This is a genomic window from Nocardia sp. NPDC060259 (assembly GCF_042728775.1).
Classification (GTDB): Bacteria; Actinomycetota; Actinomycetes; order Mycobacteriales; family Mycobacteriaceae; genus Nocardia.
In genome coordinates this window covers 1-55,531 of record NZ_JBHXAY010000036.1, presented here as the reverse complement: position 1 = coordinate 55,531, position 55,531 = coordinate 1, and the positions used below count along the sequence as shown (strand labels likewise).

43 protein-coding genes and 1 pseudogene are annotated in these 55,531 nt (G+C 67.6%); 27 read left to right on the top strand and 17 right to left on the bottom strand.

Annotation, left to right across the window (positions count from 1 at the left end):
• From rpsN to rplN, 4 genes and pseudogenes are all read right to left on the bottom strand, one after another.
• Positions 1 to 75, bottom strand: a pseudogene (rpsN, locus tag ACFWF2_RS15965) (30S ribosomal protein S14); the annotation flags it as partial.
• Between the two features lie 4 nt (positions 76 to 79).
• Positions 80 to 643, bottom strand: a complete 564-nt coding sequence (rplE, locus tag ACFWF2_RS15960; RefSeq protein ID WP_019045062.1) for a 50S ribosomal protein L5 — start codon at positions 641 to 643, stop codon at positions 80 to 82.
• Position 644: 1 nt separating this feature from the next.
• Positions 645 to 962: a 50S ribosomal protein L24 gene (gene rplX, locus ACFWF2_RS15955; RefSeq protein WP_019045061.1), complete on the bottom strand. Its 318-nt coding sequence runs from the start codon at positions 960 to 962 to the stop codon at positions 645 to 647.
• A gap of 2 nt (positions 963 to 964) precedes the next feature.
• Positions 965 to 1,333: a 50S ribosomal protein L14 gene (gene rplN, locus ACFWF2_RS15950; RefSeq protein ID WP_043647623.1), complete on the bottom strand. Its 369-nt coding sequence runs from the start codon at positions 1,331 to 1,333 to the stop codon at positions 965 to 967.
• Between the two features lie 269 nt (positions 1,334 to 1,602).
• On the opposite strand from rplN, the gene ACFWF2_RS15945 reads away from it, so the two are divergent.
• The 4 genes from ACFWF2_RS15945 (at position 1,603) to ACFWF2_RS15930 (ending at position 6,642) form a co-directional block, all read left to right on the top strand.
• On the top strand, positions 1,603 to 2,049 hold the full coding sequence (locus tag ACFWF2_RS15945) for a hypothetical protein (RefSeq protein WP_379308183.1): 447 nt from the start codon (positions 1,603 to 1,605) through the stop codon (positions 2,047 to 2,049).
• Between the two features lie 165 nt (positions 2,050 to 2,214).
• Positions 2,215 to 4,197, top strand: a complete 1,983-nt coding sequence (locus ACFWF2_RS15940; RefSeq protein WP_379308185.1) for a M13 family metallopeptidase — start codon at positions 2,215 to 2,217, stop codon at positions 4,195 to 4,197.
• A 76-nt stretch (positions 4,198 to 4,273) separates the two neighbouring features.
• Entirely contained in the window at positions 4,274 to 5,251 is a 978-nt protein-coding gene (locus ACFWF2_RS15935; protein WP_379308182.1) for an ABC transporter substrate-binding protein, read from the top strand.
• A 41-nt stretch (positions 5,252 to 5,292) separates the two neighbouring features.
• Positions 5,293 to 6,642 (top strand): SagB family peptide dehydrogenase, encoded by a 1,350-nt coding sequence (locus tag ACFWF2_RS15930; RefSeq protein WP_379308181.1) that lies wholly within the window; start codon positions 5,293 to 5,295, stop codon positions 6,640 to 6,642.
• Between the two features lie 9 nt (positions 6,643 to 6,651).
• On the opposite strand, the gene ACFWF2_RS15925 is transcribed toward ACFWF2_RS15930, so the two are convergent.
• The 3 genes from ACFWF2_RS15925 to ACFWF2_RS15915 all read right to left on the bottom strand — a co-directional run bounded on the left by ACFWF2_RS15925 (position 6,652) and on the right by ACFWF2_RS15915 (position 8,727).
• Positions 6,652 to 7,077, bottom strand: coding sequence for a DUF4351 domain-containing protein (locus ACFWF2_RS15925; RefSeq protein WP_379308180.1), 426 nt, complete (start codon positions 7,075 to 7,077; stop codon positions 6,652 to 6,654).
• The gene (locus tag ACFWF2_RS15920) at positions 7,062 to 7,334 is read right to left on the bottom strand and encodes an Rpn family recombination-promoting nuclease/putative transposase (protein ID WP_379308179.1); all 273 of its coding nucleotides are present in this window, start codon (positions 7,332 to 7,334) and stop codon (positions 7,062 to 7,064) included. The genes ACFWF2_RS15925 and ACFWF2_RS15920 overlap by 16 nt, the downstream gene beginning before the upstream one ends.
• A gap of 286 nt (positions 7,335 to 7,620) precedes the next feature.
• Positions 7,621 to 8,727 (bottom strand): RNA-guided endonuclease InsQ/TnpB family protein, encoded by a 1,107-nt coding sequence (locus ACFWF2_RS15915; protein ID WP_379308178.1) that lies wholly within the window; start codon positions 8,725 to 8,727, stop codon positions 7,621 to 7,623.
• 90 nt (positions 8,728 to 8,817) lie between these two features.
• Here ACFWF2_RS15915 and ACFWF2_RS15910 point away from each other — a divergent pair, with 90 nt between their 5' ends.
• From ACFWF2_RS15910 to ACFWF2_RS15845, 14 genes are all read left to right on the top strand, one after another.
• Positions 8,818 to 9,318: a YbaB/EbfC family nucleoid-associated protein gene (locus ACFWF2_RS15910; RefSeq protein ID WP_379308177.1), complete on the top strand. Its 501-nt coding sequence runs from the start codon at positions 8,818 to 8,820 to the stop codon at positions 9,316 to 9,318.
• On the top strand, positions 9,315 to 9,635 hold the full coding sequence (locus tag ACFWF2_RS15905) for a WXG100 family type VII secretion target (protein WP_379308176.1): 321 nt from the start codon (positions 9,315 to 9,317) through the stop codon (positions 9,633 to 9,635). Before ACFWF2_RS15910 ends, ACFWF2_RS15905 begins: the two co-directional genes overlap by 4 nt.
• On the top strand, positions 9,636 to 16,085 hold the full coding sequence (locus ACFWF2_RS15900) for a toxin glutamine deamidase domain-containing protein (RefSeq protein ID WP_379308175.1): 6,450 nt from the start codon (positions 9,636 to 9,638) through the stop codon (positions 16,083 to 16,085).
• Positions 16,086 to 16,115: 30 nt separating this feature from the next.
• Positions 16,116 to 16,604, top strand: coding sequence for an SMI1/KNR4 family protein (locus tag ACFWF2_RS15895; RefSeq protein ID WP_379308184.1), 489 nt, complete (start codon positions 16,116 to 16,118; stop codon positions 16,602 to 16,604).
• A 201-nt stretch (positions 16,605 to 16,805) separates the two neighbouring features.
• Positions 16,806 to 17,198 carry a hypothetical protein gene (locus ACFWF2_RS15890; RefSeq protein ID WP_379308174.1) on the top strand — a complete coding sequence of 131 codons (393 nt, stop codon included), beginning with the start codon at positions 16,806 to 16,808 and terminating at the stop codon, positions 17,196 to 17,198.
• A 199-nt stretch (positions 17,199 to 17,397) separates the two neighbouring features.
• Positions 17,398 to 18,489, top strand: a complete 1,092-nt coding sequence (locus tag ACFWF2_RS15885) for a hypothetical protein (RefSeq protein WP_379308173.1) — start codon at positions 17,398 to 17,400, stop codon at positions 18,487 to 18,489.
• A gap of 58 nt (positions 18,490 to 18,547) precedes the next feature.
• Positions 18,548 to 19,705 (top strand): hypothetical protein, encoded by a 1,158-nt coding sequence (locus tag ACFWF2_RS15880; protein WP_379308172.1) that lies wholly within the window; start codon positions 18,548 to 18,550, stop codon positions 19,703 to 19,705.
• 189 nt (positions 19,706 to 19,894) lie between these two features.
• A complete protein-coding gene (locus ACFWF2_RS15875; RefSeq protein WP_379308171.1) occupies positions 19,895 to 20,452 on the top strand; it encodes a DUF3558 domain-containing protein in 558 nt (185 codons plus the stop codon).
• A gap of 17 nt (positions 20,453 to 20,469) precedes the next feature.
• Positions 20,470 to 20,844: a hypothetical protein gene (locus tag ACFWF2_RS15870; RefSeq protein ID WP_379308170.1), complete on the top strand. Its 375-nt coding sequence runs from the start codon at positions 20,470 to 20,472 to the stop codon at positions 20,842 to 20,844.
• Positions 20,844 to 22,205, top strand: a complete 1,362-nt coding sequence (locus tag ACFWF2_RS15865; protein WP_379308169.1) for a hypothetical protein — start codon at positions 20,844 to 20,846, stop codon at positions 22,203 to 22,205. Before ACFWF2_RS15870 ends, ACFWF2_RS15865 begins: the two co-directional genes overlap by 1 nt.
• Before the next feature lie 32 nt (positions 22,206 to 22,237).
• The gene (locus ACFWF2_RS15860; RefSeq protein WP_379308168.1) at positions 22,238 to 23,017 is read left to right on the top strand and encodes an ESX secretion-associated protein EspG; all 780 of its coding nucleotides are present in this window, start codon (positions 22,238 to 22,240) and stop codon (positions 23,015 to 23,017) included.
• Positions 23,017 to 23,250, top strand: coding sequence for a hypothetical protein (locus ACFWF2_RS15855; protein ID WP_379308167.1), 234 nt, complete (start codon positions 23,017 to 23,019; stop codon positions 23,248 to 23,250). The genes ACFWF2_RS15860 and ACFWF2_RS15855 overlap by 1 nt, the downstream gene beginning before the upstream one ends.
• Positions 23,251 to 23,311: 61 nt before the next feature.
• Positions 23,312 to 23,575 carry a hypothetical protein gene (locus ACFWF2_RS15850; RefSeq protein ID WP_379036365.1) on the top strand — a complete coding sequence of 88 codons (264 nt, stop codon included), beginning with the start codon at positions 23,312 to 23,314 and terminating at the stop codon, positions 23,573 to 23,575.
• Positions 23,572 to 23,964, top strand: coding sequence for a type II toxin-antitoxin system VapC family toxin (locus tag ACFWF2_RS15845; protein WP_379308166.1), 393 nt, complete (start codon positions 23,572 to 23,574; stop codon positions 23,962 to 23,964). The genes ACFWF2_RS15850 and ACFWF2_RS15845 overlap by 4 nt, the downstream gene beginning before the upstream one ends.
• Positions 23,965 to 23,984: 20 nt before the next feature.
• On the opposite strand, the gene ACFWF2_RS15840 is transcribed toward ACFWF2_RS15845, so the two are convergent.
• The 6 genes from ACFWF2_RS15840 to ACFWF2_RS15815 all read right to left on the bottom strand — a co-directional run bounded on the left by ACFWF2_RS15840 (position 23,985) and on the right by ACFWF2_RS15815 (position 39,793).
• A complete protein-coding gene (locus tag ACFWF2_RS15840) occupies positions 23,985 to 24,317 on the bottom strand; it encodes a VOC family protein (RefSeq protein WP_379308165.1) in 333 nt (110 codons plus the stop codon).
• A gap of 128 nt (positions 24,318 to 24,445) precedes the next feature.
• Positions 24,446 to 29,182 (bottom strand): amino acid adenylation domain-containing protein, encoded by a 4,737-nt coding sequence (locus tag ACFWF2_RS15835; RefSeq protein WP_379308164.1) that lies wholly within the window; start codon positions 29,180 to 29,182, stop codon positions 24,446 to 24,448.
• 160 nt (positions 29,183 to 29,342) lie between these two features.
• Entirely contained in the window at positions 29,343 to 34,463 is a 5,121-nt protein-coding gene (locus ACFWF2_RS15830) for an amino acid adenylation domain-containing protein (RefSeq protein ID WP_379308163.1), read from the bottom strand.
• A 14-nt stretch (positions 34,464 to 34,477) separates the two neighbouring features.
• Positions 34,478 to 37,729: a nocobactin polyketide synthase NbtC gene (nbtC, locus tag ACFWF2_RS15825; protein WP_379308162.1), complete on the bottom strand. Its 3,252-nt coding sequence runs from the start codon at positions 37,727 to 37,729 to the stop codon at positions 34,478 to 34,480.
• Positions 37,722 to 39,044: a polyketide synthase gene (locus ACFWF2_RS15820; protein ID WP_379308161.1), complete on the bottom strand. Its 1,323-nt coding sequence runs from the start codon at positions 39,042 to 39,044 to the stop codon at positions 37,722 to 37,724. The genes nbtC and ACFWF2_RS15820 overlap by 8 nt, the downstream gene beginning before the upstream one ends.
• Positions 39,041 to 39,793 (bottom strand): thioesterase II family protein, encoded by a 753-nt coding sequence (locus tag ACFWF2_RS15815; RefSeq protein WP_379308160.1) that lies wholly within the window; start codon positions 39,791 to 39,793, stop codon positions 39,041 to 39,043. The genes ACFWF2_RS15820 and ACFWF2_RS15815 overlap by 4 nt, the downstream gene beginning before the upstream one ends.
• A 256-nt stretch (positions 39,794 to 40,049) precedes the next feature.
• Here ACFWF2_RS15815 and ACFWF2_RS15810 point away from each other — a divergent pair, with 256 nt between their 5' ends.
• Positions 40,050 to 40,715: a GNAT family N-acetyltransferase gene (locus ACFWF2_RS15810; RefSeq protein WP_379308159.1), complete on the top strand. Its 666-nt coding sequence runs from the start codon at positions 40,050 to 40,052 to the stop codon at positions 40,713 to 40,715.
• Positions 40,716 to 40,773: 58 nt separating this feature from the next.
• On the opposite strand, the gene ACFWF2_RS15805 is transcribed toward ACFWF2_RS15810, so the two are convergent.
• Entirely contained in the window at positions 40,774 to 42,090 is a 1,317-nt protein-coding gene (locus ACFWF2_RS15805) for a SidA/IucD/PvdA family monooxygenase (RefSeq protein ID WP_379308158.1), read from the bottom strand.
• A 132-nt stretch (positions 42,091 to 42,222) separates the two neighbouring features.
• Between ACFWF2_RS15805 and ACFWF2_RS15800 the strand changes: the two genes are divergently transcribed.
• From ACFWF2_RS15800 to ACFWF2_RS15790, 3 genes are all read left to right on the top strand, one after another.
• A complete protein-coding gene (locus tag ACFWF2_RS15800; RefSeq protein WP_379308157.1) occupies positions 42,223 to 42,930 on the top strand; it encodes a siderophore-interacting protein in 708 nt (235 codons plus the stop codon).
• 127 nt (positions 42,931 to 43,057) lie between these two features.
• Positions 43,058 to 44,416, top strand: coding sequence for an alpha/beta hydrolase family protein (locus ACFWF2_RS15795; protein ID WP_379308156.1), 1,359 nt, complete (start codon positions 43,058 to 43,060; stop codon positions 44,414 to 44,416).
• A gap of 86 nt (positions 44,417 to 44,502) precedes the next feature.
• Positions 44,503 to 44,922, top strand: coding sequence for a TIGR03667 family PPOX class F420-dependent oxidoreductase (locus ACFWF2_RS15790; RefSeq protein ID WP_379308155.1), 420 nt, complete (start codon positions 44,503 to 44,505; stop codon positions 44,920 to 44,922).
• Between the two features lie 52 nt (positions 44,923 to 44,974).
• On the opposite strand, the gene ACFWF2_RS15785 is transcribed toward ACFWF2_RS15790, so the two are convergent.
• The gene (locus ACFWF2_RS15785; RefSeq protein WP_379308154.1) at positions 44,975 to 46,711 is read right to left on the bottom strand and encodes an ABC transporter ATP-binding protein; all 1,737 of its coding nucleotides are present in this window, start codon (positions 46,709 to 46,711) and stop codon (positions 44,975 to 44,977) included.
• Positions 46,708 to 48,549 carry an ABC transporter ATP-binding protein gene (locus tag ACFWF2_RS15780; protein WP_379308153.1) on the bottom strand — a complete coding sequence of 614 codons (1,842 nt, stop codon included), beginning with the start codon at positions 48,547 to 48,549 and terminating at the stop codon, positions 46,708 to 46,710. The genes ACFWF2_RS15785 and ACFWF2_RS15780 overlap by 4 nt, the downstream gene beginning before the upstream one ends.
• A 383-nt stretch (positions 48,550 to 48,932) precedes the next feature.
• On the opposite strand from ACFWF2_RS15780, the gene ACFWF2_RS15775 reads away from it, so the two are divergent.
• From ACFWF2_RS15775 to ACFWF2_RS15765, 3 genes are all read left to right on the top strand, one after another.
• On the top strand, positions 48,933 to 49,508 hold the full coding sequence (locus tag ACFWF2_RS15775; protein WP_379308152.1) for a putative glycolipid-binding domain-containing protein: 576 nt from the start codon (positions 48,933 to 48,935) through the stop codon (positions 49,506 to 49,508).
• A gap of 50 nt (positions 49,509 to 49,558) precedes the next feature.
• Positions 49,559 to 50,500, top strand: a complete 942-nt coding sequence (locus tag ACFWF2_RS15770; RefSeq protein WP_379308151.1) for an RluA family pseudouridine synthase — start codon at positions 49,559 to 49,561, stop codon at positions 50,498 to 50,500.
• A gap of 128 nt (positions 50,501 to 50,628) precedes the next feature.
• Entirely contained in the window at positions 50,629 to 51,366 is a 738-nt protein-coding gene (locus tag ACFWF2_RS15765; protein ID WP_379308150.1) for a type II CAAX prenyl endopeptidase Rce1 family protein, read from the top strand.
• Position 51,367: 1 nt separating this feature from the next.
• Here the strand turns inward: ACFWF2_RS15765 and ACFWF2_RS15760 are convergent, their stop codons facing one another.
• Positions 51,368 to 52,024 carry a TetR/AcrR family transcriptional regulator gene (locus ACFWF2_RS15760; protein ID WP_379308149.1) on the bottom strand — a complete coding sequence of 219 codons (657 nt, stop codon included), beginning with the start codon at positions 52,022 to 52,024 and terminating at the stop codon, positions 51,368 to 51,370.
• Positions 52,025 to 52,127: 103 nt separating this feature from the next.
• Between ACFWF2_RS15760 and ACFWF2_RS15755 the strand changes: the two genes are divergently transcribed.
• A complete protein-coding gene (locus ACFWF2_RS15755) occupies positions 52,128 to 52,949 on the top strand; it encodes an SDR family oxidoreductase (RefSeq protein WP_379308148.1) in 822 nt (273 codons plus the stop codon).
• A 113-nt stretch (positions 52,950 to 53,062) separates the two neighbouring features.
• Positions 53,063 to 55,372 carry a hypothetical protein gene (locus ACFWF2_RS15750; protein ID WP_379308147.1) on the top strand — a complete coding sequence of 770 codons (2,310 nt, stop codon included), beginning with the start codon at positions 53,063 to 53,065 and terminating at the stop codon, positions 55,370 to 55,372.
• Positions 55,373 to 55,531 lie beyond the last annotated feature (159 nt).

Genomic DNA, 55,531 nt, shown 5'->3' with positions numbered 1-55,531 from the left:
CTGGCAGCGGGTGTAGGCGCGGACCGCGAACTTCGGCTTGGCGTTGGCCTTGTTGACCAGTGCTTTCTTGGCCATGTGCTCAGTTCTCCTTGAACGGGAAGCCGAGGTGCTTGAGCAGCGCACGGCCTTCTTCGTTGTTGGTCGCAGTGGTCACCACGGTGATGTCCATACCGCGCGGGCGGTCGATGGAATCCACGTCGATCTCGTGGAACATCGACTGCTCGCTCAGGCCGAACGTGTAGTTGCCGTTGCCGTCGAACTGCTTCGGCGACAGACCGCGGAAGTCGCGGATACGCGGCAGCGCGATGGAGACCAGGCGGTCGAGGAACTCCCACATGCGGTCGCCACGGAGGGTGACCTTGGCGCCGATCGGCATGCCCTCACGGAGCTTGAACTGCGCGATCGACTTGGTGGCCTTGCGGACCTCCGGCTTCTGACCGGTGATCAGCTCGAGGTCCTTGATGGCACCGTTGATCAGCTTCGCGTCACGGGCGGCGTCACCGACACCCATGTTCACGACGACCTTGACGACGCCCGGGATCTGCATCACGTTGGCGTACTCGAACTCGCTGTTCAGCGCGTCCTTGATCTCGGCGCGGTAGCGCGCCTTCAGCCGGGGCTGAGTCTGCTCAGAGGTGGTCATGTCAGATGTCCTTCCCGTTCTTACGGGAGATCCGAACCCGCTTGCCGGTCTCTTCGTCGGTGCGGTAGCCGACGCGGGTCGGGTTACCGTCGGAGTCGACGACCATCACGTTGGAAACCTGGATGGGGGCTTCCTGGGTCACGATGCCACCCGAGGAGGCGCCACGCTGGTTCGCGGAATCCGCGACGTGCTTCTTGATCCGGTTCACGCCTTCGACGAGAACCTTGCCGGTCGCCGGGTAGGCCTGGATGACCTTGCCCTTGGCGCCCTTGTCCTTGCCCGAGATGACGAGGACGGTGTCACCCTTGTGCACCTTCATGGTCAGAGCACCTCCGGGGCCAGCGAAACGATCTTCATGAAGCGCTTGTCACGCAGCTCACGGCCGACCGGGCCGAAGATGCGGGTGCCGCGAGGATCGTTGTCCGGCTTGATCAGCACGGCAGCGTTCTCGTCGAACTTGATGTAGGAACCGTCCGGACGGCGGCGCTCCTTGACGGTGCGCACGACAACAGCCTTGACGACGTCGCCCTTCTTGACGTTCGCGCCGGGGATGGCGTCCTTCACGGTGGCGACGATGATGTCACCGATACCGGCATAGCGACGCGACGAGCCACCGAGCACGCGGATGCAAAGGATTTCCTTCGCCCCGGTGTTGTCGGCGACGCGCAGTCGCGACTCCTGCTGAATCACTTCAGCACCTCCTGGACCTGGATGTATACGTACGCCGGATTGCCGACCCGACGCACATGGTCAGTCACCCACCGGACGCGCGCCTGCCAGCGGAAATACCTACCACTGGGGGTTCACTGCCGGATTGCGGGCGCAGAGCTCCCGCAGGCAACCGGTCTAGTGTAGGCGAATCCCCAGGTCGACCCAAATCGGGGTCGCTCACACAAATCTGAATCAGATATGTTTCAAACCCCTGTGGGCGCGGTCACGCCGTTGCTACGGTCCCGCGCATGAAGCTCTCCCTGCCGACCACCCGCCGCCTCGCGACCACCGCGAGCGCCTTCGCCGCCGTGTTGACGATCGCCGCGCCGCACGCCACCGCGGGCCCGATCATCGACATGCTCACCGACACCCTCACCGTCGGCTGCACCTCCAAGATCGATGTCGTCGGCCTCGACGACTACGTCGGCGCGCAAGTGGACTTCCTCGCCAACGGCAAGTTCTTCGCCAGCGACACCGTCGACCTGGAGGTGACCGTCGGCGGCGTCACCGTGGCCAAGGCTACCGCCTACTACCACGTCGAGACCGAGGTCGAGGTGCAGCTCTCGCTGCTGCTGCACGCCACCGGCACCCCGCTGGTCACCAAGCGGGTCCCGACCGTCATGAAGATCGTGAACGCCGGCAGCGGACTCGCCTGCGACCTGGCGACCGGCAGCTCCGGAATCTCCGCCGACTGACCGGCCCCGATCGGCCGGTAGCCCACCGACTCCGCGTCGCGCCGGTAGCCTGTGCGAGCTGGTTCGCAACGAACAGGGTGCGGCTGCCGCATCGGGGAAGGAAAACCTGTGACATCGTCCGGTCGTCGTCCGTCGGTCGTGGATCGCCGCGCATTCCTGATCGCCATGGGCCTGGTGCCCGTGGCGGCCGCGCTGGCCTCGTGCACGTCCGACACCCCCGAAGTGCAGCTCACCGGCGTCGACCTGGGCGGCGGCGACCCGGCGATCCGTCCGCAGGACGACCTGTACCGCCACGTCAACGGCGCCTGGCTGCGTGACTACCAGCTGCCGCCGGACAAGGCCTCGGTCGGCGCGATCACCGACGCCAACGACCGCACGCTCGCGCAGCTGCGCGCGATCATCGAGGGCATCGAGAACCCGAAGCAGGGGTCGGAGGCCCAGCAGATCAAGGATCTCTACGACGCCAGGATGGACCTCGACGAGATCGAACGCCTCGGCATCACCCCGCTGACCGGCCTGTTCACCGCGATCGACAAGGCCGCGGGCAAGCCGGAACTGGCGAAGGTCATGGCCGAGGCGCCCATCGCCGGGCTGATCGGCATGGGCATCGGCATCGACCGCAAGAACTCCACGGCCTATATCCCCAGCGTCAGCCAGGCCGGGCTCACCCTGGGCGAGCAGTACTACCGCAAGCCCGAGTTCGCGGCGCAGCTCGCCGGCTACCAGACCTACCTCGAACAACTGTCCAAGGGAATCGAGCTCCCCGACCCCGCCGGGGTCGCGCAGCGGACCCTCGACCTGGAGAAGCGGATCGCCGCCGCGCACTGGGACAGCGTGCGCCTGCGCAATACCGACGCCACCTACAACCTGATGAGCTGGCAGGAGCTGACCGCGCTCGGCCCGCAGTTCGACTGGGATCCGTGGCTGGCCGGCATGACCGACCGGCCCAAGTCGCTGTTCGACAAGATGGTGGTCGGTCAGCCGTCGTTCATCACCGCGGCCGCGCAGCTGTGGAGCGAGGTCGACATCGCCCAGTGGCGCGACTACCTCAAGCTGCACATCGCCAACACCTACGCGCGCTTCCTGCCCAAGGCGATCGCCGACGCGCGCTTCGACTTCGTCGGCCGGGTGCTCAGCGGCCTGGAGGAGAAGCCGGAGATGTGGCGCTCCGCGGTGGGTGTGGTCGACGACAATCTCGGCGAACCGCTGGGAAAGCTGTACGTGGACAAGCACTTCCCGCCCGCGGCCAAGGAACGCGCGCTCGAGATGGTCGACGACCTGCGCGCCGCCTACCGCGACAACTTCACCAATTCCACCTGGATGTCGCAGCCGACCCGCGAGGCCTCGATCGCCAAGCTGGACAAGATCGTCGCCCAGATCGGTTACCCCGACAAGTGGGTCGACTACTCCTCGGTGCAGGTCACCCGCGGCCGGTTGATCGAATCCCTGCTCACCATCAACACCTTCGAGTCCAAGCGCGCGTTCGCCCGCCTCGGCACCGAGGTGGACAAGACCGAGTGGGGCATGTCGCCGCAGACGGTGAACGCCTACTACAGCGCGACCACCAACCAGATCGTCTTCCCCGCCGCCTACCTGCAGCCGCCGTTCTTCGACAAGGACGCCCAGGACGCCGTCAACTACGGCGCGGTCGGTTCGACCATCGGCCACGAGATCGGGCACGGTTTCGACGACCAGGGCTCCAAGTACGACGGTGACGGCAACCGCCGCGACTGGTGGACCCCCGAGGATCGCGCCGCCTTCGACGCCAAGACCCAGCAGATCATCGACCAGTACGACGTACTGGTCCCCGAGGGCGCACCCGAGGGTCAGCATGTGAACGGCGCGCTCACCGTCGGCGAGAACCTGGCCGACCTGCGCGGCTTGCAGATCGCGCTGGCGGCGTATCTGAAGGTCGCGCAGCGCACCGGCGTGCAGCCCGACTTCCGCTCCATGTTCTTCTCCTGGGCGCGGCAGTGGCGCGACAAGCAGACCGAGGAGGCGACCCTGCAGGGTTTGCAGGACACGCACTCCCCCAACGAGTTCCGCTGCAATCAGGTCGTCCGCAATATCGCCGAGTTCTACTCGACCTTCGACGTGAAGGACACCGACAAGCTGTTCATGCCGCAGGATCAGCGGGTCACTCTTTAGGGATGATTCCCCCTCCGAAACCGATGTAGGTTAGCCTAGGCTGACTTACGCTGAACTGGTGCAGGAGGATGCAACGATGACGTCTGTTCGGACTTCGCGCGGCTGGCGGCGCGTGGCGGTGGCCGCGCTCGCCGGCGCGCTCGCCTTCGGCGTCGCCGCCTGCGGTTCCAGCGACGATGCCGCGGGCTCGGGCGAGCCGGTGTCCATCACCCACGCGCGCGGCGAGACCACGGTGACCGGGACGCCGACGAAGATCGTCACCCTGGGCAACCAGTGGCTCGATACCTCGCTCGCGCTGGGCGTCGTCCCCGTCGGCTACATCGACAACGTGTCCGCGGTGTCCAAGAGCACCCCGCCGTGGGAGCCGGAGAGCCTGAAGTCGGGCAAGGCGCTCAACACCACCGGCAATATCGCCGAGCAGGTCGCCGCGCTGGAACCGGATCTGATCCTGGCCGACCCGTTCATCGCCGACCAGAAGACCTACGACGAGCTGTCCAAGATCGCGCCGACACTGCCCGCGCTGACCAAGGACGCCGTCACCCCGTGGCAGGACCAGGTCACCGCGCTGGGCAAGGTGCTGCACAAGGAATCCGACGCGACCGCGGTGATCAAGAAGGTCGACGACAAGGTCGCGGCGATTGTCGCCGCCAACCCCGGCCTGAAGGGCAAGACCTTCGCCAGCACCTGGCTGGCCAGCCCCGCGCAGCTGATGGTGCTGACCGACCCCAACGACGGTTCGGCCAAGGTCTTCACCCAGCTCGGCATGGGCATTCCGGCCAACCTCACCGCGCAGCCCGCCAACCAGGGCCGGCTCGCGCTGTCGCCGGAGCGCGTCGACGAGCTGTCCGCCGACCTGCTGCTGGCCGGCTACTCCCCCGGTCTGGACGAGAAGTACCGCCAGCTGCCCGGCTACAGCGAGCTGCCGTCGGTCCGCAAGGGTTCGGTCGTGTTCCTGACCACCCAGGAGATCAGCGCCATCAACCAGCCCACCGCCCTGTCGGTGCCCTACATCCTGGACAAGCTGGAGCCCGCCTTCGCCGCAGCGGCGAAATAGCCCCCGCATCACCGACGTTCGACCCCGGCAAGGAACCCGCTGTGCTCGCCTCCCCGTACCCCGCCCAGACCCGATTCGCCCTGCGCGCCGGCGTCACCTGCCTCACCACCCCGGCGGGGGCGGTGCTGCTGAACCCGCCGCGCAATGTCAAGCTGACGGGCCTCGGTGCCGGTGCGCTGCAGGCGCTCAAGACGCTCAACCAGGGCCCGGCGACGGCGGCCGAGATGTCGACCGCCGCCGCCGGTGACGACATCACCGGGCTGATGCGCAAGCTCACCGACGGCGGCTGGCTGGCGGTGACGGTGCGCGACGGCGGCCGAGATCTCTACAGCATCCGCCCCTTCGCCGAGCCGGCGCCGCGTCCCGAGGTGGCCCTGCCGACCTGGTCGGCGACACTGTCGAAGTTCGCCGTACTGCACCGCGACGCCCAGGGTTTCGTGCTCGAGCATCCGCGGGCGTGGTGCGATCTGCGCATCCACGACCCGCGCCTGCTCGCCCTGCTCGACGGCCCGATGGCCGCCGATTCGCCGGTGCCCGCCGCGGTGAAGTCGCAGTTCATGGCGGATCTGCAGTGGTGCGGATTCCTCGTCGACGGTGACGAGGAGGAGCACGAGTTCGCCACCCGCTCCTGGAACGCCCCCGACCTCTGGTTCCACCGCCGCAGCACCCTCGGCGCCCGCACGGTGACCTGGGACGACTTCGGCCCGACCCGCTGGGCCGATGGCCGCTTCCCCGAATTGCCCGCCCGCCGTACGCCGTTCGCGGCCGAGCCGATCGCCCTGGCCCGCCCCGACCTCGCCGGTCTGCGCGACGCCGACCCCACCCTCACCGCCGCGCTGGAGGACCGCGTCTCGACCCGCGCGTTCGACGACGCGGCACCGATCACCGCCGCCCAGCTGGGCGAGCTGCTGTTCCGCAGCGCCCGCACCCGCGCGGACGGCTCCCGCCCCTACCCCTCGGGCGGCGGCGCCTACGAACTCGAGGTCTACCCGGTCATCCGCAATGTCGCGGGCCTCGACAACGGCATGTACCACTACGACTCGACCGACCACGCCCTGCGCCTGGTCGCCGCGGCCGACGCCCCCGCCGTCCAGAAACTGCTCAAATCCACCTCGGCCACCTTGGCCGGTGGCGCGGAACCCCAAGTCCTGCTGCTGGTCTCGGCCCGCGCGGGCCGCGTCATGTGGAGCTACGAACAGGTCGCCTACGCCAACATCCTCAAGCACGTCGGCGTCTTCATGCAGACCGTCTACCTGACCGCCACCGCCATGCGCCTCGGCGTAGTCGCCCAGGGCTTCAGCGACACCACCGCCTTCGCCACCGCCACCGGCATCGACGAACTCGAGGAATGCAACGTCGGCAGCATCATCGTGGGCTCCCCCGCCCACTGAGCTCGAAAGCTAGGGTGCGAAGACCTCGTCGAGGGTCGTGGCCGTCAGGATCCGATCAGTCCACAACTCCAGCTGCGCAATACTCGCCGACCGGACAGTATCGGCCACCTCCGCGGAAGGGATGCCGAACTTCCTGGTGAGCTGACGAATCAACACCTTCGCCTCACCTTCGACGCGCCCTTCGACCCGACCTTCGGCACGCAGTCGATCAGCACCCGTCATCAAAGCCTCCTTCCCTCGCGGCCCCAAACGCTCAGCCAATGGTTGCAGATCCGCAACGCAAGTATCCCCCACGGCCAACGCATACGCCATGACCAGGTACAACACCCCCGCACCACCCGGCTGATCCGCCACCGCTTTCAATTGCGGTTCCAACTGCGACATGACCGTGTCGAGCTTCTTATGGGTCGGTGCCGCTTTCAACAACACCAACATGATCTCTGGTGCTCGATCAACACGAACACGTATGCGGGGCTACCAGCCAGGTCGACCCGGTACAGGATGTCGGTGAAGCGGGACTGCAGCTCCGCCGAGACCAGACTGCCCGATTGAGCTCGCAGGGTGGCCCAGTCCAATTCGTCGACCAGCGCTGCGGGCACGACAGTGCGCAGCTCGCTGACCGCGTTCGCCCGGTCTGACATGACCTCACGAAAGTATTTGTCGTGCGGGGTATTCGGAGCGCCATCCGCCATGGCGAGCAAGATACGCCCACCCCGCGGAGGAGTTGCCGGGCGGTCGCTGTGGCCGGAGCCGTTTCGGCATGTGAGGTTTCGAGGTGGCGATGATCTACATCACACCGTGCAACCTGGGCCCGGGTTGGCGCGTCCAATCTTGAGAGACGTGCTTCCCCCTTACTTCTTCTGATCGGATCGAGGGTTCTTGACTCCTCCCCGCCCTGAAGGGCGGGGATACCTGCTTCACCATCAGCTGCCAGAAAGGAGAACTCCTTTGCGGACTTACACCGACTCCACAGGCGTTTCACCTCTCTGCCAGCCCGGCAGCGAGGATATTGCGGGCCGCGTTCACATCCCGGTCATGGACCGCCCCACAGCGGCATGTCCACTCCCGAATGTTCAGCGACAGCTTGTCGTGCAGGGCACCGCAATGCGAACACACCCTGGTCGACGGATACCAGCGATCCACCACCAGCACCTCGCGGCCGTACCAGTCGGCCTTGTACTCGAGCATGGCGCGCAACTGCCGCCAGCTCGCGTCCGAGATCGCTCGGGCGAGAGCGTGGTTCGCGACCATGTTGCGCACCGTCAAGTCCTCGATCGCGACCGCTTGGTTCTCGCGGATCAGCCTCGTGGACAGTTTGTGCAAGAAATCGGTACGCCGGTCGAAGATCCGCGCATGGATGCGGGACACCTTCCGCCGGGCCTTCTCCCGGTTGTTCGACCCCTTCACTTTGCGGGCCAAGTCGCGTTGCGCCTTCGCCAACTTGCACCGGTCGGCGCGCTCGTGGCGCGGATTGGTGATCTTCTCCCCAGTGGACAGCGCGGCCAGCGAGTTGAGGCCGACATCCACGCCCACGGTATTCGTCGTGGACGGCAGCGCGATGATCATTTCTTCGACGAGCAGGGACACGAACCACCGACCGGCACTGTCGCGCGACACCGTCACGGTCGATGGCACCACGCCGTCGGGCAGCGCCCGCGACCAGCGAATGTCGAGTGGCTCGGTCATCTTCGCCAGGGTGAGTTGCCCGTCGCGCCATCGGAATCCGGACCGGGTGTACTCGGCCGAGGCGCGCGAGCGCTTGCGGGACTTGAACCGAGGGTAACGAGCACGCTTGGCGAAGAACGCCGCGAACGCCGCTTGCTGATGCCGCAACGTCTGCTGCAACGGCACCGACGACACTTCGTTGAGGAACCCGAGATCCTCGGATTTCTTCCACCCGGTCAGTTCGGCGGAAGCCAGCACATACGTCGTGGACTTCGACTCCGTGGCATACCGCCGCTGGCGGGCGTCGAGGGCTTTGTTCCAGACCAGGCGCACGCACCCGAACGTGCGCGACAGCTCCGCCGCTTGCTCGGGCGAGGGGTAGCAGCGGAACTTGTACGCTCGCTTCACCACCTTTGCCATGTCTCACACAATACCCAATCGATATGTGAGGAAGGAGGATGGCGCTTCCTCCCGGCCCTGAAAGACCTGGGTTTCCGCGCCAACCACCCGATGAACGACTGGTCGGCGCCGACGCGGGCTGCCAACGACACTTTGCGGGCGCAGGTCGACTCGCTGCTGGACTCGTTCACGGCCGAGAAGTCGGCACTGCTCGACGCGCAGTCGCGGGCAACCGAGCCGGTGAGCGTGTGGTCGGCGGACAATCTGGTGCGTGTTTCCGGCACGATCGCCGGGGTCTCGGAGGTGCACATCGCGCCGGAGGCCTTCAAACGCGCCACCCCGGAGTCGCTGGGCCGATCGGTCACCGAGGCCATCGCGAGCATGGCGGCCGAGGCCGCGCGCGTGCAGGAGCAGGCACTGGCGCCGCTGACCTCGGGTATGCCCGACCTGCCCGACCTTATTCCGGGCGCTCCCAGCATGAAAGACCTGATCGCCCAGCTCTCCCCGCCTCCGCCTCCTGAGCCGGAACCGGTCGCAGAACCGCGCCGCCTCGTCGAGGACACCGACGACGAAGAAGGCGAATACTTCCGCAACCGCGGATACCTGCGATGAGCTCGCTGAACGTCGACCCCGCCGCGCTGCGCGGGACCCAGCCGTCGTTCACCACGGTCGCGGACACGATCACCACCGGCGTTCAGGCGCTGGCAGCGGTGATCGCGGCCGAGGGAGAGTGCTGGGGCAACGACGAGATCGGCCAGGCCTTCGCCAAGAACTACACGCCCGGTGTGGAATCGGGTCAGAAGGCCGTCACCGGATTGGCCACCGCGATGACCCAGACCGGCCAGAACATGGTCACCATCGCCGACGCGCTGCAGAACCAGGACACCACGGGCGCAGGTGGCATCAACGCGGCGGCGAGCACGCTGTAAATGGGCATCGAGATCCCCGACGAGCTGCAGTGGGTCGCGAAATACATTCTCGGCGCGGGCGATTGGCCAGAGGGTGACGAAACGGCGATGCGCCGGGTCGCCGACGGCTGGACCGCCATGGCCCAGACCCTCAACACCGTCGACGACAACGCCACTGTCGCGTTCAACGCCGCGCTGACCGCACTGTCGGAAGGCGAAACCCACACCACGATCACCGTCTTGCGCGACAAACTCCTCGCAGGCGACGCGGCAGCCTTCACCGCCGTGCGCAAGTGGTGCGAGAAGCAGGCAGAGCTCCTCGACGACGGCGCCAACGACATCGAGCACACCAAGCTCGTGATCATCGGGACGATGATCATCACGGCGGTGGAACTACTCGCCGCAGGTCTGACCGCGTGGACTGGCATCGGCGCCGCCGCCGGTGTCGCCGCCCGAGTTGCCGCGCAGGTGGCGGTGCGGGTCGCGATCAGACAGCTGATCGCCCGCATGCTAACCCGTGGCGCGGCGAAGGCTGCCGCCCGGCTGGCCCTGCGCGGCGCCGCCTTCGAAGCACTCGAAGAGGGCGGCACCGACCTGTCCGCCCGCCTGATCCAGGTCTCCAACGGCGACCGCTCATGGCAGAAGTTCGGCCTGACCGACCTGGGCCTGGCCACCTTCGGCGGCGCCGTCGGCGGCGCGGTCGGCGGCGTCCTCGGCGGCGGCACCAATGTCCTCGCCGATGGACTGTCCTCCACGGCAGGCAAACTCGCGGGCAAAGTGGTCGGCGGATCCGTCACCGAACTAGGCGCGGACGTGTCCGCCCAGGTCGCCGCCGCAGGAGTCGGCGCGGCCTTCCTCGGCCAGGAATTCAACCTCGACATCGGCCTCGACACCTTCACCAGTGCGGGCGCCGGCGGTATCCAGAGCACGCTCGAATCCGGTGCCAACGGTGGAAACGCCACGGCTCCAACAGTTCCCGAGTTAGGGACGGAGGCCCCCGCCCCCACCACACCCGCATCGACCGACGCACCGTCCGGCGACCAGCCGCCGACCGGAACCGACAACGGCACCCCCGACACTCCCGCCGCCCCGAGCAACGGCGAACCGACCACCCCCGCGTCAACGGGCGACCCGAGTTCACCCACCGACGGAGCAACCTCGCCCCAGAACACCGCGACCGGAGATCCCGCCCCCGCGAGCCCGAATGACAACGGCGCGAACGGAACTCCCTCGCCTACCGATGCTCCGCCTGCGAGCCCGAACAGCGACAGCGCTCCGGATGACGGGAACCCCTCGCCGACGCCGAACCCGGACACCAACGGGTCACTGGCTACCCCGAACACCGGCGACGCCACCCCATCCAGCCCGAACGGCAACCCCGACACCGGGAATTCCACGCCATCCAGCCCGGAAAACAACGGGCCGACCCAAACCCCGGCGCCCGCAGATACTTCCTCGCCAAGCCCGACCACTCCCGTCACACCATCGCCTGTCGACACCACCCCGACCAACGGCACTCCGCCCGTCGGCGACACCACCCCCACCAACCCCACTCCCTCCACCGGCGACACCACACCGCCGTCCAACCCGACGAATGGCGCGACACCCGATACGCCCACCCCAGGCGACACCACACCGTCACCCACCAACAACCCACTGGACCTGCCCGCACAGAGCCCGGCGACCAACCCTGATCCAGCGAATACCCCTCCCGCGCAACAGACTCCGACCTCAACCACACCGAACGGCGTCACCCAACCAGAGTCGGCCCCCACCACGACCCCGGCGACACCACAGACACCGTCCGTCACTCCCACGACACCGGCAACGCCACCTGTCACCACGACACCGGACACCCAACCGGCCACATCAACCACACCCGGCCTCAGCCCCACCACAACTCCGTCGAACCCCGCGACCACCCAAACCGCGCCCCCAGACACCACCAGGCCGACTTCCCCCGAAACGTCGACCGCTGCCGCCACCACCGCAACGCCGACATCGCAAACCGGAACTCCCACGCCCGCAACCACTCCAACGACGCCACCCACCACGCCGACCCCACCGATCACCCAGAGTCCGACCGCCACCTCCGCACCGTCGTCACCCAGGTCGAACACGCTTACACCGACCTCCAGCGCCCCGATACCTCCCCGGTCCACCCCGACGACGCCCGCGTCCCAGCCGAACACCCCCGCAACCGCACCGAACCCGCCCGGCACACCGACATCGACGCCGACCAACCAGCAGGATCTCGGCACCAGCCCCACACCGCCACACTCCCAGAACCCCAACCAGACATTCGGCCCCAACCCCACACCCACGGCCGGTCCCAACACGCACAACCCCACAAACCCGCCACCCCACAACCAGGCCCGCGCACTCCGCGAATCCCTGCGCGACCTGCCATCCCAAGACGGCCGCACCACCGCGGTAGACGCCAACCGAAGCCCCTTCACCCAGCGCCCACCCGCCTACCGGATCCGCCGCTTCCACCTCGGCGGCAACCAGTGGGTCGCCGTAGCCACCATCCGCGCCCACATCCCCAACGCGCACCTGCTGTCACCCGCCGAGCTGCAACAGGCGATGGAGAGCATTCAGGCGACCGTCGACGCCACCTTCAACAACGGCAGCCGCCTGCTCAGCAGTGGTGACCGCTTCCTGGTCGACGTCGAATTCGCCACCGACCCCGCGGCGGCCGACACGACCTTGAATCCCAACCAGCCGCAGAACACGATCGCGAACACGCTGCGCGATCACATCGGCTTGTTCCCCGCCCCGCCGGGACAGTCGCTGAGCCCGAACGACATGCGCGAGATCAGCAATGACATCGCCCGCGCGAATACCCCGACCCGACTCAGCGATCCAGCGGACAGCAGAGTGGTCGACCACCGTCGACTCGCGGATATCGAGAACGCCGCCTTCCAGCAGAGAGTCGAAGATTCGCTCCGCTCGGGAAACGGTTTCGTCCGCGGCGCGGATCCACGGACCCACCCATACGGGCAATCGGTCAACGACGGTGGACGCAACGTCCCGGGCCGCGGCAACAACTGCCTGGACTGCTCGCTCGCCGCCTTGTCGTCGTTCTTCGGGCTTCCCAGAGTTTCCGCACCCCGGTGGCCCGATCTGCAGCCGAACGGTCAGCCGGACAACATGTCAGGCGAGTGGGGCGGGCGGGAACGTGCCGCAGCCTGGTTGGGCTCGAACTTCGGGTCATACGCTGGGATGCCGCTGCCTGACCAGTACCAGGCTCTGCACAACTACATAGCAAGCTTGGGCCCTGGCTCGGCAGCCATCGTCGGAACCATGTGGCACGCCCGCGACGCGAACGGCAACAAGCTCTACAACCAGGACGGCTCACCGGTTCTCCGCGGCGGCCATGCCACAGTGATCGTGTTCCCACCGGGAGCCGCGGGCCCGGTGTGGTGGGACCCGCAATCCGGCGAAACCTTCAATGCACCACCAGCTTCGCTGACCGACAACGCGGCGACCATGGAATGCATACCCCTCGACGCGAACGGAGAACCGCCCCATGCCGGAACCAGTACCCACCAGGGAACAGGCCAGACATTTGCTGGCCCAAGTTTTCGGACCGAACCAGGAGTACAGCATCCTGGAGGGCAAACACGGCTGGGTATGCCAGCAGATGGTGACCCCGGAGGAACAGGCCCAGTGGGGAATGGGCCTGGGCAACTACGTGATCAACAAACATACGGGAGTGATCACGGCACACTCGAGCATGGCGATGCCGGTGATCGCGGCGGAATTCGACCAGACAACGGAAGCGGGCCTGCCACCACAGGGCTACCAGGTGTTTCCGAAACAGCGACGGATACACCTGACCAGGATCTCCGAGGACCCGAACACGATCGTGTACCGGGTACACCTGACCTTCCTGGAAACACCGAACGACCCGGGGATCACCCAGGAAGTCGAGATCACCAAGAATCCGATCCGGCACCGTCCGACGGACCGGGTCTCGGCGGTCGCGACGTCATGGGCGTCGATGCAGAGCCGGACAACGGGGATTTGGCCCGAGGAGGGGACGATCGAGGAGTAGCCGACTCGTCGCTTCTGCCCCCGAGTGACCAGACTGTTACCAACAGTATTGACCACTCGGCAGATTCGTCGCCGATCACACCGGTCTCGTCACCGGCCACCGGAATACCCACCTCCCAGTTCGCCGCTCCGGTCAACGAACCACAAACTGAACTGGCTGCGAACGGAAAACAACCGTCGCCCGGATCATCTCGAGATCTAGGTGCCATACCAACTACACATCCGGATGGTCCAAGCTCGTCGCCTACCCAGTCGACGACTGCGCCGTCGGCGCCTGTTTCCTCGCCGCAGACCTCGATGTTGGGCAGTCCGCAACCGGCTATCACCGATCCAGACGTCACCAGGCAGTTCGCCCCTGGGCACCTCGCACCATTGGAGAACGAGTCTTACCAGCAGTTTCTGGAAAACGCGCTGCGAGACGGCGAGTCCTTCACTGTCGGAGCCGATCCCCGCACCCACCCCTACGGCCAGTACGTGAACGACGGCGGCACCGACGTGACGGGTCGCGACAACAACTGCCTCGACTGTGCATTGTCCGCTATCTCCTCGTTCTTCGGAATTCCTCGCATTTCCGTCCCCCGCTGGCTGGACACCCTCCCTGACGGCACCCCCGACCCCGATGGCGAGGTGGACGGCGACCTACGTGCCTCCGAGTGGCTCGGCCGCGACTGGGAGGAGTTCTCCGGTCTTCCGATCAGCCACCAGTACAGCTCGCTGCATGACCTGATCAACAATCTCGGGCCGGGCTCGGCCGCGTTGGTCGGCACGTTCTGGCATGCCCGCGACGAAGCTGGCAATCTACGCTACGAGGACGACGGTTCTCCCGTTATCGAATCCGGCCATGCGACAGTCATCGTCTACCCACCCGGCGCGGACGGACCGGTGTGGTGGGACCCGCAAACTGGCGAAACATCGGACACCCCGCCCAGCTACCTGGTCGACGGGGCGGCCGAGATGATATTCATCCCGATCGACGCGAACGGAGGGCCGACGAATGCCGGAGCCGGTACGAACGCTGGAACAGGCCAAACAATTGCTGGCCCAGCTCCTCGGCCAGGACAAGACGTTGTCGATGATGGAGAGCCTGCACGGCTGGGTGGGTCGACCGATAGCTCCCCCGGGCACGAGAATGATGGGCACCGCAGCGCACGTGGTCGACAAGAGGACGGGCGTGATCACACGTCACCCGAGTCTGCCGCTACAAACGATCGCGAACCGATACGATCAAGCGATTTCGAACGGAGCCGCGCCTCCGGGACAGAAAGTCTTCCCGCCGGAACACCGAATCAAGCTCCGGCGGATCAGCGAGGACCCGGCAACGGTCCGGTACGAGATCAGAGTAACGTCCCTCGACCAGCCGAGCAGCCCCGAAGCAATGCACCAACTCCGAATAGCCAAGAATCCGACCAGCTTCCAACCCACCGACAGCCTGTCGGCGACAGCAGTCGGCTGGCTGCTGAGCCAGGTCCGGACGACGGGAGCCTGGCCGATGGAGGGGACGTTCGACCGGTAGACCACAGTCACGCCACAGCGGCGACTCACGCGGGCGCCACGCAGGCAGAGGCCGGCCCGACGCGTGCCGAGGCTACTGCAAGCCAACGCACTCGCGAGGTCGAGCAGATCCGAAACGAAGGTCACCCAGCTACCGCCGAACCTGCCTCCCACAGCAGTAATGATCGTGTCGAAGCAACTCAGGCTCCCGCTGGCGAGGTGGACGACCGATATGACAGGGATCCGAGGTTCTCGCACCACCCAGGCGACATCCCCGAAACGCCGACGAGCAGCATTCCATCGCACGGACGCGAACGCTCTGACAATCATGTGCCAGGTGAAGGTGAAGTCCCCGGCAAACCCGCCGGCACCAGCTCAGAAAGCGCTTCGGATGACCTTGCACGTGAGCCCAGTTTCAATCTGGTCGATCCTACTGCAGCCGAAGTATCCGATCTCGTCGAACTGCAGCGGCAGGCAAGACGTGCCGCCAACGTCGGATGGAGGACTATGGGCGGTGCGCTAGATTTCACTATCGGAGACCAAGCTGGAACTTTCACCGGATTCAGCGGAACCTCCGACGTGTCCAGAAATGCACCCGCTGGCACGCCACTCCCGCCGATTGCTCCGCCATCACAACGGAATTCGATCGTTCCCGACCTCAGTGAAGATGAAATCCGAAGGAACGACGCAGAAAATAACATGCTCGAACACCTCTATTCGCAGATCAGGGAGCAGTACCCTCTGGACGAAAATAATCAGAATCACACCCCAGGTCGAGTAAGACTCTTCTCCGAACAAGAACCCTGTCAGTCGTGCAATCCTACGATCCGCGAATTTCAGCGAATGTATCCAAATATCGAAATAGAGGTATACTACGCCCTGCCATATCCACCGGTACGCCGCGACCGATTGACTCTGTAGCGCACACGAAGGGAGTACTAATTGAACTACATGCAGGATATTGTGAAACCGTTGACGGAAGCCGGAATTGTCGACCCGAAAACCATCAAGGGATGCACCCAGCAAGAGGTTGCCACCCTAATGGATGCCCAGCACGTATCCCGCCTACCGGAGCGGTATCGTGAATTTCTACTGTTCGGCGGGCGTGATCCCTACTGGCTCAATCGAGGCGGTGAGTGGGATTACGATTGGCTGCTCGAAGCAAAGGAAATCGCCCGTGAGATCGTGGTCGACGATTACCACGAAGACTTCACCCCATTTGCGAATACCTTTATATTTCAAACCCACCAGGGATACATGTTTCACTTCTTCCGCAGCGAGGATCTCGAAGAACCTAATCCGCACTTTTGGATTTATACGGCAAATAGACCACTGAGGCAAAGCACTAGGGACTTCACCGGGTGGATAAATACCCTCGCCCAAGAACTCCCCGAAGCCATCGAATTGAGAAAACGAATGCATGGCCGGGCCAACGGATGATGAACTGCGGATCTTGACGTCAGTTCGATCCAAAGCTGACGATCCGCAAGGCCGGGCTATTCGGCCACTGTCGCGGACGGGACGAAAGACCTGATGCAGCGCGGGCAGCCGGTGACAACTCCTCCTGGATGGTGGACTATTCGCTTTCGTTGAGCTTCACCCATGAAGAGGAATTTGATCGTTCATCACCAGGAGTCAGCAATGACACTGATCGCTCAACTCTTCGACGGTATCGACGGCAATGGCATACCGATCACAACATCTAGGCAGACGATAACCGACCCTACGACGAAAGAGAGCATTCTCTCGTTCCTTCGCGGAGGGGCACTCATCCGAGCCTCCAACGGTAAATCAATTGATCAGATCGACCCAAGCAGCGGAAATAAGGTTCCTCGAGTCTTCAGAACAGATAGCGTGTGGATTTGGACCGCAGCAGCACGCTATTATCTGGAGGAGTATGGGATAGCGCCGGAGCAGAGATTCTTGGACCACATCGTGGCGTGCAACTATCAGGCGGCGACACCCGGTCCTGAGGCTCGGGAGCGTGCCGTGCAGACACCTGCCGACCGTCGCCCTAGCCGCTCCGAGGACTGAGCCCCCTTCATCTTGCTTGATGTGGGTTCACGAGACCTGTTGCTACACAGAGCACTCCAGCTGCTCACCTCCAGTGGTCACTACCGGCCTGAGCGCGGACACACTTTGCAGGCGGTCGAACATCTACGTAGGCTTGGGATCCCCGCTCAGCGCGACCCAGGTTGAGTTAGAAGCGCCGCGATGAGGAGGGGTTAGGGACATGGACTACTGGACCGGGATCGTTCAACGGATCTTCTACCGCATCCAGTTCGAACCGCAATTGGACCAGGCTCTCGTTGCCCGGATTACCACGGCGCTGTTGGTCGAACCCATCGAGCACCTGACCGCGGCCGACGAATACAGCTCGCTCGCCGACGGCCTCCGCAACCAGGCACCGCTGCCGACCCTCGTTCGGATGCGCCACCCCGAAGCCGCACTACGACACTTCCTGGCGCAAGTTGTCGAAGCCATGGATTCGATGCGTCCCTGGCCAACACCGCCCTACACTCCGCTGCCCGCCGACTACCTGGGCGAATTCCGGAATGCCCGACCGATCGCCAGGCTCGCGCTCACGGTCAACGAGGTCGAGGGACGCCTTGCTCGCAGTTTCAATCACGACAGTGAGGATGGCCCGTTCCTGCTGCTGAGATTGAGTTCCGGAACGATCATCGGACTCTTCTCGCCATATTGGGAAGGGAGCCATGACGTCATCGTCTATGCCGCTGACTCCGATCGCGACCCAGACGAAGTCGTCCGAGAACTGACCGATACCGGAAGAGTTGAACCAGGGAGGATTTTCCGCCTGGATGAACTCGGGATCGAGCCGAGCGCAACCCGTTATGAGACGACACCGCTGCTCCCGTCTTTCCGCGGAGAGCACCTCCCCGAAAATTCCGTTTGGGATGGGAAGCAGGTTCAATATCTCAACGATGCAGCTCGGCAAGATTTCCGGCTGCACAGCTACGGCGGCCTGCTGCAGGACCACAGGGGCACACCGTTCGATACCTCTTCGGCGCACACACTCTGGACTCCGCAGGGCGGACGAGCGATATTCATCATGGATCACAACGGATACCTCTACTCCGCACCTATCCATCTCCTGGGCGAGTTTCACCATTCAAGCCTGTCCGCGGGAGCGCCTGTAGCGGGAGCCGGGGAAATACAGGCGGAAGCCGGGCGAGTGCTCCTCGTGAGCGATCAGAGCAGTCACTACCGACCGGCGCGGAAATATACACACCAAGTGGTCGACAGCCTCCGGCGGCAAGGAATAAGGATCGAAGATAGCCAGGTCGAGTACCACTCTGCCGAATGACGACCCGGATGACGTGATTGTGCGGGACAACCATTTCAGCCGGATGAAGGCGAGTGACATGAGCTACTGGCGGCCTGTCGTGAATGCGATTTTGTACTCGGTGCAGTTCGAGAAGGAACTCGACGACCAGGTTGTCGACCGGGTCGCGCACTCACTGGTAACCGAACCGCTCGCTACACTCACCCCGGATGAGGAGTATCAGGCGCTCTTCGAGGGCCTCCTGACGAGGGCACCCCTTCCAGCGCTCGTGCAGATGCCGCAGAAGCCGGCCGAACTGCGGGAATTCTTGAGCCGAGTAGCCGCACGCATGAACAGTATGCGGCCGTGGCCAACGCTGCCGTTTCTTCGCCTGCCCGAAGAAAGCGGGCCATTATTCAAGAATGCCACACCTGTCGCCCGCATCTCCGCCTCGGTCGACTATGTCCAGGCCCGAATATCCCGTGGATTCTACTGGGGAACCGAATACGGAATCTTCCTTCCCTTGAAGCTGAGGTCCGGGAGAATTATCGGCATGTTCACGCCGTACTGGGACAATAGCGACGACATCGTTCTCGTTACTGCGGCACAAGATCCCGACCCGAATGCCGTGATCGATGAGCTGCTGTCCGTCACGCGAATCGACCCCGGAAGGGTTGCCCGGCTGACCGCCGACGGCCCCGGTGAATCAGTTGCCGAAAATGGCACGTCGGACAGTGTGCCACCGACTTCCGAGGAAGAGGTGACTGCCTATCTTCAGCGGGTGTTGGGGACGCAGAAGGCGTTCGATGTTCGGGAGTCGGAAGGGGTGTGGGTTTGTCAGGAGCGGCCGGATCCTGAGCTGGAGCGCCGCAGAGGTCAGGAGATCGCCGAGCGCGCATCGCGCGGGCTTCCGCCCGAACCCGGTGGCGGGTACTGGATTTACGGGATCGAGCTCGACCGGTCGTCGTGGGACGAGACCTATTTCGGGACCGGACAGATCCATCCGAAGCCGTGGCAGGTTCGGATCGATCTGGTTTCGGAGATCGGGCACGTGTTGATGTATCGAATCCAGGCTGTGTCGCGGGCGGATCCGCCTCGGGAGCCGATCGACCATCACGTCACCATCGACAAGGTCACCAAGAAGGTCGACTACCGCGCGGCTCCGCTGTCGCGGTTTCTGATCGATGCGGTGCGCCAGATTACCCATCCCCACTATCAGGGCGAACCCTGGTTGACCACGACGACATTCGATCTCTAGTGCCGACCCGGTTGGCCGGTGACTTGTAGGCACAGAGGACGGCTGCGAGGGTGGCCAGGCTGAGGATGATCTGCGCCCATGTCCGGCGATGGATCGTCCCGCGACCGATGGGGCGGAACCGATCGGGGGTGGGGTGCGTCTAAGTTTGGTAGTGGCGGGTGGCTGCCGTGTCGACCAGGTAGGAGTGCTGTGCGAAGCGTTGTGGTGATGCGGGCTGTGGTCTGCGGTGTGGTTTCGGTGGTGGCGCTGGTCGGGTGTGGGGAGTCGACCGAGGGGGTAGGGAGTCCTACGGCGTCCAAGGCGGCCGACGACATCTTCAATCCGTGTCGGGGAGCGTTGTCGGACGACGCGCTGCGGGGGGCCGGGCTCAACCCGGCGACAAAGCGGGTGACCACCGATCCACCAACCGGCGCTTCTTCCTGGCGAATCTGCAATTGGGCGCCGCTGGATGACCGAGCTGAGATCGGGAAACGCCGTGTGGCGATCCTCTCGACCAGCCACACGCTGGCCGAGACGCGCACAAAGGAAAGCGCTATCAACATCCGGGATACGACGGTCAACGCACGCCCGGGCTTGGTCTCGCAAGAGCGGAACGATCCCGACAGCTGCTACGTCTCGTTTGAAGCGGAGCAGGGCATGTTCGAGATCAAGGTGGGGTGGCTCAGCACGGAAGGCCCCCGCGTTGGGGACACATGCGAGATGGCCGCGACGTTCGCGGCGGCGCTCGAGCCGCAGCTACCGAAGTAGTCGAGGGGGAATCATCGATGACACAGGATCATGCCAGCTACTGGCGAAACATGAAGGCCCAGGCGATAAGCGGCGAATTCAAGATCGAGGAAGACCTCGGCCAATCCATCGCCAACGTTGTCAGCGAGTACATCACCGAACTCGAGCAACAGAAGTTCGAGGCGCTGACGCTCGAACGTCTGACCGGTTGGGGCGACCTACCTTCCGCGAATTCCATCCGTCAGAAGCTCGAAGGCAAAGCAGTCGCCAATGACTCGGCAGTCAAACGCTTGGACGAGCACATCGCGATCGCCCGCGACCAACGCGACACCTTCCTCGCCGCCATCGGCAAACTGCAAGGCGTCGACCAGCAGACCGCTGGCGCCCTGGGTGCGACGGGCGCTGGTATCTGATGGGGTTCTGGGACGGCGTCGGTAACTTCGGTGAGTTCGTGGGCCACGTGGGCACTCTCGGCATTTTCAAGGTCATGGACAACCACGACCGGGCCGACGAGTTCAGCCGCCTCGACCAGGATGGCCGGGAGAAGTGGGAGGGCGACCGGACCATCATCAGCAACGAGTGGTCGCGGTTGAGCGCCAACTCCGGTTTGACGATGGACGAAGCGGCGGTGAAAAACCCTGAGCCGTTCAGCACGTGGACCCACCAGCAAATCTGGCAAGCGCTCAACGGCCTGGACGGCGCTTCCGGTGTCAACGCGAAGGACGTGAATGCCGGCGCGGACGGCTGGCGACGGCTGACGACGGGAACCGAGACGGCGGTCAACAACTACCGGACCAGCTTCGAGCGGGTGCTGTCCGAGAAGTGGTCGGGGGCATCGGGTACTGCGGCGATCGACGCGGTGAAGAGTTACACCGCCGACGCGGCGAAACTGCCCACCGCGTTCCAGATGGTTGCGAACGGCATAGACCACATGGAAGGCCTCCTCGGACAGGCGAAGATCGCGATTCCGAAACCGGAGAACGTGTCTGATTTCGACGAGTTCATCAGCCACATTCCCGGCAACGGCGTGGTCAAGGCTGCGAAGCATCGCGCCACCGAGGCGCAGGAAGACGCCCGGCTCTTCATGATCGGCACGTACCAGCCCGGTTCGATCACCGTCGACAGTCAGACTCCGGTCCTGCCACAGCCCGTGAACAATCTCGGCGGCACCAATGACGACGGCAACGGTGGCGGCAACAACAACGGCGGCGGTGGGAACAACAACAACGGCGCCAACGGCAACGGCGGGACGCCCGGAACGACGAATCCCGCTGCCACCCAGGAGGATCCGAGCGCCACGACGCCGCAGACCACCGACTCCGGCGACGATCAGGACGACAGTTCCGACGACGACTCGACCGAACCCAGCAGCACCGATCCGACGGCGACCAACCCGGCCGCCACGACGCCTACCGGGACCGGCCAGCCGACGGGTGACAAGCCCGCCGGAACCGGTGGTGGTTCCCCTGGTTCCGGCTCCCCCGGCGGCGGGATCGCCGGGGGACCGACAGCACCCGGCGCGGGTCGCAGCGTGGCGGGTTCACCGGTCGGCGCGAACCCGGCGGCGGCGGGTGCCCGTGCGGCGGCGGGCGGTGCCGCGGGTGCGCGTGGCATGAGCGGGATGCCCGGCATGATGGGCGGCGGACGTGGCGCCAACGGCAAAGACGACGAGAACGAGCACACCACTCCCGATTACCTCATCCAGGATCGGGAGAGCGAGCTCATCGGGCAGCTGCCACCGACACTTCCGCCGGGTGGGGTGATCGGCGCGTGAACTGGAACCAAGCACTATCGGACGACGAAACGATGCAGCCCAGGCAAGTGCCCTTCGGCCGCTGGGTGCTCGACTCGCACGCGTTCGCCATCGGACTCGAAGCCCACGGCCGGGACCGGCTGCCCTACCCGCTGACCTTCCAGCCCGAGTTCGCGGAAACCATCGAGATCCACAATGAGCGTCGCCAGGCCGCCGGACAACGGCTGCAACAGGTCTACGACGAGGGTCTGCACAAGGTGTTCGGTGCGCTGCTCGAACCTCAGGTGCGCGTCGAGATCGAGGGCGTGTACGGGCCCGGTCAGACCGAGGTCGTGCGCGTGTTCGCAGGGATCATCGAAGACCATGCGGCACTGGCGGTTCAGGCTCCCGGCCCCACCCGTGAACAAGGCGGCGACCTGACCTTGAGCATCGTGCCGCTGGCCGACCTCGCCGCCGAGATCGTCACGAAACTCCCGTACGCCCAAGGCGGAACAACGACGCGCTTCCAGGGACGCCGCAGCGATCTCGAGGCCGCGACCTACGCCAGGCATCCCACCCGGCTGTCCCCGGTCGAACAGACACAGCGGTTCTTCCGCCGTCCCCGCATCAGCACCGGTGAGATCACCGTCTACCCCGGCTACCAGGTGGATTCGCGGCCGACCGCCGATGGCAAAGCATTCCTCTGGCTGGACTACCCGGACGACGGTCGTTATCTGATCCAGCACCACGACACCGACAACTTCACCGTCATCCCCGGCCCACCCGCCGAACTGACGCATCGGCTCGCCAAGCACATCGCGATGTTCACCGACCGGCTGTCCCGGACGACTTGATGGCCATCTACCTGGTCTTCCGGCTGCGTTCGGAGACCGAGGACGAGGCCGTCTACGAGTACGCCGGTGTGGATCATCGGTTCGACCAGGCGGTCATGATCCGGACCGCCGATTACGCGGTCAGCGTGCCGGACGGTGCGGTGGGCGGGCTCGCCGCGCGGGTCGCCGGAAAAGCGATCCATGCCCACCGGACCTCCGGGGCGTGGATCCGGTTCGGTTCGCAGCAGTCATAGGTCAGCTCGGTTCGGGCTGAACGAACCGACACGGATAACAATTAGTTTGTTAATATGGGTCATGGCATCATCCCCGCTCCCCGGCGAAGGCCCTGTACGCCCCGTCTCGGTCTCGCTCCACGAGGGCACCATCGCGGCACTGAAAGCTCGCACCGGCAAGCGCGGCATGTCCGCATACGTCGAAGCCCTGATCCAACGTCAGCTCGAACGCGATCGCCTTCGCGAACTCATCGAGGACGCTGAGGCCGAACACGGTCCGGTAGACCGCGCGGCGGTCGACGCCAAGCGCGCATTGCTGCGCGACGATGCAATCGGCGCTGCGTGAGCGGCAGCCTGGTTCTCGATTGCGAAGGACTGTCCCAGCTCGTTCAGCGCACGTCGACACTGACCGAATGGTTGGCGGCTGCCGAAGCGGAAGACAGTCGGGTTGTCGCGAGCACGGTCACCCTTGTCGAAGCCCGCAACCCGAAGACCCCACAGGCCCGGTTCGACTTTGCGGTCTCGCGGGTGAATCTCCTCCCACCGACTGAGGCGATCGCCCGCCACGCGAGCAAACTACTTGCTGCGCACGGACTGCACGGACACAAGTACGCGCTTGATGCAATCGTGGCGGCAACCGCGTTGTCAGCCTCCGGCCCCGTCGTGCTGCTGACCTCGGACCCCGAGGATCTGCGTGTACTCTGCGGGACCGGAGTTCGCGTCGTAAAGATCTGAACGACCAGATTGGCCAGCCGCTATTTTCCGCGTAAGCCGAAGGAGTTGCCGTCGGTGTCGGTGAGGACGCAGATGCGCACGTCGGGGGCGACGGTGCGGGGAGCTGATTGTTCGGTGGCACCTGCGGCGAGAAGGGCGGTGTGGGTGGCGTCGAGGTCGTCGACGTCGGTCATCGCTACCGGGCCTGCTGCGCCGTCGCCCTGGGGGTTGAGGCTGATCTCGAAGCCGTTGACGTTGTAACCGACGTAGTAGGGCTGGTCGGTGTGGGGTTCGCCGTAGAGGGCGGTGTAGATCTTCTTGGCGGATTCCAGGTCGGAGACCGGGATGACGACGGCGCCGATGGTGGGACTCATCTGGGGTTCCTTCCGAAAGACAGCGGGACTGCGTCGGGCGGAGATCGTTGATGTTCCGGAGACCAGGGTAGCCATCGGGAACGACGAACGCAGGCAGCCCGGGCCACCTGCGTTCGTCGGGGGTGGGTTCAGTTGCCGAGGGCGTCGGCGAGGGTGTCGATGGCCTCGGCCCAGAGTTCGGCGAAGCGTGCCGCTTGGACTTCGGTGAACAGGGCGGTGCTCCAGCGGAAGTTGGTGGTCAGGGCGGGGCCGGCGGGGGTGGTGCCGATGCCCGCGATGACGTCTACCGCGTAGCGGAGGGGGAGGTCGGGTTCGGGGTCGAGTGGGAGGGCTTCGTCGTGGGCGCCGACCAGGAGGGACCAGGGGTCGCCTTCGGTGCCCGCGAGGTCGATGCGGCCCAGGTAGTTGAACTCGACCTGGGGTTCGGCGGCGGCGCGCAGTTCGGGGACGCGGTCGACGTAGCGGAGGAGGCCGTAGTCGAGGCCCTGGTTGGGGATCTCGCGCAGGTGGGTCGAGACACTGGCGAGGAGCGAGCGGGCCGCGGTCGGATCCGCTTGGGCGCGAGCGACATCCACCGCGTGCTCGCCGACGCCGAGGCGGACGGGGAACACACTGGTGAACCAGCCGAGGGTGTTGGCGGTGTCGGTGCCGAGTTCGGCGTCGGCGCGGCCGTGGCCTTCCAGGGCGATCAATGCGCCTGCGGCTGGGTCGTTTCCGTTGCCCGCGTGGATCGAGACCATGGTCATGGTGAGGGCGGTGAGCAGGAATTCGCGGATGCCCTCGTCCTTGCCGACGCGGTTGAGGAGGCGTTCGGTCACGGCGACCGGAGTGGCCACCGAGCTGACGCGCAGGGTGGACCAGGTGTCGGTGGCCGGGGCGGGCACCCGGGCGCCGAGTGCGGCGTCGGGGTTACTGACCTGGGCGGCCCAATAGTCGCGCTGGGCGAGCACTTCCGGGTCGCTGGCGCGCTGCCACATGGCTTCCGACCACTGCCGGTAGGAGGTGAACTCGGGCAGCATCTTCGGGGCGACGCCCGCCTGGACCTGCTGCCACGCGGCGGCAAGGCCGTCGATCATGATGTGCCAGGAGACCACGTCGACCGCTAGATGGTGGATCGACAGCAGCAGCACATCGCCGTCACGGGCGACAACCTCCGCGTCGGCACCGGTGACGCCGGTGCCCGCGTCTGAACCAGTACCCGCGGCGGCGCCCGCAGCGCTGTCTCCGTTCACCGCCGAGGCAGGACCGAAGCCCCCACCGGCGAACCACACCGCACGAACCATCTCCCCCGCACGCGGATCGATGGCGTCGTTCGCGAGGCGCGCGAATTTCGTGATGGCCGAATCGAGTTCGGCACCGGTGAGCCCGGCCGGCGCTTCGATCACGACATCGGCGGCGTTCACCACACCCGGCGCCCGGGTGACCATGCGCGGCCCGTCGGGAGTGTCGGTGAGGACAGCGCGCAAGGTGTCGTGCGCGTCGAGAAGTGCCTGGAGCGTGGATTCCAGTCCGGCACGGTCGATTCCGGCGGGCAGGCGCAGCAGCGCGCTCTGGGTGAAGCGGCGGTAGTTACCGTACTCGTACATCCAGGAGACCACCGGCAGCGGCGGCACCACACCGTAGGCGTCGGCGCCGGACTGGGCGGCGACAGCGGGGCCGTCGTCCGCGGCGGCGGCGAGTTCGCGAATGGTGGGGCAGGCCAGCACCATTCGCGGGTTGAGCGCGATGCCGCGGCGGCGGGCCTTGTTGACCAGGGAGATCGCGACGATGCTGTCGACGCCGAGTTCGTAGAAGTCGGCGTCGACGCCGGGGGCGCGGCCGTCGAACAGCTCGGCGAAGACCTCGCTCAGCGCGATCTCGGTGGGGGTCTCGGCGGCGGCGTTGCCGTCGGCGGCCGAGAGGGTTTCCGTGGCGAGCTCGTGCAGCGCGTGGCCGTCGAGCTTGCCGTTGACGTTCACGGGGAGCTGATCGAGGACGACGATCCTGGCGGGAATCATGTACGCGGGCAAGCGCTGTGCGAGATCGGCGCGGACCCGGCTGACGACCACCGCGCGGCCCGTCTTGCCGACGACGAAGCCGACCAGCGACGCACCACCGGCGCGGCGCACCACGGTCACCGCGGCGGTGTCGATATCGGCGGAGCGGCGCAGCGCGGTCTCGATCTCGCCGACCTCGATGCGGTAGCCGCGCACCTTGACCTGCGCGTCGGCGCGTCCCAGGTAGCCGAAGCGGCCGCCGGGCAGCCTGCGGACGAGGTCGCCGGTGCGGTACATGCGCTCGCCGGGACGGTGCGGATCGGCGCAGAAACGGTCGGCGGTGATGGCGGGCTTGCCGAGGTAGCCGCGGGCCAGCTGCACACCGGACAGGTAGAGCTCGCCGACGATGCCGGGCGGCACCGGGCGCAGGCGCGAGTCGAGGACATACCCGGCCATGCCGCCGTTGGCGGTGCCGATGGTCGGGATCTCCGAGGTGGCGACCGGCGCGACCACGGCTTCGACGGTGGTCTCGGTGGGGCCGTAGCAGTTGTAGACCGCGGTACCGGGCAGGGCGCGCAGTCGCGCCCACAGTGCGGTGTCGATGGCCTCGCCGCCGAGGGCGAGCACCGGCAGCTCACGGTCGAGCAGGCCCGCCGCCGCGAGCTGCGCCAGCATCGACGGGGTGGTGTCGATCATGTCGATGCCGAATTCGGCCATGCCGGAGACGATTCGGTGCGCGTCACGCATCTCCTCGGCGTCGAACAGGTGCAGGGCCTGGCCTGCGAAGAAGCCGACCATCGGCTGCCAGGACGCGTCGAACCCGAGCGACCAGGCGTGCGCGATCCGCAGCGGGCGGCCGAGTTTCGCCATCGCGGGGCGGTAGAAGCGTTCGAGGTGGTCGGCGAAGTATCCGGCCAGTGCGGCGTTGGTGCCGACGACGCCCTTGGGTTCGCCGGTCGAGCCGGAGGTGAAGATGATGTAGGCGCTGTGCTCGAGTTCGCGGCGCACGGAGGGAGCCTCGGTGGGGCGGGTGGCGATCCGGTCGATTACAACCGGGTCGTCGATAACCAGTGCCTGTACGGATCGCTGGTCGGGCAACGCCGAGCCATTACCAGCGTTGCTCGAGGGCACAACCGCGTCGCCGAGCCGATCACCGGCGGCGGCCGAACCGAGGGTGACACCGTCAAGCAGTGCGTGATCCTTCTCGAGGACGACGGCGAGAGCCGGGTTCGACTGGAGCAGAATCGATTCGATGCGACCGGCCGGGAGCGTGATATCGACTGGCACATAGGCGGCGCCCGCGGCGAAGGTCGCCAGGATGGCGACGATCGATGCGGTTCCTCGCGGGAGCATCAGGGCGACAACGGTTTCCGGACCGACGCCGTGGGCGGCGAACTCCCCCGCCATCCGGCAGGCCTGATCGTACAGCTCGCGGTAGGTGAACACCTCGCCCGCGGTGGTGGTGAGCGCTACCGCGTCCGGCGTCGCGGTGGCCTGCTGCTCGAACAGTTCCCAGGGGGTCGCGGTCGGTGCGGGCGCGATATCGGTTGCCGCCGATCGCAGTTCGGCATGCTCGGCGGAGGTGAGCAGGTCGATCGCGTCGAGGGTGGCCTCGGCGTCGAGCTGCGGCAGGGTGCGCAGCACGGTGACCAGGCGCGCACCGAGATCGGCGGGGTCGAGGTGGCCGAGCAGGGCCGGGATCGCCTCGACGAGGACGAGCAGGTCGCCCTCGCTCAGGTGCGAGACCACGGTGAGTGGGTAGTGGGCGAGGCTTTCCATCTCGATCGGCCGGAACCGCGCGCCGTCGGGGGCGGTGACCGTCTGGATGGCGTCGTCGATCGGGGCGTTCTCGAAGACGAACAGGGTGTCGAACAGGGCGCCGTGCCCGGCCGCGCGCTGCAGGGTGGACAGGCTGAGGTAGCCGATGTCGCGCATCGCGGACGAATCACGCTGCAGGCGTGCACATTGCGCGACGACCGGCTCGGCGGGGTCGAGCCGGTGCACGACGGGCACGGTATTGATGAACAGGCCGACCATGCCCTCGACGCCGGCGAGCTTCTCGGGGCGGCCGGAGATGGTGGTGCCGTAGACGACGTCGCGCCGGTCGGTGATCCGGCCGAGCAGCAGCGTCCAGGCGAACTGGACGGCGGTATTGAGCGTCATGCCGTTGGCGCGCGCCCATCGCTGCAACTGCTCGGTCTCGGCGGCGGACAGGCGAAGTCGCGTGGTCTGCGGCACCGCGGAACCGCGATCGCCGGTCCCGTCGGCGAGTACCAAAGGCGCGCTGACCTGCTGGAGGTAGTCGGCCCAGCGGCGGGCGGCGGCGTCGTGGTCCTGGGCGCCGAGCCAGCCGATGTAGTCGCGGTAGGGGCGCGGGGCGGGCAGGCCGTCGAGGCTGCCGCCCGCGCGGTAGACGGCGAGGAGTTCGGTGAAGAACACCGCGACCGCCCAGCCGTCCATCAGGATGTGGTGGGCGGTGAGGATCATCCGCTTGCGCGGTGCGGGCGCGTCGGTGACGTTCAGCAGCAGCACCCGCAGCGCGGGGCCGCGGCTGAGCATGAAAGGCACCCGGCGCTCGGATTCGGCGATCGCGTCGAATTCCGTTGTCCGCGCGTCACGCTCGGCCCAGGGCAGTTCGGCACGGGACGGGATGATCTGCACCGGCTTGGGCACATCGGTGTCCCAGAACGCGGCGCGCAGATTCGGATGCCGGTCGAGCATCGCCTGACCGCTGCGCCGCAGCAGGTCGGTGTCGAGCGGGCCGTCGATATCGACCACGAATTGCATCGTGTACAGGTCGATCTCGGTCCCGGCCAGCCGCGACAGGGAGAACAGCCCCTCCTGCAGCGGGCTCAGCGCGAGTACGTCTTCGATCTGCGGCGCACTCATGCTGCGTCCTCTCCTAGCTGATTGATCGTGCTGTGCGGAAGCCACAGCCGCCGGTCGGCCGCGCATCGGGCGCGGCTGGTGCCGAAATCCGCGCGCCGCTCCACGCTCGATGCCGTGTTGTCGAATGGCATCGAGCATTGGTGCGTGCGCGCCGAACTGCTCATCCCTGGGCGGACCAGGCTGCCGTCAACGCGGACAACGCATCGGCTTCCAGACCCGAGGCGCTCATCGGCGCATGCGAGACCTGTTCGGGCTCTTCGGCTTGTGCCTGCTCCGAGGAACCGGCGGCGTCCACCGCGGCGGCGAGTTCGGTGATCGTGGCGCACTCGAACACCAGCTGCGGGGTCAGCGCCAGGCCCAGTTCCACGGCGCGGGCCGACCACTGGATGGAGATGACGCTGTCGCCGCCGAGGCCGAAGAAGTTGTCCTCACCGGTGACGTCGTCGATCTCGAGCAGCTCCTCGATCAGCGTGATCAGGGTGCGCTCGGTATCGGAGCCCGCCACCGCATCGGTGGCGACGGCGGTCGCGGTGACCGGCGCCGGGGCGGCGAGGAGTCGCTCGAGGTCCGCCGCGGGCAGTACCCGCAGGTCGGCGACCGGCAGGTACGGGGTCTCGGCGAAGGCGCGCAGGGTGGCTGCCAGCGCGTCGGCGATGAGTGCCGCGGTGGCCGGATCGTAGAGATCGGCGTTGACGACGACCCGCACGTCCATGCCGCCGTCGGCGGTCACGTTCAGGCTCAGGTTCAGGTCGAGGAACGAGACGTCGAAGTCGGCGGGCAGCACCGTGACCGTCGACGCGCCCGAGGTCGCGAACGGCAGTGTGGCGGGTGCCCAGTCGGCGCCGCGGAAGTGGATCATGCTCTGGAACAGAGGGTTCCGTGAGCGGGAGCGGCGCGGGTTGAGCGCCTCGACGAGGCGTTCGACCGGCAGTTCCTGGTGCGCGTTGGCGTCGAGCACGACATTGCGGGCACCGATCACGGTATCGCGCAAGGTCGGTGCGCCCGACAGGTCGTTGCGCAGCACCACCATGTTGGCGAACAGGCCGATCAGGTTCGTCGTCGCCGAATCGGTGCGGGCCGCCACCGGGGTGCCGAGGGTGATGTCGGTGCCGCCGCCGAGGGTGTGCAACAGCGTGGCGACCGCGGCCTGGCAGACCATGAACTCGGTGGCGCCGCTGCGCATCGCGAGCGATTCGAGACCGGATCGCACGGAAGCGGGCAGCGCGAAGGTGACCACCTCGCCGCGCTTGCCGAGCACCGGCGGACGCGGACGGTCGTGGGCGACCGCGATCTCCTCGGGCACACCGGCCAGCTGGGTTCGCCAGAATTCGATCTGGGTCTGCGCGAACTCGCTCGGCTCGGCCTGGTCGAACAGCTCACGTTGCCACAGGGCGTAGTCGGCGAACTGGATCGGCAGCGGGCTCCAGCCCGGCGCGTCACCCTGCTCGCTGCGCGCCCGGTAGGCGACGGTGAGGTCGTCGAGCAGCACGCCGAAGGAGGCGTGGTCGGCGACGATGTGGTGCACGAGCAGCGACAGCACATGGGTGTCCGCGTCGAGCACCAGCAGTTCGGCGCGGATCAGCGGCTCGCCGTCGAGGGTGAAGGCGTAGTCGGCGATGGCCGCCAGTTCCGCGGTGAGCTCGCCGGGAGCGATCTCCCTGATGGGCAGCGGTACCGCGGTGGCGGGGTGCACGACCTGGTAGGGAACGCCGTCGTGTTCGGGGAACGTGGTGCGCAGGGACTCGTGCCGGGCGACGACATCATCGAGTGCCGAACGCAGTGCGGCGATGTCGAGCGCACCGTCGAAACGCAGGGCCAGCGGCAGATTGCCGACCGAGCCGGCGCCTTCCATGCGGTACTGGAACCACATGGCCAGCTGCGAGTACGACAGCGGAATCCGCTCGCCGCGCGCGCGTCCGCCGATCACGGGGCGGCTCGAGGGTACGGAGACACCGGAGGTGTCCGCCGACTCGCCGTCAGCGCCCGCCGAACCGGAACCGGAACCGACGCTCGGCTCCGCGGCGGGTTCGTCGTCCAAATCGGAGTCGACAGCGTCGAGGTCGATATCGAACTCGGCCAGGAAGCGGGCGACCAGGTTGGCGGCCAGTGCCGCCGGGGTCGGGCTGTCGAAGACGACGCGAACGTCCAGCTCGACGCCGAACTCGGCCCGCACCTGGGCAACCAGACGCGCGGCCAGCAGCGAGTGCCCGCCGAGTTCGAAGAACGAGTCCTCCGCACCGACCTCGTCGAGGTTGAACAGGGCGCCGAACAGGGCGCACACCTTGCGCTCGGTGGCCGTCGCCGGGGCGCGGTGGGTGCGCACGACCGCGGGGGTCGCCGCGGGCAGCGCGCGCTTGTCGAGCTTGCCGTTGACGGTCAGCGGGATCTCGGGGATCACCGCGAACGCACTGGGCACCATGAACTCCGGCAGCGCGCCGGCGGCGAAGGCGTGCACCTGTTCGAGGTCGACGGTGCCTTCGGCCGGCACCACGTAGGCGGCCAGCATGGCGCCGATGGCGGGGTCCTCGGTCACCACGACGACGCAGTGCGCGACGGCGGGATGCGCGGCGATCGCGGCCTCGACCTCGCCGAGTTCGATGCGGAAACCGCGCACCTTCACCTGCTCGTCGGCGCGGCCGACGAAGTCGAGCTCACCGAAGCTGTTGCGGCGCACCAGGTCACCGGAGCGGTAGAGGCGGGCGCCCGGGGTGAACGGGTCGGCGACGAAACGCTGCGCGCTCAGTGCGGGGCGGTCCAGGTAGCCGCGGGCCAGCTGATCGCCGCCCAGGTACAGCTCGCCGACGACACCATCCGGCACCAGCTGCAGCGCCTCGTCCAGGACGTAGGTGTAGACGTTGCGGTTGGGGATGCCGATCGGCACCACACCGGTGCCCTGCGGGCCCTCGACCGGCATGTGCGTCGAGCAGACCACGGCCTCGGTCGGGCCGTAGTGGTTGCGCAGTTCGGCCTCGAGTGTGTTGGCGAACCGGTCGGCGACCTCGCCGGGCAGCGCCTCGCCGCCGACGGGAACCTGACGCAGCGAACGCCATTCGCTCACCTCAGGCAGCAGCAGGAAGGTGCTGAGCATCGACGGCACCATGTGCAGCACCGTCACCTGGCGGCGGGTGATGAGGTCGGCGACGTAGCGGATATCGCGGAAAGCGTTGGGCTTGGGCACGATCAGCTGCGCGCCGACCGTGAGCGTGATGGCGATGTCGACCAGCGAGGCGTCGAAACTCACCGACGAGGACTGCATCAGCCGGTCCTCGGCGGTCATGTTCCAGTCGGCGGTGAAGCAGACGATGTGTTCGGCGATCGCCGAGTGCGGCACCGGAACACCCTTGGGCTTGCCGGTGGAGCCGGAGGTGTAGATGACGTAGGCGAGGTTCGCGGGCAGCAGCGGGCGCAGCCGGTCCGCGTCCGTCGGCGCGGTCGCGGGCAGCTCGGCCGCCGTCGACTCCGCGGACGCCAATTCCACTGCGCCGAGCAGCAATCGGGGGTTTGCGTCCTCGACCAGGTACTCGATCCGGTCCTCGGGGTAGGCCGGGTCGATCGGCAGGTACGCGCCGCCTGCCTTCAGCACCGCGAGCACGGCGACGATGAACTCCACCGAGGTGCCGAGGCGCAGGCCGACGATGTCCTCGGCGCCGATGCCCTGGCCGATCAGCCAGTGCGCCAACCGGTTCGCGCGCGCGTGCAGTGCGCCGTAGCTGAGCTCGATGTCGTCGGAGGCCAGCGCGATCGCGTCGGGGGTGGCGGCAGCGGCGGCCTCGAGCAGGGCGACGAGGGTGGTCGCGGGCTGGTCGACGAGCACGCCGTGCGAGCGCTCCAGCAGCGCGGCGCGGTCGGCGGCGCCGAGCATGTCGAGGTCGCCGAGCCTGCGCCGCGGGTCGCGCAGCGCGGCGTCGAGGAGCTGGCCGAAGTGCACGAGCAGCTGGTCGACGATGGCTTCGGTGAGCACATCGGTCTGGTATTCGGCTTCCACCACCGCGGTACCGTCGTCCTCGAGGACGATGGCGAGGGCCAGCGGCACCTGCGCGCTCGCGGCGCCGAGGTCGAGCTGGGCGGAGGTGACGCCGTCGATGGCGAAGCCGTCGGCGCTCTTGCGGACGCTGAAGCCGAGCCGGACCAGCTGGTCCATGCCGTCGCGACCGGCGACGCGGTCCGGGTTGGCTTCGCGCACAACACGATCGATGCCGACGCCACGTCGCGCGAAGGCGCCCGCGCAGGTGTCGCGCACGGCGGCGACGAGGTGGGCGAAGTCGTCGCGCGCGCCGAGGGCAGCACGCAGCAGCAGGGTGTTGCCGAAGTAGCCGATGAGCTGTTCGGTGCCAGCGGGGCGGTCGGTGACCGGGATGGACACGAGGAAGTCCTCGGCGGCGGTGTAGCGGTGCACGAGGGCGTCGAAACCGGCCAGCAGCACCATGAACGGGGTCGCGGCCTGTTCGCGCGCGAACTGCTCGGTGCGGGTGACGAGGTCGGCGGGGAGGCGGTGGGTGCGGCGCTGGGCGTTGCGGCCGGGGTTGGCGGCGGCGGAGCCGGGCAGCTCGAGTGGTTCGGGCAGCGGGCGCAGGGCATCGCGCCAGTAGGCGACGTCGGCCTCGGCGGGTTCGGCGGTGGGCGCGATCGCCGCGAACTGCACGGTGCTGGACTCGCCGTCTCCCCGCACGGCACCCGCGCCGCGATAGGCGGCGTTGAGCTCGGCGAAGAACACGGCCCAGGAGTCGTCGTCCCAGCAGATGTGGTGGATGGCGAACAGCACCACGTGCTCTTCGGCGCCGGTGCGGATCAGGGTGGCGCGCAACGGCAGTTCGGTGCCAAGGGCGAAGGGGCGGCCGAACTCGCGCCGGGCCAGTACCTCCACCCGCAGGTCACGACCGGATTCGGCGAGATCGGTCAGGTCGTGGGTCTGCCACTCGGCGCGCGCGTCGTCGGTGAACACCTGGAACGGCTCACCGTCGGCATCGGCGCCGTAGGTGCTGCGCAGGATGTCGTGGCGGGCCACCACCGTGTCGAAGGCGCCGTGCAGCCGGTCGGCGTCGAGCGAGCCGGTGAGCCGGTAGGCGACGCAGATGGTGAGGGCGGTGTCCTCGGCGTCGCGGGTCTGCAGGAACCACATGCGGCGCTGGCCGGGTGTGAGCGGGCGCCGCTCCCCCGCCGCGATGCGCGGCACGGCGACGGGCTCGGAGGTGGCGGCGGCCATGCCGCTCGCGCGCAGTTTCTGCTGCAGCAGCAGCTTGCGGCGTTCCGCGACGGACAGGGTGGCTTCGGTGTCTGACATGTTCTTTCGGCCCCTCAGCCCTGGTTGGTGTTCTGTGCCATCAGCAGCACGACATCGTCGAGCGACGCGCCGCCGAGAATCGCCGCGACCGGCAGATCGCGATCCAGTTCCGCCTTGACCCGCTTGCGGAAGTCCAAGGCCTGCAACGAGTCGAGGCCGAGGGCGACCAACGGCATGGTGGCGTCGATGGATTCGGCGCTGTCGCCGCCGATCACCTTGAGCAGTTCGGTGCGCATGCGCAGGTCGAGCGGGGTGCTGTCGGCCGGTGCGCTCGCCGGTGCCACGCTCACGGTCGGCGTGGCATCGACAGTGGACTGCGGGGAGGCCTTGGCCACCGAACCCGCCTGCTGCACAGGCGCACTGGACTCCAAACCGGTGAGCACGCTGGACTGACCGAAGGCGCCGAGCACCTCGCGCAGGAAGTCCCAGTCGGCGGCGATGATCATGCCGTCGCGGGCGGGCTCGGCGAGCCCGGCTTCGATCGCGTCGGCCGGAACCATCGGGTACACGCCGGCCTCTTCCACGCGGGCGAAACCGGCGTCGTCGAGCGGACCGGCCACGCTCCACAGGCCCCACTGCAGGCTGGCCGCGGCGATGCCACGGGCGCGCAGCCTGCGGGCGGCGACGTCGAGCATGCGGTTGGTCACCGCGTACAGGATCTGGCCGCGGCCACCCAGGGTCGCCGCCATGGACGAGCACAGCAGGACGCGCGCGTCGCCCGCCAGCGGTGCGGCGTCGACGAGGTTGTCCAGGCCGCGCAGTTTGGCGCTGGCGGCGGTGTGGACGTCGTCGGCGGTGATCTGGTCGAGTTCGGCGTCGACGTAGTTGACGGCGGCGTGGATCACCAGGTCGACCGGGCGGTCGGCAATCTCGGCACCGAAGGCGGCGGCCGCATCGGCATCGCTGACGTCGCACGCCCGCACCACGATCTCGGTGCTGCCGAGACCACGCAGGCGAGTCAGTTCGCCTGCCAGCGACTCGGTTTCGCCGCTGCGGCTGAGCAGGGTGACGCGACCGGCGCCGGTGCGCGCCAGGTGGTCGGTGAAGCGCAGACCCAGCTGGCCGGTGCCGCCGACGATGACCACATGATCGAGATCGGTTCCCAGCGCACCCGTTTCGACGACGGTATCCGGAACCAGGCGCTTCACGAACACCTTGCCCGACCGCAGCGCCAGCTCGGCCTCGCCCGTGGAGTGCACGGCGCCGACGATCTTGGCGGCCTGCGCGGACGCGGGTTCGTCCGCGGCGAGATCGAGATGCCGGAACAGGATGCCGGGGTGTTCGATTCCGACGCTGCGGAATCCGGCGGTGACGCCCGACTGGAACAGTCCGGGGGCCGGATCGCCGTCGTGCACGGTCTCACCGCCGACGGTCAGCAGCCAGCACTCGCCGCCGGGGCGGAGCGCGGATAGCGCGGGGGCCCAAGCGCGTTCGGCGAAGAACTCCGTGAGCGCGTCGATCGCACAGGCGCTGTCGTCGGCGGCGGTCGGCGGGAGCAAGATGATCACGGTGTCGGCAGCGGGCTCGTCGGTAGCCGAATGGCCATCCGGGGTGCCGTCGAACGCTGCCCGGCCGTTCGCTAGAGCACTCGGCGCACTCGCGCCGTTGGCCTGCGCACCCGGCGCGCTCGCGCTATTCGCCTGCGTACCCGGCACGAGAACGCGCGCGTCGGCGCCGTGGCGGTCGGCAGCGGTGACCAGCGCGGCGGCCAGCTCGGCGCAGTCGCCCGTCGGGTCGACGAGGAGCAGGCTGCGCGGTGCGGTGAGCGACCGGCGCTGCAGCGGAGTCCACTGTTCCACCAGCCGTTGCGGTTTCGGCGTGGTGACCACGAGTTCGGCCGGAGTCTCGTGTGCGCCGAGCGGCGCCCAGAGCCGCTTGGGTGCGGTGATCGTGTGCGGGAAGTCGCGCAGCGGGAGGCTGACGGAGTCGTCGACACGCAATGCGTCCCAGCGGTAGTCGGCGTCGAGGACGGCGACCTGGGCCAGGTTGCGGGTGAACTCCGAGAGTCCGTCCGCGGTGCGCAGCGAGGTGCCGAGCACGCGGAAATCGCGCGGAGGCAGGCCGGGACGGTTCGGGACCAGACTCAAATTCTCCTGCAGGGCCAGTTGCAGCACCGGATGCTCGGCGACCTCGATCATCAGGTCGACGCCGTCACTGCCCGCGCTGACCACGGCGCGGTCGAACCGGACGCGGTTGCGCAGGTTCCAGAACCAGTACTCCTCCTGCTTGAGATCGGGCGTGATCATTTCGCCCAGTGTCGCGCCATAGCAGGGGATCTCGGACGCGGCGAAGTTCGGGGTGCTCATCTCGTCACCGAGGAAGCCTTCGAAATCGGTCCGCACCTCGGCGACGATGGAGGTGTGCGCGGGGAAGGCGACCCGGATCTCCCTGGCGAACTGGCCGCGCTCGGTGGCCGCGGCCACCAGCTCGACGACGGCGCCGCGCTCACCGGAGATGGCGATGATGTGCGGCGAGTTGACGACCGCGAGCTCGGCCCATCCCGAGTTCCGCGCCATCAGCGCTTCCACGCTCTCGCGGTCCATCCCGAAGACCGCCATCGAATAGCCGCGCGGGGACAGCCGGTCCGCGAGCACGGCGCGATGCGTCACCGCGAGCACCGAATCACGCAGTGTCATCACGCCGGACACCGCGCCCGCGGCGAGCTCGCCCTGGCTGTGGCCGATGGTCGCGTGCGGTTGCACACCCGCCGCCCGCCACACCGCGGCCAGGCCCGTCATGTGGAACATCAACGCGGGCTGCACTTCCCACACCGTGTCCTCGTACTGCCCCTCGTGGCCGAGCAGATAGTGCAGCGGCTTGGAGTGCCCGAACCGTTCGGCGTGGATGGCGGCGCACTCGTCGACGACGGCGCGGTAGGCGGCCGACAGCTCGTAGAACACCGCGCCCATGCCGGGGCGCTGACTGCCCTGACCGGGGAAGACGAAGCCGATGCGGCGGGCGCTGGCGGGAGTGTCGCCCCGGACCACCGACGGGTGGTCGGTGTCGGTGGCGATCGCGTCGAGCGCGGCCAGCAGGTCGGTGCGCGCCGCGGCGGCGTCGGCCGTCGACGGCGGTGCCAGCACCAGGGCGCGACGGCGACGGGCCACCCGGGTGCGGAACAGCGTGTCCGCCAGGCGTTCCGGAGTCACCTCGGGACGGGACTCGACGTAGCCGCGCAGGGCAGCGGCTTCGGCCCGCAGCCCGTCGACGCTGTCGGAGGACAGCAGGACGGGAACGGAGCCGTCGGGCAGACGGTACTCAGCCATGGTTGGTCTCCTCCAGCACCGGCAGGCCGACGATGGCGTGCGCATTGGTTCCCGCGACACCGAACGAGGACACCGCGGCATAGCGCAGGCCGTCCGCGCGCGGCGCCCAGTCGGTGAGTTCGGCGGCGAGCCGCAGACTGGTCGCGTCCCAGTCGATATCGGTGGTCGGGGCGTCGGCCCACAGGCTCGGCGCGATCACGCCGTTGGCGCCGCACAGCAGCACCTTGATCAGCCCGAGCATGCCCGAGGCGGCCTGGGCGTGGCCCGCGTTGGACTTCACCGAGCCGAGCAGCGGTCCGTCGTCGCCGCGCTCCGGGGCGCCGTAAGTGGCTGCCAGCGCGGTCAATTCGAGCGGATCACCGACGGCGGTGCCGGTGCCGTGGCCTTCGATCAGGCCGATGTCGTTCGCGCTGATCCCGGCCGCGGCGACGGTGGCCTCGATGAGCCGCTGCTGGGCCGTCGCGCTGGGGACCGCGATCGGCGCGCCCGCGCCGTTGTGGTTGACCCGCGAACCGAGCAGCTGTCCGTAGATGCGGTGCCCGAGCGCCTTGGCCCGCGATTCCCGTTCCAGCACAATGACACCCGCGCCTTCGCCCCACAGGGTTCCGGTCGGGTCGGCGGCGTAGGAACGGCAGTGGCCGTCGGTGGCCAGGGCGTTGTTCTTGGAGAACTCGTAGAACGCGCCGGGCGAGCCCATCACGCACACGCCGCCGGCCAGCGCCCAGTCGCATTCGCCCGCACGGATCGCCGAGGCGGCCTGGTGCACGGCGGTCAGCGACGAAGCGCACGCGGTGTCCACACTGATCGACGGGCCGACCAGGCCGAGCCCGTGCGAGATGCGGCCCGCGACCGCGCCGAGCGCGGTGCCGGTGGCCCGGTAGCCGCTGTACTCGTTGACGCCCCCGACCCGGGGCCCGTACTCGACCGTCGAGACGCCCATCCACACACCGGCCGAATCACCGTCGAGCGCACCGGGATTGATGCCCGCGTGCTCGAGCGCGCGCCACGCCACCCGCATGGCCACCCGCTGCTGCGGGTCCATGGCGACCGCTTCGCGCGGGGTGATGCCGAAGAACTGGGCGTCGAACTCGGTGGCGCCGTCGAGGAAGCCGCCCGCGTCGCGCACCGGGGCCCAGCCGTCGAGCCTGCCGAGGGCGAACAGCTCGTCGAGCGGCCATTCGCGATCGCGCGGGAACGGGCCGATCAGCTCACGGCCGGTGGCCAGCGCCGACCAGAACCCGGGCAGGGTGTCGATGCCGCCGGGCGCCTCGATGCCCATGCCGACGATGACGATGGGATCGGTCACGGTGCTCATCGGGCCAGCGCCTGACCGGCGAGTACCTCGGCGATGCCGTCGATGTTCTCGTCGATGTAGAAGTGGCCACCCGCGAACAGGTTCACCTCGATCTCGGCGCTGGTGCTGGTCTCCCAGGCGTAGAGGTCACGCGGGCCGACGAACGGATCGTCGTCGCCGCCGAGGACCAGCAGGGGCGCGGCGACCTGGACGTCGGTGCCGCAGGAGTAGGCGTCGAAGGCGCGGTAGTCGGCCTTGAGGACCGGCAGGGCCATCCGCATGACCTCGCGGCTGGCCATCACGTCGGCGCCGGTGCCGTTGAGAGCGGCCATGTGGTCGAGCAATTCCTCGTCCTCGGTGGGATGTCCGGGGAGCTCGGCGATCCGGTGCGGCGCGGCCGCCGCAGAGACCACCAGCAAACGAACGGACAACCCGGCGGCCTCGGCCAGCCGGACGAATTCGAAGGCGGCGATGGAACCCATGCTGTGACCGAAGACGGTCAGCGGAGCGCCGGTGTCGTGGGTGGAGTCACGGAAGGCCGCGAAAGCGCCTGCGGCCAGCTCGGGCAGGGTCTCGGCGGCGGCCTCACGCGCCCGGTCCTGACGGCCGGGGTACTGCATGATGACGGTGTCGAAATCCTGACCCATACGCTTGGCGAACACCCGATAGGCCGATGCGCCGGCGCCCGCGTGCGGGAAGACGATCAGCGGCGGTAGGGAATCGGTCCGGGGGGCCTGGAATTGCCTGATCCAGCCGAGTTCTCTTGCCATGTCGCTCTCCCTAACCGGCCGCGCAGGGGTCGCGCCGCCGTTTCACACTGTCCAACTCCGTGCCGAGGCACGGACCGGCCCGACACAGTCGTCCGGGACCGGGGCGAATCCTGTTGCACCCGAGACCGACCCGGTTCGGCCATGGACTGGCAACCACCGGGCGATCGGTCGGGCAACAGTAACACCAAGGCATTAGTATAGGCTAGCCTTACCCATCGAGGTGACCAAGATTACGATTGAACGGAGCACCTAGCAGATGAACCCCGCCGGGACTTCCTACGCGCTACCCCGCGAGCAGACCGATCTGCCCGCCGAGGTGGCCGCCGCACCGGCACCGGAGCTGCCCGTCTTCGCGGCGCCCTTCGCCCTGCGCGTAGCCGACCCGGACGGCACCGATCCCGAACTGCTCGCCGAGTGGATGGCCCGCCCGCACCTGCTCGAGTCGTGGGAGCAGGACTGGGACGCCGATCGCCGCCGCGCCGATTTCCAGGCACAGCTGGCCGGAACCTATTCCCGCCCGTGCATTCTCAGCCTCGATTTCGCGGTGCTCGGTCAGCCGGAACTCGGCACCCGCGACATCGCCTACCTCGAGTTCTACCGCGCCGCCAAGGACGAGATCGGCCGCCTCTACGACTCGGCGCCCGGTGACATCGGCTTCCACATCGCCACCGCCGACCCGGCCGTGATCGGCAAGGGCATCATGACCGGCTGGATCGCCACGATGGTCACCGCGGTCTTCGCCGCGAACCCCGAATGCCGCCGCGTCATGGGCGATCCCGACCACCGCAACCAGGCCATCTGCCGCAGCCTCACCAAGGCGGGCTTCCACCGGGTCGACGAATTCGACGTGCGCCACGACCGCCGCATCGCGCTCTACGCGGCGCCGCGCACCCCCGACGACATGCCGGTCGCCCGCGCCTGAGCCGACGACGACAACAGCCCCGCGCCTTCCGGCGCGGGGCTGTTCTTGGTTCGGTACCTCAGCGCGCGGCGAGGTGACTCGCGCCGGCACGCGCCCTGGCGGGCTCGGTGCGCAGCACGCGGTCCGAGAGTTCGCCGAGGCAGCTGAGATTGGGGAACCCGGGGCCCTGGGCCATCGCGGCCATGTTCGGCAGGAACAGCTTGCCCGCCAGTCCGGTGACGGCCAGGTCGTAGCCGATCGCGGACTCGATGCGCTGCTGGGTCAGTGGGCCGCCCACGGCGAGCTCGAGCAGGTCGGCGGTCTGCTGGTCGAACATGTCGAGGAACCACAGCGGCTGACCGCCGGTGGCGTCGACGACCAGGTCGAAGTTGTGCACCTGGTCGGCGCGCAGCTCATTGGTCAGGGTCAGCGACAACGACTCGCCATGCGGCGCGATCTTGGTGACCCGGCCCTGCAGATGGTGCACCCGGTTGTCGCCGAGCAGGCTTTCCTGCACGCGCACCGAGAACACGCCGCGGTCGGTGCGCCGGATGACGTCGCGGCGTTCCTGGATGCTCAGCGCGTTCCACTTCACCGGGTCACTGAACAGCGAGTTCTCGAAGAAGCTCTCGCCGCGGGTGTAGAGCGTCGCCATCGGCGAGATCACCGAGATGGTGAGCATCTCGTGGCGGACCAGTTCGTCCAGCGCCGAGCCCGCGGTCTCGCCGCCGCCGATCACCGCGGCGCGGGAGGCGGCCGGGAGGCTGCGCTTGCCAGCGAGGTCCCAGAATTCGGCGATGCTGAGCACGCGCGGGTGTTCGGCGAGCGCGCGGCTGCTGCGGCCGGGGCCGGTGATCATCAGGCCGTCGGCGGTGAGCTCGGTGCGGTGGCCGTCGGCGTCGACGACGCCGACCTGCCACTGGTCACCGACGGCGTTGCCGCCGTGGCGAATCTGCTCGACCCGGCCGAGCACGAGCTCGAGGTCGATGGACTTGGCGACCCACTGCAGGTACTTGGCCCACACGTGATGCTGCGGGCTGGGCCTGCCGCGGTCGATCCACTCGGCGTAGGTGCCGTGCTCGATCAGGAACGAGGTCCAGCTGAACGCGGACATCGCCTGGTCGATGTCGCGGTTGCGCCCGCGCGCCCAGGTGGAGTGATACGGGAAGCCGATGTCCTTTTCGGGGCTGGTGCCGAGCCGGTGCTGGCCGTCGGTCCAGCCGCCGCTGGGCAGCCAGTTGCCGCCGACCGCGTGCGACTCGACGACGACAACGCGCGGCGCGGGCAGGCCGAGCGTGCGCAGGACGTGCGATTTCGCTGCCACCGCAAGGGCTTTCGGCCCCGCTCCGACTACCAGGAGGGTTTCCACCGGTTCGTTCTCCACTCTCTCACGCATATCGCGCCGGGATCGTCCGCAGGGCGACTGCCCGGACACGATCCTCATATTTGCATAGGCTTACCTTAGCTGGCCAGCGAGGCCCGGTGTGTCCATGCAGACAAACAAGTGACCTTAGGCTAACCTAACGGCATGGGTAAGGGATTGAACGGCCTGATTACCAAGGCCTGGGGCGGCGCCGACTACAAGCTGACGGTGACATCCAACGAGCAGATCACCGACAAGTTCGTGCGGATCGGCTTCACCATGGGTGGTCTGCTCGCCGACCACCCGGTGCACCCCACCCAGTGGGTCCGCCTGTGGATTCCGGACGCCGAGAGCGACAAGCTGCACCACCGCGGCTACACCCTCGTCGACCCGAACCCGGAGGCCGACACCGCCAGCATCGACTTCGCGCTGCACAACGGCCCGGCCGCCGACTGGGCGCTGCGCGCCGAGCCGGGCGACCTCCTCGACGTCACCGTGCTCGGCTCGGACTTCCAGCTGCCGGAACAGAATCCCAGCGAGTACGTCGTCTTCGGCGACACCGCCTCGCTGCCCGCCATCAACTCGCTGCTCGACGCCATCGGCGATACCCCGGCCCGGGTGTGGCTGGAATGGCAGTACGAGTCCGACCAGACCATCCCGGTGCGCAACAAGCCGCACCACCAGCTCACCTGGCTGCAGCGCGTCGACGACGGCCGCCTGATGCGCGAGGCCGCGCAGGAGATGAACTGCGCCGCGGACGCGTTCGCGTGGGTCGCCTGCTGCGGGCAGACCACCCGCTCGATCGTGAAGACCCTCAAGGGCCAGCACGCGCTGCCCAAGACCGCGGTCAAGTCGCAGGCTTACTGGAAGTAAGGCCGGGAGTCATCCCCCAGGCTGACGGCGATCGGTCCTCACGGCTGATGCGGGCGTAGTCGATACTGCGGCAAGCTGATCGGGCAAGTCGGGAACTCCCGAGCCGATCAGGTCGAATCGAGCGCCCGTGTCTGTCATCGATGCCGTATTGCTGGTTTCCACCGTGGCGCTGGCGATCGCGCTGGTCGCGGCGCCCCGGATCGGCAGGCGGGTGGCGCCGTTCGCCCTGCCGGTGCTGATCATCGGCAGTCTGCTGCTGTGGGTACTCGAAGGCTATCGGCACTGGTGGCCGCTGTACCTGCTGATCGTGGCGATGTTCGCGTTCGTGGTGACCGATGCGGCCGGGACCCGCCGCCGGGTGTGGTTCCGCGCTGGGATCGGCGTGGTTGCCGTGGTGTCGATCCTGCCGTGGGCGGTTCCGCCCTCCCCGGAACTGCCTGAACCCACCGGCCCCTACGCGGTCGGGTCGGAGATCTTCCGGTGGGTCGACGAGCAGCGGCCCGAACCGGCGACCGCGGCCGACGATCGGCGCAATGTCGTTGTCCAGGCGTGGTATCCGACCGAGATCGAGTCCGGACGGCAGTGGGTGTATCTCGACGGGCGCGACCAGCTGCCGTCGCGAGTATCCGGGATTCCGGGGTTCTTGCTGTCGGATGTCAGCATCGACACCAACGCGACGGCCGATGTTCCGGTGTCACCGGCCAGGGACCGCTGGCCGGTGGTGCTGTTCTCCCCCGGCTATGGTGCGCCGCGCGCCTTCTACTCCGGACTGATCGCCGACCTCGCCAGCCGCGGTTTCATCGTCCTCGCCGTCGACCATCCCTACGAATCGGCCGTGACCGAGCTCGCCGACGGCACCATCGCCACGACCGTCGAGAACATCTCCGCCGACGACCCCGACGCCATCCGATTCATGACCGAACGCGTCGAAACCCGCACTGCCGACCTGCGATTCGTCCTCGACCAGCTGGCTCGCCCGGAAATCCTCGGCCCCATCGAGAACAGGGTCGACCCCGCGCATCTCACGGTGATCGGCCATTCCCTCGGCGGCGCCGCCGCACTGGCTGCCCTGTCGGCCGACCAACGGTTCACCGCCGCGGCGAATCTCGACGGCACCCTCTACGGCGACCTTCCCGAGCGCGCGCTGAACCGGCCGGTCCTGTTGCTGGAGAGCGATCATGCCGAGACCGGCCACTCCCAGCGCTACCTCGACGGTAACCGCGGTCTCCTGGAACGGTTGCAGGCGAACGGTTTCCGGTACGAGTTCAGCGAGGCCGACCACTACAGCTTCACCGATGTCCCCCAATTCCTCGCCGCCCCGGTGCGTTTCGTGGTCACCAGGATGATCGGCGGGTCCAGGGGCGCGGCGAATACCCAACGCGCCACCAACGACATTCTGACGCCGTTCCTGCTGGGCAGACACGGCGAGGTCGACGCCGCCGCGACCGGCCATTCCGGGGTGACGGGCGGCCCGGTGCGCCGGTAGCGAGGCGGGTGGCGCGCGGAAGCGATTTCGGTCAAGGTGGACGGCGGAACGCAGTACGGAAACCACCACTCGCGAGGAGTACGCCCGTGTCCGTTCTCGATGAAAGCACACCCTTCGGTGCCACGGTCGCCAAGCGGCTGGCCGACGAGCACGTCATCTGGCTGACCACGATCGGCGCGGGCGATACCCCGCAGCCGAACCCCGTGTGGTTCCTGTGGCAGGAGGGAACCTTCCTGATCTATACCGAGTCGACGGCGAAGCGCCTGCGGCATCTCGCGCGTAACCCGCGGGTCTCGCTGAACTTCAACAGCACCGCCTCCGGTGGCGAGGTGGTCGTGTTCACCGGCACCGCCCGGATCGGCGAGGCGGTGAGCGAGGACGTGGTCGCCGACTATTCGCGCAAGTACACCCAGGGCTTCGCCGAGATCAAGATGTCGGAGGCCGAGTTCTACCAGACCTACTCGGTCACTATCCACATCACCCCGGATCGCCTGCGCGGCTTCTGAAACACGAAAGGTCCGCCTCGCCGTGCTGGCGAGCCGGACCATTCGTTGCGGGTCAGGCGGAGACGGTCTCGAGTCGCCAGCCGGTCGCGCGCTCGCGTTCGTTCCAGAACGCGGCGTAGCGGCCGTCCAGATCCAGCAGTTCCTGATGGGTGCCGCGTTCAGCGATGCGGCCCTGGTCCAGGAACAGGATCTGGTCGGCGTGGGCGATGGTCGAGAGCCGGTGCGCCACGACGAGAACCGTCTTGTCCCTGGTCAGTTCGTGGATGCCACGGACAACGACGGCCTCGCTGTGCGGGTCGAGCGCGCTGGTCGCCTCGTCGAGCAGGACGATCGGGGCGTCCTTGAGCAGGGCACGCGCGATCGACACGCGCTGGCGTTCACCGCCGGACAGCGACGCGCCGCCCTCACCGACCGCGGTGTCGAAACCGTCGGGCAGCCGGTCGACGATCTCGTCGACCCTGGCGGCGACGGCAGCGCGCTCGAGTTCGGCGTCGGTGGCGTCGGGCTTGCCGATGCGGATGTTGTCGGCGACCGAGCGGTTGAACAGGTAGACGTTCTGGAAGACCAGCGAGAGCTGGTCGAGCAGGGTGTCCGAAGGCTGTTCGCGCACATCGTGTTCGCCGACCGAGACCGCGCCGGAGTCCACGTCGTAGAAGCGGGCGGCCAGCCGCAGCAGGGTGGTCTTGCCGGCGCCGCTGGGTCCGACGATGGCGGTGGTGGTGCCCGCGGGGACGGTGAAGGTCAGGTCCGACAGCACGGGTTCGCCGGCGCGGTAGCCGAAGCTGACCTCGTCGAAGACCACGGCGGGCGCACCGGGGGTCACCGGTTCGGTGGGCGTCGGCAGCGGCTTCTCGGCCAGCAGATCGGTGATCCGGTCGGCGGCCGCGGCGGCCGAACGCAGGGCGGCGCCCAGCTGAGCGGCCTGGTTCACCGGCTCGATGAAGCGCGAGCTCACCGCGATCAGCGCGATCGCCGCGGCGGCGGAGATCGAGCCGTCGGTCACCTGGACCACCGCGATGTAGGCCAGCACCAGGAACACCGCCTGCACGAACAGCGCGAAGACGATCAGACCTGGCACGGTCGCGACCATCATCTTCCGCACCGCCGAGCGCTGACCGACCAGCGCGGCGTCGAGTGCCTTGTTGCCGGCGCCGACCGCGCCGAACGCGCGCAGCACCGGCTGTGCCTGCGCGAATTCCACCACCCGCGAATCGGCTTCGGCCGCGGCGGTGTGCAGGCGCGCGTCGGCGCCGGTGTAGGCGCGGTTGGCGAGATTGTTGACCAGGTAGAGCACCGGCGCGGCGAGCAGCATGGCCAGCCCGATCCGCCAGTCGATGAACAGCATCCCGATCGCGACGACCAGCGGCACGATGATGCCGGTGAGCACCTTGGTGAGCAGGTAGGCGATCAGGCCCTGCATCTCGCGGACCTGCTCGACCATGACCCGCGAGAGCGGGCCCGCGTCGCGGTCCTCGAACCAGCCGAGCGGCAACGCGTTGAGCTGATCGCCGAGCCGGGTCTGCAGACCACGCTGCATGCCGAGACCGATCCGCAGGCCGATGACGGCCTGCAGGTAACCGAAGACGACCACACCGGCCACGGCCGCGGCCATGCCGAGCGCCCACAGCCAGGCGCCGCTCAGGTCGTCACCGAACAGCGCTTCCAGCACCGGAACCAGCAGCAGATACGCGATGGCCTGGCACAGCGCCTGCACCACGATGGCGGCGAGCAAGCGCGGGATCAGCGGAGCGAACTCCGCGGGAACGAGGCGGAAAACCTTGCGAATCATCGTGTTTCCTCCACCAGGGCGAGCGTGCCGAGCGCGGCCTCGTTGATCTCCCACAGCCGCTGATACAGCCCACCGGCGGTATGCAACTCGGCATGCGTGCCCTGCTCGACGAGCGTTCCGTTCTCCAGCACCAGGATTCGGTCGACGCCGGTGATGGTGTGCAGCCGGTGCGCGATCACCAGCACGGTGCGGCCCGCGACGAGCGCGGCCAGCGCGTCCTGGACCGCCGCCTCGGATTCGGGGTCGGCGAAGGCGGTGGCCTCGTCGAGGACGAGCACCGGGGTATCGGCCAGCAGCGCGCGAGCGATCGACAACCGCTGCGCCTCACCGCCGGACAGCGACGCGTCGACGCCGATCTCGGAGTCGTAGCCGCGCGGCAGCGCCATGATCCGGTCGTGGATCTGGGCGGCCCTGCTCGCCCGTTCGATGGCGGCGTCGTCGGCGTCCGGGCGCGCGAGCAGCAGGTTCTCCCGGATCGAGCCGCGGATCAGGCGCACATCCTGGAACACGAATCCGACGGTGCGGTAGAGATCCTCGCTGGTGAACTCGCGAATATCGCGGCCGTCGATGGTGATCCGGCCCGCGCCGACGTCGTAGAAGCGGGGCAGCAGTTTGGCCAGGGTCGACTTGCCGGAGCCGCTCGGGCCGACCAGCGCGGTGATCGTGCCGGGGTGCAGTTCGAGATCGACCCCGCGCAGCACGTCATGGCCGGTGCGGTAGGCGAATTCGACGCCGTCGAAGCGGACGACACCGGCTTGGCTCGCCGGGCCGGTGCTCGTCGTCGGCGCGGTATCCAGCTCCGGGGTCTGCTGCAGTTCATGCAGGCGCAGCGCCGCGGCGCCACCGGCCCGCAGCGCCTGCGAACCGTAGCCGAGGCCGAGCAGCGAACTACCGATACCAAGGCCGACCAGCAGGAACGGCAGCAGGTCCAGGGGGTTCAGCCAGTCGAGGCCGACGAAAGCCAGCCCGCCGACGACCATGATCAGCATGACGAAGACCGGCATGACGACGATGTCGGAGGCCGACTGCACGCGGATGATCGGCATCTTCATCCGATGCGCCGCCTGCACCTGACCGTCGACCGCGTTCTGGAACTCGGTGTGCGCCTTGCCCGCCTGACCGAACGCCCGCACGACCTGGATGCCGTCGACGAATTCGATGGTGGCCTCGGAGGTACGCCGTTCCCAGCGGGTGTAGACGGCGAGGCGATCGCGGCCGTCGCGATCCATGATCTTGCCGAACAGGACGAAGTAGGCGATCAGCGGGATCAGCAGCACCAGGGTGAGCCGCCAGTCGACGGTGAACAGGTAGCCGAGGGTGACCAGCGGGACCACCAGCGCGCCGACGAACTCCAGCCGGGCATGGGCCACGAGGTAGTGCAGTGCCTCCACGTCGTCGCGCAGATACGTCTTGACCTCGCCGGAGCTGCGTTCACCGAACCAGCCGAGCGGCACCCGGGTCAGTTTGTCGGCGAGCAGCCTGCGCAGGGTCAGCTGGTAGCCGGCGTCGACGGCGTGCGACCAGGTCAGCGCCACCGCCTGCAGCAGGGCGCGCACGATCAGCACCGCCACCGCCGCGCCGAACAGCCACCACACCCGATCGGTGTCCACCGGGGTTTCCAGCAGTTCCCGGCAGGCGGCCACGATCAGCAGGAACGGCACGACGGTGCAGACCGAGGCGACGGCGACGAGCAGGCTCGCCATCGTCAGCATCCCCGACACCGGTGCCAGAATCTCCTTGCGCGCCTGCGCTTCCTGTTGTTTCTGCGCTTTCGCGGCCGCCTTGGGTGGCCGGTTGCCCGACTCCGCCCCCGGCGGCGGCGCTACCTGCACCGTCATCACTTCTCGCCCTCTCGACCAGTCCACGGCAAACGTGCCAAGGGTAGGTTAGCCTAAGTTGATCGGTCGTGGCCGACCGGGGAAGCTTGTGTGAACTGCCAGTCAACCCCCTCGGCAATTCGACATTCCGGGCGTAATTTCCTCTCTACCTCTAAATCTTTGAGCGCGGCGGGAGAGCGAAAATGTTTGTCACGTCAATAATTTCGGCGATTGCGGACTGCCAGGCCGATCCGGGAAACCTGACACCCGATCAAGCGCACCGGGCCATGCAGATTCATCTCGAATGCAGCGTCGATCTGTGCCGGGTGCGCAGGCGGGCTCGGCATACCCTTGTCGAAGCGAAATTGATGGTGCTCGATCAGCGGGCCGGTTAACGTTTTCTCGTGTTCACTCCGCTGCCATCCTCGGCCGCCTGGCTCCATCGCGAGGCGCGCATCGGATTCGAAGTGACCTATTTCCGCGACGATGATCGCGGGCTTTTCGTCGAAGGGTGCGCGACCGCGGTCGAGGACGGCCTCGCCTGGGCGATCGACTATCGGCTCCGGGTCGACGGCAGCTGGCATACGCGGTCGGCGCGGATCACCGGTCGCTATCCCGACGCCCGGCGCTCGCTCACGCTGCAGTCCGACGGGCTCGGGCGCTGGCAGGTCGACGGGGTGCACTCCCCCGAACTCGACGGGTGTCTCGATGTCGATCTGGAGGCGTCGGCGTTCACCAACGCGCTGCCGGTGCACCGGTTGCATCTGGCGATCGGCGACGCGGCGGACGCACCGGCCGTGTACGTGCGCGCCGCCGACCTCGCGGTGACCCGGCTGCCACAGCACTATCGCCGGATCACCGCCGAGGCGGGTCAGCGCTATGACTACAGCGCGCCCGCCTTCGACTACCGCGCCAGGCTGGGCTACGACGAGGCCGGTCTGATCGTCGACTACCCGGGGCTGGCCGAGCGCACGGCCTGACTCGAGGGGCCGCGAACTCGCGTCGTCACCCGCCGATAGAGACTGTTTCCATGCGACGCAGGCAGCAGCCGCCGCTGCCCAAGCGGCACGGCCTAGATCCAGCCCGGCTCCGGCTCCCGGAGGACGGGCACTGGACGACGGTGCGTGACCACCTCGTCGAGCGGCTGCCGCGGGTCGATCCGGCGCGCATCGACGAGATGTTGCGGGCGGGCGAGATCGTCGATCTGGTGGGGCCGCTGGCGCCGGACGCGCCGTTCGTGCCGGGCGGGGCGGTGTGGTTCCACCGGGACCTGCCGGTCGAGAAGGAGGTGCCGTTCGAGATCGGGATCGTCCATCGCGACGACGACATCCTGGTCGTCGACAAACCGCACTTCCTGGCGACGATCCCGCGCGGCCGGCACATTCTGCAGACCGCCCTGGTGCGCCTTCGCCGTGAACTCGACCTGCCGGATCTGATCCCGGCGCATCGGCTGGATCGGGTGACCGCCGGGCTGGTGCTGTTCGTGGTGAACCCGGCGGCGCGTGGGGCGTATCAGACGATGTTCCATCGCCGGACCGTGCGCAAGGAGTACGAGGCCGTCGCGCCCTACGATCCGGCGCTGGAGCTGCCGCGGACCGTGCGCAGCCGGATCATCAAGGAGAAGCAGGTGCTCGCCGCGCAGGAGGTGGACGGCGAGCCCAATGCCGAGACCGAGGTGGAACTCGTCGAGCACCGCGACGGACTCGGCCGCTACCGGCTGCGGCCGCACACCGGCCGGACCCATCAGCTGCGCCTGCATATGAACAGCCTCGGCGTGCCGATTCTTGGCGACGATTTCTATCCGGCGATCACCGACAAATCCGTCGACGATTACACCCGGCCGTTGCAACTGCTGGCCGCCTCACTGGAATTCACCGACCCGATCAGCGGGCAGCCGCGGCGATTCGAGACGCGGCGCAGTCTCCAGGCATGGACGGATCTGTCCGGATGGTCCGGATCGGCTGTCGACTAGCTCACAGCGCGGTGATCTTGGTCGGTGTTCCACAGCGCCGGTCGGCGTGGGTTTCCCCCCTGAATCGGCCGCTGACCTGCGCGCACCGGACCGTTTCCATTCCGTAATACTTCCGTACACTCGGTCGGGTGCCCGAACACACCACTGTCGCCGATCCCCGGCCCAAGCTGCACGCCTATGTCGATATCGCCGTGGTCGTCGTCGTGCTGGCCGGAACCAATCTGATCGCGCATTTCACCACCGCGTGGGCCAATATCGTCATCGTGCCGGTCGCGGCGTTCGCGCTGCTGGCGCTGATGCGCAAGCGCGGTCTCGGCTGGGCCGAACTCGGGCTCTCCCCACGGCACTGGCGACGAGGAACGGTCTACGCGCTCGGCGCTGTCGGCATCGTGCTCACCGCCGTCGCGATCGGCGCGATCCTGCCGATCACCCGGCCCTTCTTCCTCGCCGACCGCTACGCCACGATCTCCGGCGCGCTGATCGCGTCGATGATCGTCATCCCGCTGCAGACCGTGATCCCCGAAGAACTCGCCTTCCGCGGCGTCCTGCACGGCACCCTCGACCGGGTGCTCGGCGTCCGCGGGCTCTTCGCGGCCGGATCGCTGCTGTTCGGTTTCTGGCACATCGCGTCCTCGCTCGGCCTGACCAGCGGCAACAAGGGCCTGACCGGCATCGTCGGCGGCGGACTCGTCGGCCAGATCATCGGCATCACCCTCGCCGTCGCCGCGACCGCCGCCGCGGGCGTCGTCTTCACCTGGCTGCGCAGACGCAGCGGCAGCCTGCTCGCCCCGATCGCCCTGCACTGGTCGCTCAACGGCGCGGGCGCACTCGCCGCGGCCATCGTCTGGCACACGGCGCTGCGCTGAGTCAGCGGTCGGTCGCCAGGGCCGGGTCGGTGGCGCGGACGGCGGCGAAGACGCCCGCGCAGACCGAGACCAGGTCGTCGGGGTGGGTGCTGCGGTTGTCCATCAGCCAGTCGACGAGTAGGTGGTTGACGCCGCCGACGATGGTGACGCAGGTCAGGCGGCTGCGTTCGGGGAGCGGCTGGGCGCGGGCGGTGGCCCACAGGCCCGCCACCAGTTCGGCGTAGTCGCGAAGCTCGCCGTGTCGGCGCTGCTCCATGCGTGCGGAGACGCCGACCACCTCGATCAGCACGACCCTGGCTCGGCGCGGGTCTTCGGTGAGATAGCCGATGAACGCGGCAAGGCCCGCGGTGATCACGTCGTCGAGGTCGGGGCCTGCCGTGCGCAGCGCGGTCTGGGTGCGGTCGCGCAGGCCCGCGGTCGTCTCGTCGTAGAGGGCGGCCAGGCAGGCCTCGCGGTCGCGGAACGATTCGTAGAAATAGCGTTCGGTGAGGCCGGCGATGCCGCACAGCTGTTTCACCGAGCCTGCCGCGTAGCCCTGGGTGCCGAACAGTTCGAGCGCCGCGTCCAGCAGCGCGGTACGGCGGTGTCGGATTCGCTCCGCGGGGGTACGTCCCGAGTACCGCCGACCCGCCGGGCGATCGGCGGACTGGTCTGTCATCGAAGTCTGTCCTTCTGTGCGACTGCGTGGAATACTAGGCCACAATTTCTGACATGATGCCATGTCAGAAGCGACATTCCCGCTGGTACGAAGGGCTTCGCCGATGAAACGCATCCACGCCGGACTGGTCGTCGCGGTGACCGGCGGCGCCGCGGGCATCGGGCGCGAGATCGCCCGGCAGTTCGCCGTCGCGGGTGCTCGCGTCTGCATCGGCGATCTGTCCGGCACGACGGCGCGCACGACGGCGATGGAGCTTCCCGGCACCGTGCACGGTTGCGAACTCGATGTCACCGATGAGCGGTCGTTCCACAATTTCCTCGCCACGACCGAGGCATTACTCGGGCCTATCGATGTGCTCGTCAACAATGCGGGAGTGATGTGGGTCGGCGCGTTCGACACCGAACCCGATACCGCGACGGCCCGGATGATCGCGGTGAATCTGCACGGGGTGATCCGCGGGGTGCGGCTGACCGCGCCGGGGATGCGCACACGTGGGCGCGGGCATATCGTCACCATCGCGTCCGCGGCGTCGCGACTCTCCCCTCCCGGTGAATCCACTTATGCCGCAACCAAACACGGCGTGCTTGGTTATCTGACCGGTGTGCGGGAAGAACTTCGGGGCACCGGTGTCGACCTCTCGGTGATCATGCCCGGCGTTGTCGATACCGAGCTCGCCGCCGGAACGGCAACGGGCGCTGCGAAACTCCTGCAACCCGCCGATGTCGCGCGGGCGGTGCTCGCCGTGGTCGAACGACCGCGTTTCGAGGTGTCCATTCCCGGCTATGTCGGCCCGCTGACCCACCTCGCCGGGCTGCTGCCGCAACGGCTCCGCGATATCGTGCTGCGCCGCGCCGTACCCGACCAGGTCGCCGCGGTCGCCGGATCCTCCGTGCGCGGCAAGTACGAGAAGCGCACCCTGTCCTGATTCCACCGCCGAGGCCCGCTTGTCGTTGACCGCGGCGCGGACGGCGTTTACGCTCTCTGGCAATCACACATATGTTCGATAGTCCATATGTTCGAGTGACCGGAAGGCGCCAGATGTCCGACGATCGGTCGATGGAGGATGCCGTCAGCTCGCCGAACACCGAGATCACGGCACTCGCACAGCAGGTCGCGACCGCGCGCGGCAAGCTCCCGCTCCAGCACGACACGGCGCTCTACGACGCACTCTCCGACTCCGAGATCCGGGCCGAACGGGAGCTCGCCGAATGGATTCGCGCGCAACGACGCAAACAGCGGCGCCGCGCCGTCGCCGACGAACTCGCCGCCGAACAGCGTGACCGGCGTACCGGCAGACTGATCCGCCGGACCGACGAAGCCGACGCGCGCTGGCATCGCAAGGCATTGGCCGCGCGGCGGCGGGTGTCGAGCGCCGATGCCCGGCTCGCCCAGCTGTACCGGCGGGCGGAGTGGTCCTCGCGGGCGCTGATCGGTGTCGTCGTCCTCGGGATGGTGTGGGCCGGGGTCAATGTGCAGCACAACCTCGTGCCCAGTGGTGACATGAGCGATCCGCTGTACTGGCTCAGCTTCGGCATCGAGGCGATGATCTCGATCCCGATCATCACCATCATGGTCGCCGCCACCACCGCCGCCAGGTGGGGACGCGAGCTCGAGCGTGGCAAGGTGCTGGTGTTCGAGCTGGCCTTGCTCGGTACCACCGTGGCATTGAACGCCGGTCCGCACCTGGCCGCCGGGTCCTTCGGCCGCGCGGCCGAATACTCGATCGCGCCGGTGATGGTGGGGGTGGTGATCTGGTTGCATGCGTGGGTGTCGGCGCGGTATGCGCTGTTGATCGAAAGTGCCTCGGTGGAACTGCCCGGGGATGCGAGCTACTCCCCTGTCGAGCGGGTCGTGTCGGAGGCGCGGGCTTCGGTCACGGGGCTTGCCGGAGCCGAGATCGAAGCTGGTCGGCTTGTCGGCACGAACAGCATTGCGGGCTTGGGTGGGTCGTCGGTCATGCAGCCGACAGCCCCAACTATGCAGGCCACCGCTGTGCAGGCCGCCACCCCGGAACAGCCTGTGGCGCAGGCCGACCCGGCAACAGCGGAGACCGGGGCAGCGGTACCCGTCGCGGCGCCGCGTCATACGGGACAGTCGGAGATCGGCGATGTGCGCACCGAGTTCACCGATGTGCGCACCGAGGTCGCCGCAAGCAGCGAACGGGTTACGTCGCGTGAAGCCGGCTCGCCCGCAAATGAATTCGATGCTCCGACGGCCGCGCCTGCAGGTGAATTCGATGCTCGATCCGCTGATCTCGCAGCGAAGACACCCGTCCGCCCGGCAGCTGAGCACATCGCCACCGCGATGCCGACACACGTGCCCGCACCGTCCGCTCCCGAAGCAGTCGGAAACAGCTCCGAGTCGCAGACCGCGTCCCCGGAACCCCTTGCAGCACAGGTCAGCTCGCCGTCTTCCCAGCCGGAGACTGCGACCGGATCGAGCCAGCCGACCCACGGCGTCCGCCGCCCGTCCACCGACAAGTCGACCGCGCCCGGCACTCTCGAGCTGATCCACAAGGCCGCAGCCGATCATCGTCGCAACGGCACCGACCACGCCCGCGTCAACGGTGCCACCCCGACCCTGCGGCGAATACCGGTCACCGCCGCCGCGCAGGCGACTGCCGGCGAAGCCACCGGTACCGACCCGGTTCCCGAGGCGACGGCGCACGCCGGCACCGTCGCCCGTGACCGCAACGGCGACACCGCGGCACCCACCGATTCGGTAGTGGTGCACAACGATCCACACCCCCCGGCCGACGAGCCCGAACAGCTCACCCTCACCGCCGAACTCGAGCCCGCTCCCGCGCAGCTGCGCACCACTCCGGCACCTGCTCCGAAACGGCACAGCCCGGACCTCGAGCCGACACGCGCCGCGAAGCAGCAGGTCCCGGGTTCTGAGCCGACGCCCGACGCGAAACAGCACTTCACAGACCCCGAGTCTGCGGCTGCCCCGGAACAGCGGCTCACCGAGCCCGGACCGACCGCTACCCCGAAGAAGCAGCGCACGGAGGTCGGGGCGGCGAGTGCCGAGGGCATGAGCCACGCGAGCGAGCGGGTGCCGGTGGAGTCCCCCGAACCGATCGAACCGGACCTCGACGACGAAGACGACCTCGCCGACGACGCCTACGACTTCGACGACGACACCGAGGTCCGCGCACTGGCCCGCCAGATCGCCCACCGCAGTCCCCTGCGTCTGACGCTCGATCAGATCGAGGAAATCCTCGAGCTCACCGATCAGTCGTGGTCGGCCCGCAGCATCGGCGCCGAGGTCGGCGTGTCCGGGAGCACCGTCACCAATATCGTCGAATTCGCCCGCAAGATCCGCCAGCCGTACGCCTTCACCGGCTGACCACCTACCGCGCCCCGGCCCCGACTCGATCGGGGCCGGGGACTGTCTCTTATAAACATATCCTAGCCCACCAGAACCACACACATCCGGTCTCTTATACACATAAACGAGCCCACGAGACACACACACAAATAGTATTGCGTCGTGTTCTTGTAAATT

Excerpts from the sequence above, each read along its gene's own strand:
- rplE (WP_019045062.1), bottom strand. The coding sequence starts at position 643 with ATGACCACCTCTGAGCAGACTCAGCCCCGGCTGAAGGCGCGCTACCGC.
- rplX (WP_019045061.1), bottom strand. The coding sequence starts at position 962 with ATGAAGGTGCACAAGGGTGACACCGTCCTCGTCATCTCGGGCAAGGAC.
- ACFWF2_RS15945 (WP_379308183.1), top strand. The coding sequence starts at position 1,603 with ATGAAGCTCTCCCTGCCGACCACCCGCCGCCTCGCGACCACCGCGAGC.
- ACFWF2_RS15940 (WP_379308185.1), top strand. The coding sequence starts at position 2,215 with ATGGGCCTGGTGCCCGTGGCGGCCGCGCTGGCCTCGTGCACGTCCGAC.
- ACFWF2_RS15935 (WP_379308182.1), top strand. The coding sequence starts at position 4,274 with ATGACGTCTGTTCGGACTTCGCGCGGCTGGCGGCGCGTGGCGGTGGCC.
- ACFWF2_RS15925 (WP_379308180.1), bottom strand. The coding sequence starts at position 7,077 with ATGTTGGTGTTGTTGAAAGCGGCACCGACCCATAAGAAGCTCGACACG.
- ACFWF2_RS15920 (WP_379308179.1), bottom strand. The coding sequence starts at position 7,334 with ATGGCGGATGGCGCTCCGAATACCCCGCACGACAAATACTTTCGTGAG.
- ACFWF2_RS15915 (WP_379308178.1), bottom strand. The coding sequence starts at position 8,727 with ATGGCAAAGGTGGTGAAGCGAGCGTACAAGTTCCGCTGCTACCCCTCG.
- ACFWF2_RS15910 (WP_379308177.1), top strand. The coding sequence starts at position 8,818 with ATGAACGACTGGTCGGCGCCGACGCGGGCTGCCAACGACACTTTGCGG.
- ACFWF2_RS15905 (WP_379308176.1), top strand. The coding sequence starts at position 9,315 with ATGAGCTCGCTGAACGTCGACCCCGCCGCGCTGCGCGGGACCCAGCCG.
- ACFWF2_RS15900 (WP_379308175.1), top strand. The coding sequence starts at position 9,636 with ATGGGCATCGAGATCCCCGACGAGCTGCAGTGGGTCGCGAAATACATT.
- ACFWF2_RS15895 (WP_379308184.1), top strand. The coding sequence starts at position 16,116 with ATGCAGGATATTGTGAAACCGTTGACGGAAGCCGGAATTGTCGACCCG.
- ACFWF2_RS15890 (WP_379308174.1), top strand. The coding sequence starts at position 16,806 with ATGACACTGATCGCTCAACTCTTCGACGGTATCGACGGCAATGGCATA.
- ACFWF2_RS15885 (WP_379308173.1), top strand. The coding sequence starts at position 17,398 with ATGGACTACTGGACCGGGATCGTTCAACGGATCTTCTACCGCATCCAG.
- ACFWF2_RS15880 (WP_379308172.1), top strand. The coding sequence starts at position 18,548 with ATGAGCTACTGGCGGCCTGTCGTGAATGCGATTTTGTACTCGGTGCAG.
- ACFWF2_RS15870 (WP_379308170.1), top strand. The coding sequence starts at position 20,470 with ATGACACAGGATCATGCCAGCTACTGGCGAAACATGAAGGCCCAGGCG.
- ACFWF2_RS15865 (WP_379308169.1), top strand. The coding sequence starts at position 20,844 with ATGGGGTTCTGGGACGGCGTCGGTAACTTCGGTGAGTTCGTGGGCCAC.
- ACFWF2_RS15860 (WP_379308168.1), top strand. The coding sequence starts at position 22,238 with ATGCAGCCCAGGCAAGTGCCCTTCGGCCGCTGGGTGCTCGACTCGCAC.
- ACFWF2_RS15855 (WP_379308167.1), top strand. The coding sequence starts at position 23,017 with ATGGCCATCTACCTGGTCTTCCGGCTGCGTTCGGAGACCGAGGACGAG.
- ACFWF2_RS15850 (WP_379036365.1), top strand. The coding sequence starts at position 23,312 with ATGGCATCATCCCCGCTCCCCGGCGAAGGCCCTGTACGCCCCGTCTCG.
- ACFWF2_RS15840 (WP_379308165.1), bottom strand. The coding sequence starts at position 24,317 with ATGAGTCCCACCATCGGCGCCGTCGTCATCCCGGTCTCCGACCTGGAA.
- ACFWF2_RS15835 (WP_379308164.1), bottom strand. The coding sequence starts at position 29,182 with ATGAGTGCGCCGCAGATCGAAGACGTACTCGCGCTGAGCCCGCTGCAG.
- ACFWF2_RS15830 (WP_379308163.1), bottom strand. The coding sequence starts at position 34,463 with ATGTCAGACACCGAAGCCACCCTGTCCGTCGCGGAACGCCGCAAGCTG.
- nbtC (WP_379308162.1), bottom strand. The coding sequence starts at position 37,729 with ATGGCTGAGTACCGTCTGCCCGACGGCTCCGTTCCCGTCCTGCTGTCC.
- ACFWF2_RS15820 (WP_379308161.1), bottom strand. The coding sequence starts at position 39,044 with ATGAGCACCGTGACCGATCCCATCGTCATCGTCGGCATGGGCATCGAG.
- ACFWF2_RS15815 (WP_379308160.1), bottom strand. The coding sequence starts at position 39,793 with ATGGCAAGAGAACTCGGCTGGATCAGGCAATTCCAGGCCCCCCGGACC.
- ACFWF2_RS15810 (WP_379308159.1), top strand. The coding sequence starts at position 40,050 with ATGAACCCCGCCGGGACTTCCTACGCGCTACCCCGCGAGCAGACCGAT.
- ACFWF2_RS15805 (WP_379308158.1), bottom strand. The coding sequence starts at position 42,090 with ATGCGTGAGAGAGTGGAGAACGAACCGGTGGAAACCCTCCTGGTAGTC.
- ACFWF2_RS15800 (WP_379308157.1), top strand. The coding sequence starts at position 42,223 with ATGGGTAAGGGATTGAACGGCCTGATTACCAAGGCCTGGGGCGGCGCC.
- ACFWF2_RS15785 (WP_379308154.1), bottom strand. The coding sequence starts at position 46,711 with ATGATTCGCAAGGTTTTCCGCCTCGTTCCCGCGGAGTTCGCTCCGCTG.
- ACFWF2_RS15780 (WP_379308153.1), bottom strand. The coding sequence starts at position 48,549 with ATGACGGTGCAGGTAGCGCCGCCGCCGGGGGCGGAGTCGGGCAACCGG.
- ACFWF2_RS15770 (WP_379308151.1), top strand. The coding sequence starts at position 49,559 with ATGCGACGCAGGCAGCAGCCGCCGCTGCCCAAGCGGCACGGCCTAGAT.
- ACFWF2_RS15760 (WP_379308149.1), bottom strand. The coding sequence starts at position 52,024 with ATGACAGACCAGTCCGCCGATCGCCCGGCGGGTCGGCGGTACTCGGGA.
- ACFWF2_RS15755 (WP_379308148.1), top strand. The coding sequence starts at position 52,128 with ATGAAACGCATCCACGCCGGACTGGTCGTCGCGGTGACCGGCGGCGCC.
- ACFWF2_RS15750 (WP_379308147.1), top strand. The coding sequence starts at position 53,063 with ATGTCCGACGATCGGTCGATGGAGGATGCCGTCAGCTCGCCGAACACC.